Origin of the sequence: Phreatobacter sp. (genome assembly GCF_027532945.1) — a bacterium.
In the GTDB taxonomy this organism is placed as follows: Bacteria; Pseudomonadota; Alphaproteobacteria; order Rhizobiales; family Phreatobacteraceae; genus Phreatobacter.
This window is the reverse complement of record NZ_JAPZTZ010000018.1, coordinates 1-55,458: the sequence shown is the minus strand read 5'-3', so window position 1 is coordinate 55,458 and position 55,458 is coordinate 1. Positions and strand designations below refer to the sequence as shown.

Below are 55,458 nucleotides of genomic sequence, written 5' to 3'. Positions count from 1 at the left end.
ACGACGGGTTTCCTCGTCCTCGCCGAGGTCAAGTACAGCTACACACCGACAGTCGCCTACCTGATCTCCGGGTCTCTGCTGCTCTCCGACCGGCTCTACACCCGCCCGCGCATCGGCGAGACGGTGACACGCACCCCCAAGCAGGGCACCACCTGCATCTGACCTACCAGGCCGGCGGCGGCGCCTCCGCCATTGCCAGGCCAAGCCGGGCCGCCATGCCGCGCGCCGCGGCTGCGGCCGTGGCGAAGGTCGCCTGAAGCAGGTAGCCGCCGGTCGGCGCATCCCAGTCCAGCATCTCCCCGGCGGCGAAAAGGCCGGGATGACCGGCGATCTCGAAGGTCTCGCCGATGACGGCGCGATCCATGCCGCCGGCGGAGGAGATCGCCCGTTCCAGCGGCCGCATGGCCGCCACCGGCAGGGCAAGACCCTTGATGGCGGCGGCAAGCGTCGCGGGATCACGCGACAGCGGCCCGCCCCGGCCCTCGCGCAGGATGGCGGCGGCGACGGGGGCTAGCCCGCCCTGCTTCTTCAGGACGTTGGACAGGGAATCGCCGGACCGGCCCCGGGCCAGCCGCGATGCGAGTTCGGGCGCGGCGAGGTCTGGCTTGAGATCGACGGTGAGGCTGGCCTTCCCCGCGGCGACGGCCGCGCGAAGGGCCGCGGACAGCGCATAGATGGCGCCGCCCTCCAGCCCTGTGGCGGTGACCATGGCCTCGCCGCGCACACGCGTATCGCCGATCGACAGTGTGATCGCCTTCAGCGGCGTGCCGGCAAAACGGTCCGCGAAGCCGGCCGACCAGGCGATGTCGATGCCGGTGTTGGAGGCAACGAGCGGCCGGACGGGGATGCCCCGTGCCGCCAGGATGCCGGTCCAGGCGCCGTCCGAGCCCATGCGCGGCCAGCTTGCCCCGCCGAGCGCCAGCAGGGCGACGTCGTGGGCCGGCGCGACCGGGCCGTCCGGCCCTTCGAAGATCAGGCGCCCGTCATCGGCGAAGCCGACGAAGCGATGCTGGCTGCGCAGCGTCACGCCGAGGCTGGCAAGGCGCGTGAGCCAGGCGCGCAGCAGCGGCGAGGCCTTGAAGGCCTCGGGGAAGACCCGGCCCGATGAGCCGACGAAGGTCGGCTGGCCCAGATCGGCCGCAAAGGCCCGGAGCGCCGATGGCGGGAAGGCGTCGATGGCCGCGCGCACCTGCGCCGGCAGGTCGGGATAGCGGGAGAGGAAGGCCTCGCGCGGCTCGCTGTGGGTGAGATTGAGGCCGCCGCGACCCGCAAGCAGGAACTTGCGGGCGGGCGAGGCCATGCGGTCATAGATCGTGACCTCGGCACCCGCCTCTGCGAGACGGCCGGCAGCGAAGAGGCCGGCGGGGCCGGCGCCGGCGATGACGACGCGCGGCCGCTCCGTCATGCGCCGAGATAGGCGGCGACGGCGGCGCGCTCCGCCTCCGTCAGGTGCAGGCCGAGCTTGGAGCGGCGCCAGAGCACGTCCTCCGCCGTCTCGGCCCATTCCTCGCGGCGCAGCCAGGAGAGTTCAGCTTCGGTCAGCCCACCGCCGAAATCGCGGCCGAGATCGCCCATCGTCGTCGCGCCATCGAGGATGCGGCGGGCATGGGTGCCATAGGAGGCGGCGAGCCGCGACGCCAGGTCCGGCGTCAGGAAGGGGTGGCTGCGCCACAGGCTCTCGGCGAGCGAGACCGGTCCCTCCGGCGAGAAATCGCCTCCGGGAAGTGGTGCCGTAGCGGTCCAGCTTGTCTTGCCCGCGAGCACCGGAAGGTCCGGGGTGAGCTCGGCCAGCGCGCTGATGGCGAGCCGGCGATAGGTGGTGATCTTGCCGCCGAAGACCGAGAGCAGCGGCGGCTCTGCCCCGCCGCCATCCTTGTGCAGCACGTAGTCGCGCGTTGCCTCCTGTGCGGCGGAGGCGCCGTCGTCATAGAGCGGGCGCACGCCCGAATAGGTCCAGACGACGTCGGCCGGCGCGATGGGGGCGCGGAAATATTCGCTCGCGGCGGAGCAGAGATAGTCGATCTCCGCCGGCGTGATCCGCACCGCGCCGGGATCGCCCTGGTAGTCCTGGTCGGTCGTGCCGATCAGCGTGAACTCGCGCTCATAGGGAATGGCGAAAATGATGCGGTTGTCGGCGTTCTGGAAGATATAGGCGCGGTCGTGGTCGTAGAGCTTGCGGACCACGATGTGCGAACCCTGGACGAGGCGCACGCGGGCCGGCGGTTTGGTCTTCGCGGCACCGGTGAGGAAGCTCTCGACCCAGGGACCGGCGGCATTGACCAGCGCCTTTGCCAGGACGGTTTCGCGCGCGCCGGTGCGCACGTCCTCCACGGTGACGCGCCAGCGAGCCCCGTCCCGCTCGGCGGCGACGGCGCGGGTGCGGGTGCGGATCAAGGCGCCGCGCGCGGCAGCATCACGGGCGTTCAGCACCACGAGGCGGGCATCGTCGACGCGGCAGTCCGAATATTCGAAGGCTTTTCCGTAGCCGGCTTTCAGAGGCTGGCCCGTCACGTCGGTGGTGAGGTCGAGGGTCTTGGTCGGCCAGAGGCGCTTGCGGCCGCCGAGATGGTCATAGAGGAAGAGGCCGAGGCGGAGCATCCAGGCGGGACGCAGGCCCTCATGGTGCGGCAGGACGAAACGCAGCGGGCGGATGATGTGGGGCGCAATGCCCCAGAGCACCTCACGCTCGATCAGCGCCTCGCGCACGAGGCGGAACTCGTAATGCTCGAGATAGCGCAGGCCGCCATGGATGAGCTTGGTCGACCAGGACGACGTGGCGCTGGCGAGGTCGTCCTGCTCGACGAGCATGACAGAGGCGCCGCGCCCCGCCGCATCGCGCGCGATACCCGCGCCATTGATGCCGCCGCCGACCACAAAGAGGTCGAATTCCCGCTCCGTCATGCCCTTCCCCGCGCGCTCCGCGTCAAGGCCCCCGTCTGACGCCTTTTGCCTTCCGCCGCAAGGGCGGGCGATGCCATGATGGGGGCAAAGAGCGGCGCCGCCGCCGCGCATTGCATGGGGATAACGCGCATGGCCGGGACTGGACACAAGACGGTGATCGTGGCGATCGACCAGGGCACGACCTCGTCCCGCGCCATCGTCTTCTCGCCGGACATGACCGTGCTGGCGGTGGCGCAGCAGGAGTTCCCGCAGCACTTTCCCGCCTCTGGCTGGGTGGAGCACGACCCCGAGGACATCTGGTCCGGCGTGGTCGCGACCGTGCGCGAGGCGCTGGCCAAGGCGGGCCGTGGGGCCGCAGAGGTCGCGGGCATTGGCATCACCAACCAGCGCGAGACGGTCGTCGTCTGGGAGCGCGCCACCGGAAAGCCGATCCACCGGGCGATCGTCTGGCAAGACCGGCGGACCTCGGCCACCTGCGCCCGCCTGCGCGAGGAGGGCCACGAGGCCCTGGTCCAGGCCCGCACGGGCCTGGTCATCGATCCCTATTTCTCCGGGACCAAGCTCGCCTGGATCCTCGATGAGGTGCCCGGCGCCCGCGCTCGCGCCGAAGGGGGGGAACTCGCCTTCGGCACGATCGACGCCTTCCTGCTGTGGCGGCTGACGGGCGGCAAGGTCCATGCGACGGATGCCACCAATGCCTCGCGCACCATGCTGTTCGACATCCATCGCGGCGTGTGGGACGCGGAGCTTTGCCGGCTGCTCCGCGTGCCCATGGCGATCCTGCCGGAGGTGCGCGACAGCGCCTGCGCCTTTGGCACGACCGCCCCGGAGATCTTCGGCGGGGCCATTGCCATCGGCGGCATGGCCGGCGACCAGCAGGCGGCAACCGTGGGCCAGGCCTGCTTCCAGCCGGGCATGATGAAATCGACCTATGGAACGGGGTGCTTCGCCCTGCTCAATACCGGCAGCGAGGCCGTTGCCTCGCGCAACAAGCTGCTCACCACCATCGCCTACCAGCTCGGAGGCAAACGGACCTATGCGCTCGAGGGCTCGATCTTCGTGGCGGGCGCGGCAGTGCAGTGGCTCCGCGACGGGCTCGGCATCGTCAAGCTGGCAGGTGAGACCGGCGCGCTCGCCGCCGCCTCGGATCCGAACCAGGAGGTCATTCTCGTGCCGGCCTTCGTCGGTCTCGGTGCGCCCTATTGGGACGCCGATTGCCGCGGCGCCATCTTCGGGCTCACCCGCGGCACGGGGCCGAAGGAGATGGCGCGCGCCGCGCTGGAAAGCGTCTGCTTCCAGACCGCTGACCTGCTCGGCGCGATGATGGCCGACTGGCCGGGAGCGGGAGGCGCCGGCACGGTGCTGCGCGTCGATGGCGGCATGGTTGCCTCCGACTGGACCATGCAGCGCCTCGCCGACATCCTCGATGCGCCGGTCGACCGGCCGAAGGTGCTGGAGACAACGGCGCTGGGCGCGGCCTATCTTGCGGGCCTGTCGCAGGGCGTCTGCCCGGAGCCGGAGGTTTTTGCCAAGAGCTGGGCGCTGGAGCGGCGGTTCACGCCGGCCATGGATGGCGAGACACGGCGGGTGAAGCTGGCACGCTGGAAGGACGCGGTGGAACGGACCCTGACGCGGCGGTGAGGACCGCCTTCCCTCAGCTCAGATCGAAGGGCACCACCTTGCGCCGATCGCCCGGCACCCGGATCTCGCGGTCGATGGGCGGCACGGCGCGCTGGTGGCAATTGGCCCGCTCGCAGATGCGGCAGGACACGCCGATCTTCGCCACATGGGCGTCGGCCTTGAGGTCGATACCCTCGGAATAGACGATCTCGCCGGCATAGGAGATCTCGCACCCCAGCCCGAAGGCGTAGCGGCGGACCGGCGCGCGCCAGTGGGCAGAGCCCTTGGTGACGGCGCGGGCGAGCGAGAGATAGCGGATGCCGTCGGGCATCTCGGCGACCTGCACGAAGGTGCGGCCGGCCTGTTCAAAGGCCTCGTGAACGTTCCAGAGCGGGCAGGCGCCGCCGAAGCGGGCGAACTGGAAGCGCGTCGCCGAATGGCGCTTGATGACATTGCCGGCGCGATCGACCTTGACGAAGTAGAAGGGGATGCCGCGCTGGCCGGGCCGCTGAAGCGTCGACAGGCGGTGGCAGACCTGCTCGAGGCTCGCCCCGAAGATGCGGCCGAGCCGGTCGAGGTCGTGGCGGGTGTCCTTGGCGGCGGCGAGGAAGCGGCGATAGGGCAGGAGCAGCGCGCCGGCGAAATAATTGGCCAGCGCCACGCGGGCGATGTCGCCCGCGGCCCGCGAGCGGAAGCCGGCGCCGGAGACGATGGTGGCGAGCGTGTCGGGCTGTTCCAGCCGGGCGATGCGGTTGGCGAGCAGGAAGGCGCGGGTGGAGGAATCGAGCGCGCCGTCGAGGGCAATGACGTTCGGGCCGGCCTCGTAGCGCTCCAGCACGTCGTCGCCGAGATTGGCATTGGCGTCGACATTGAGGCCGTGGCGGGCGGCGAGATAGCCGGCGAGCACCTGCAACCGGTCGCTGGCGGCGGCAAGGCCGAGGCGCTCGGCGAGGTCCTCGGCGGCGCGGTCGAGGTCGTCGACATAGTTGTCGACGTAGTGGAAATAGTCGCGCACCTCCTCGTAGGGCAGCAGGGCGCCGGCGGTCTCCTCGCCCGAGGGCGGCAGGATCGGCGTGTCGCCGGCCGCCTGCAGGCGCTCGCCGAAGCGGCGCGCGGTCTGGTGCAGGCGCAGGAAAGCGCGGGCAAAGGCCGGGCTGTCGGAGGCGACACGCTTCAATTCCTGAAGGCTCGGGGCCGTATCGGTGAGGAGCGGATCGGCCGAGGCTTCACGCAAATCGGTGACGAGGCGGTCGGTATCGTCGGTGGCGAAGGTGGCCAGATCGACGCCGAAGGTCTGGCCAAGCGCGACGAGCACGCCGGCGGTGACCGGCCGCTGGTTGTTCTCGATCTGGTTGAGATAGGAGACGGAGAGGCCGAGGCGCTGGGCGAAAGCCGTCTGGGTCAGGCGCGTCTCCTCGCGCAGGCGGCGCAGCGAGGGCCCGACGAAAACCTTGCGTGACATGGGGTTCTCCCGACCGGCGGAGGCTCGACTTTCGTCCTAGCCTAAACCGCCTCGGTCATAAGGAGGAAGTGCAAAAATTTTGCAATTTCGCAGCATGACATTTCGCAATTTGACGGATGGTCGCGCGGTGCTAGCGTCTGCACCAAGCAAGATCGATCAATCGACGCGCTCACTGGCTCTTTGGAGGAAACGGCCATGACTGACCAGACCGCCGTCCGCGACACGCTCACCTTCTCCGTCCGCCACCCGTTCCCGATCGTCGCCGAGACGATCGAAGCGCTGGTGCGCGCCGCCCTCCCGGGCGCTCTCGCCACCGATCCCGGCAAGGCCGGGCTCGTCATCGCCGCGCTCTCCGACCTTGACGGCCTCGACCTGTCTCCGGACGCCCGCGTCGCGGTGCTGATCGACCATGCCGACCGCCGACCGGTGCAGGAGGCCCGCAGCCGCGGCGCCGTCGGCGCCCTGCCGCTGGACCTGCCGGCGGATCACCTGCGCGCCGCGCTCGCGGCGGTCGCCGCCGGCCGCTCCTGGTGGCCGGTCATCACCACCGCCGATCCGGAGGGGGACCTGTCCTCCTCGCGCAAGCTCGACGCCCTGTCCGGCCAGCAGTTCAAGGTGCTGGACCTGATGAGCCGCGGCCGCCTCAACAAGCAGATCGCCTATGACCTCGGCATCTCCGAGGGCACGGTGAAATCGCATGTCTCGTCGATCCTGAGGAAGCTCGGCGTCGAGCGTCGCACCCAGGCGATCGCCACCTTCATCACCGCCCACGAGGCCGGCGCACGCATGCCGGTCCGGGCCTCGAACGGCGCCGGCCACCTGTCGCAGGCGACCCACGCCGCACGCTGACGCCAGCGTTCCATCACTCGGTGAAGCGCCGTCGCCCCATGGGGCGGCGGCGTTTCGCGTTTCAGGCCGTCAGAGAATGAACCGGCTGAGGTCGGCGTTGCGGGCGAGGTCGCCGACGGTGTTGCGCACATAGGCGCCGTCGATGGTCACCGTCTCGCCGCCCCGGTCGGGCGCGGTGAAGGAGATATCGTCCAGCACGCGCTCGATGATGGTCTGCAGCCGCCGCGCGCCAATGTTCTCGACGGAGGCGTTCACCTCCACCGCGAGGTCGGCAATAGCGTCGATGGCGTCCCCGGTGAGGACAAGGTCGACCCCTTCGGTCTTCATCATGGCGATGGACTGGCGGGTCAGGCTCGCCTCGGTCTCGGTGAGGATGGAGCGGAAGTCCTCGCGGGTGAGGGGTTTGAGCTCGACGCGGATGGGCAGGCGGCCCTGCAGCTCGGGCAGGAGGTCAGAGGGCTTGGCCACGTGGAAGGCGCCGGAGGCGATGAAAAGCACGTGGTCGGACTTCACCGGGCCGTGCTTGGTGGCCACCGTCGTTCCCTCGATCAGCGGCAGCAGGTCGCGCTGCACGCCCTCGCGGGAGACCTCGCCGCCGCGCGCGCCCTCGCGGGCGCAGATCTTGTCGATCTCGTCGAGGAAGACGATGCCATTGTTCTCGACGAGGCGGATGGCTTCCTGGACGAGATTGTCCTGGTCGACGAGCTTGTCGGCCTCCTCCTGCACCAGCGGCTCATAGGCCTCCTTGACGGTGGTGCGGCGCTGCTTGGTGCGCCCGCCCATCATCTTGCCGAGCATGTCGTTGAGGTTGGCGATGCCGATCTGGCCGCCGGGAATGTCCATCATCGGCATGGCCTGGGGCGCGCTGGCCGTTACCTCGATGTCGATCTCCTTGTTGTCCATGTCGCCGTCGCGCAGCTTCTTGCGGAAGCTCTCGCGGGTGGCGGGCGAGGCGGTCTTGCCGACGAGGGCGTCGAGTACGCGCTCCTCCGCGGCGAGATGTGCCTTGGCCTGGACCTCCTTGCGCTTGGTCTCGCGCACGAGGCCGATGCCGACCTCGACGAGGTCGCGGATGATCTGCTCGACGTCGCGGCCGACATAGCCGACCTCGGTGAACTTGGTCGCCTCGACCTTCAGGAAGGGCGCGTTGGCGAGCTTGGCAAGGCGGCGGGAGATCTCCGTCTTGCCGACGCCGGTCGGGCCGATCATCAGGATGTTCTTCGGCAGCACCTCCTCGCGCAGGCTCTCGTCGAGCTGGAGGCGGCGCCAGCGGTTGCGCAGGGCGATGGCCACGGCGCGCTTGGCGTCCTTCTGGCCGATGATGTGGCGATCGAGTTCGGAGACGATTTCGCGGGGAGAGAAGTCGGTCATCGGGACCCTGAGAGGCAAGGGACGAAGTGCCGGTAGATGGCGATTGCGGTTTGCCGTTCAAGGACCCCCGCGACGACGCGTCAGCCGCCGGCCTGCTGCCAGACCCTGATCGCGTCGATCGGGTGGACCAGCATGATGATGTTGAGGGTGAGGTTGTCGCGGATGAGCGCGGCAAGGCCGACCTCGACGGCGATGGCGATACCGAGCGTCGCCCAGGCCGGCAGGACCGCCGCCAGGAGGAAGCCGACCACCATGGCCAGCGTGTCGCCGATGGAATTGACGATGGAATCGCCGGTGTAGCCGAGCGACATCGTCGTGGAGCGATAGCGCTCGATGATCATCGGCGTGTTCTCGGCAATCTCCCAGGCGCCCTCCAGCACCACGGCGAAGACCAGCCGTGTCCAGATCGAGGAGCGCGGCATCACGATCCAGGCGACGAAATAGAAGATGAAGCCGTGGAGGACGTGGCTCAGCGTGTACCAGTCGGTGAGGTGCTGCGAGTTCTCCGCGCTGTTCACGATGCCATGCCACAGCTTCACCGTGCCGCAGGCGCAGATCGGCACCCGGCCCATGGCGTAGAGCGCGCCGGCCTGGATGGCGAGCAGCAGGAGGAGGATGGGCAGGGCCTGCCAGAGGGCGAGGCCCCAGCGGCTGCCGCCATCGCCACCGCCGCCGCCGCGATAGACGGCACCGGTGACGGGGGAGATCGGCTGGAAGGGGCTGGATGTCATGGTCATGGCGCGACTTTAGCCGCCGGTGCGTCGCAAGTCATGAAGAGGAAGCGGCCGAATTGGGGCGCGTCGCGCACCGCGACCGCTCACCGTCAGCCGATGCTCTCGATGACCAGATTGCCGTTGGTGTAGACGCAGATCTCCGCGGCAATTCCCATGGCCTTGCGCACGATGGCCTCGGCGTCCTGGTCGGTGTCTGCCAGCGCCTTGGCCGCGGCGAGCGCGTAGTTGCCGCCCGAACCGATGGCGGCGATGCCCTTCTCCGGCTCCAGCACGTCGCCGGTGCCGGTGAGGATCAGCGAGACGTCCTTGTCGGCGACGATCATCATGGCCTCGAGCCGGCGCAGGTAGCGGTCGGTGCGCCAGTCCTTGGCAAGCTCCACCGCGGCACGGGTGAGCTGGCCGGGAAACTGCTCGAGCTTCGCCTCGAGCCGCTCGAACAGCGTGAAGGCGTCGGCGGTGGCGCCGGCGAAACCGGCGATGACGTCACCGCGGCCGAGGCGGCGGACCTTGCGGGCATTGGCCTTGATGACGGTCTGGCCGAGGCTGACCTGCCCGTCGCCGCCGATCACCACCTTGCCATTCTTGCGGACGGAGCAAATGGTCGTGGCATGCCAGCCGGGAAAGGCGTCGTTCTGAGGGGACATGGAACCTCCGGAAAGCCCGACATGTAAGCGCCGGCGTGCAGGACGCAAGCATGCCGCCAACCACGCCGCGCGCTTCGCCTTTCCAAAACCCGTGGCCGACTGATAGAAGACCGCCCTTCGCCGGAGAGTGCCATGCGCAAGGGCCAGATCACCCGCACCACCAGGGAAACCGATATCACGGTCGCCGTCGACCTCGACGGCAAGGGCCGCGCCGATGTCGCGACCGGGGTCGGCTTCTTCGACCATATGCTCGACCAGATCGCCCGTCATGGCATGATCGACCTGACGGTGAAGGCCAAGGGCGACCTGCATATCGACGACCACCACACGGTGGAGGATGTCGGCATCGCTCTCGGCCAGGCCGTGCGCCAGGCGCTCGGCGACATGAAGGGCATCACCCGCTATGCCGACGTGCACCTTCCGATGGACGGCACGCTGACGCGCGTCTGCATCGACGTGTCGGGCCGGCCCTTCCTCGTCTTCCGCACCACGTTCGACCGGCACAAGATCGGCACCTTCGACACCGAGCTGGTGCGTGAGTTCTTCCAGGCTTTCGCCATGAATGCCGGCATCACCCTGCATGTCGAGACGCTCTACGGCGACAATGCCCACCATGTCGCCGAGAGCTGCTTCAAGGGCCTGGCCCGCGCGCTGAGGGCGGCCTTTGCCATCGATCCGCGCCGCGCCGACGAGATTCCCTCGACCAAGGGGGTGCTCTGACATGGCACGCCAGACCAGCTACACCGTTCACCTGCCGCCGACGGGAAGCGAGGAGGGCGCGCAGTTCGTCCCCGACAGCTTCGCGCCCATCGCCTTCGTCGCCCCCTGGGCCTGGTTCCCGTTTCACCGGATGTGGCTGGTGACCATCGCCTATCTCGTGGCCATGGCCCTCGTCGTGGTGGGCCTCGCCTTCAGCGGCCTGCCCTCGCTGATGCAGACGCTCATCACCTCGGGCTTGAGCCTGCTCATCGGCCTTGAGGCGACCAACCTGAAGCGCTGGACGCTCCGCCGCCGCGGCTGGCGGGAGGTCGCCGTGATCGTCGCCGCCTCCCGCGAGGAGGCCGAGCGGCGCTATTTCGCCGAGCGCGATACGCTGCCGGCGGCGCCCGTGGCATTGACCGCAACGCGCCCGGCCACCGCAGTTCCGGCCGCGCCGCTGCCGATCATCGGCCTCTTCCCCGATGCTGACCCCTCAGCGAGGGGCGCGCGGTGAGCGTCGCCATCGTCGATTACGGCTCGGGCAACCTGCATTCCGCGCAGAAGGCCTTCGAGCGGATGGCGCGCGAGCGGGGCCTCAACACGCCCGTCGTGGTGACCGCCGATCCCGATCTCGTGCGCAAGGCCGACCGCATCGTCCTGCCCGGCGTCGGCGCCTTCGCCGACTGCAAGCGCGGCCTCGTCGGCGTGCCCGGCATGGTCGAGGCCATGACCGAGGCGGTGCGCGGCCGTGGCCGGCCCTTCCTCGGCATCTGCGTCGGCATGCAGCTCATGGCGGGGCGCGGGCTCGAGAAGGAGATTTCCGCCGGCCTTGGCTGGGTGCCCGGCGATATCGACCTGATCCGACCGGCCGATCCGACGCTGAAGATCCCGCATATGGGTTGGAACACGCTGGAGGTGACGCGCGACCATCCCGTGCTCGCCGGCATCCCGACCGGGCCGAAGGGCCTCCACGCCTATTTCGTCCATTCCTATCACCTGACCGCGACCGCGGCGGATGTGGTGCTGGCCGAGGCGGATTATGGCACCCGCGTCACTGCCATGATCGCCCGCGACACCATGGTCGGCACGCAGTTCCATCCCGAGAAGAGCCAGACGCTTGGCCTGTCGCTGATCGGCAATTTCCTGGAGTGGCGCCCGTGAGGCTCTTCCCCGCCATCGACCTCAAGGAGGGCCGCTGCGTCCGCCTGCGCCAGGGCGACATGGCCCAGGCGACCGTCTATGCCGACGATCCGGCCGCCCAGGCGCGCGCCTTCGAGCAGCAGGGCTTCGACTATCTGCATGTCGTCGATCTCGACGGCGCCTTCGCCGGCAAGCCGGTGAATGCCGCGGCGGTGGAGGCTATCCGCGCCGCGACCTCCTTCCCCGTCCAGCTCGGCGGCGGCATCCGCGACTTCAGGACCGTCGAGGGCTGGCTCGGAAAGGGCGTCGCGCGCGTCATCATCGGCACGGCGGCGGTGCGCGACCCGGATTTCGTGAAGGCCGCGGCCAGGGCCTTCCCCGGCCAGGTGGCGGTCGGCATCGATGCCCGCGACGGCTGGGTGGCGGTGGAGGGCTGGGCCGAGACCTCGAGCCTTGCCGCCCATGACCTCGCCCGCCGCTTCGAAGATGCCGGCGTCGCGGCCATCGTCTACACCAATATCGCCCGCGACGGCATGCTGACCGGCATCGACTGGGACGGCACCATCGCCCTCGCGGACGCCGTGTCCATTCCCGTCATCGCCTCAGGCGGCCTCGCCTCGCTCGACGACGTGCGCCAGTTGCTCTCGCCGCGCGCCGCCAAGCTCGAAGGCGCCATCACCGGCAAGGCGCTCTATGACGGCCGCCTCGATCCGGCCGAGGCCATCGCGCTGGTGCGGGGAGCGAAGGCGGCATGACCTTCAAGATCCGCATCATCCCCTGCCTCGACGTGAAGGACGGCCGGGTCGTCAAGGGCGTGCAGTTCGTCGACCTGATCGACGCGGGCGATCCCGTCGAGGCCGCCAAGGCCTATGACGCGGCGGGCGCCGACGAGCTCACCTTCCTGGACATCACCGCGAGTTCCGATGATCGCCGCACCATGTTCGACGTGGTGACGCGCACGGCGGAAGCCTGCTTCATGCCGCTCACCGTCGGCGGCGGGGTTCGCACCGTCGAGGACATCCGAGCCCTGCTGCAGTCCGGCGCCGACAAGGTATCGATCAACACGGCGGCGGTGACTGACCGCGCCTTTGTCGGCCGTGCCGCCGACAAGTTCGGCAACCAGTGCATCGTCGTCGCCATCGACGCCAGGAAGGTCTCGGCCGATGGCGAGACGGAGCGCTGGGAGATTTTCACCCATGGCGGCCGCAAGCCGACGGGTATTGACGCAGTGGCCTATGCCCGCGAGGTCGTGGCGCTGGGGGCGGGCGAGATCCTGCTCACCTCCATGGACCGTGACGGCACCAAATCCGGCTTCGACCTGAAGCTCACCCGCGCGATTGCCGATGCCGTGCCGGTGCCGGTGATCGCCTCGGGCGGGGTCGGCACGCTCGACCATTTCGTCGAGGGCGTGCGCGATGGCGGCGCGACCGGCGTGCTGGCGGCCTCGGTCTTCCATTTCGGCACCTTCACCATCGGTGAGGTGAAGCGGCACATGCAGGCGGCCGGCCTGCCGGTGCGCATGGACGGGATCGCGGGCTGAATGCGGCCCGCCCCATGAGCCCCGCCGACACGCTCCTCGCCCTTGCCGGCCTCTGGCTCATCGCCGTCATCACGCCCGGGCCGAACATGATCCTGTTCATGGCGGTGGGCCTGTCCTCGCCGGCATCCTCCGTGGTGGCGACAGCCGCGGCGATCCTCCTCGGCACGCTGTGCTGGGGCCTTGCCGGCCTGTTCGGTCTGTTCTGGCTCTTCGAACTGTTCCCGGCAGCCGCCGCGGCGGTGAAGGTCGCCGGCGGCCTCTATCTCGCCTGGATGGGGCTCAGCCTGATCCGTCGCAACGTCGCCCCGCCGCCGGAGACGGTGCGCGAGCCGGCGGCAATGCTCACCCCGCGGCGGGCCTTTCTCACCGGGCTCGCAACCGCCCTCGGCAACCCGAAGAGCCTCGTCTTCGTCTCCTCGCTCTTCGCCGTGACGCGGCTCGCGGAGCAGCCGATCGTCATCGGCTTCGCCGGGGTGGGGATCATGGTCGCCATGTCGGCGCTCTACTATGTGACGCTGGGCATTGCGCTCCGCATCCTGCCCTTCGCCCGCCGGCCCGGTGCGGCGGGACGCCTCCTCGCCATCGGCACGGGCGTCGTCATGATGGCCTATGGCGGCAAGATGGCCTGGGAGCGCTAGGGATGACCTTCGACCTCGAGCGCTTCGTCGCGGCGCAGGACCCGATCTTCGAGGATGTGATCGCCGAGCTCGCCAATGGCGCCAAGACTTCGCACTGGATGTGGTTCGTCTTCCCGCAACTCGCAGGCCTCGGGACGAGCGCCAGGTCGCAGCTCTATGCGCTCTCGGGGCTCGACGAGGCCGAGGCCTATCTCGCCCATCCTGTCCTTGGTCCGCGCCTGCTCATGGCCATGGCGCTGGTGATGGCGGCGCGGCCGAAAAGCGCCGAGACGATCCTCGGCGCCATCGACGCGGCAAAGCTGCGTTCGTCCATGACGCTGTTCGCGCTGGCCTCAGCCGATCCGGAGCCCTTCGTCGCGGTGATTGACGCCTTCTACGACGGCGCCCCCGATCCCGCGACGATCAGGCTGCTCGGCGCCTGAGGCGTCAGAGCACGAAGCCGTTCTCCGCGGCCAGCGCCTTGAGGTTCGCCTCGGGGCGGGCGCCCATATGGCTGATGATCTCGGCGGCGCAGAGCGCGCCGAGGCGCAGCGAGGTCTCGTGCGGCATACCGCGGGCAAAGCCCGACAGGAAGCCGGCGGCGAAGAGGTCGCCCGCGCCGGTCGTGTCCACCACCTTGTCGACCGGGAAGGCCGGGGCGGAGACCATGGTTGCACCCTCCACCGCGATGGCGCCGTTCTCGGAGCGGGTGACGACGGCGAGCGCGGCGTCGGCGCGCAGCGCGTCGAGCGCGGTGGCGAAATCGGCGGTCTGGTAGAGCGACTTCAGCTCGCCCTCGTTGGCGAAGACGATGTCGACGGTCTTGGCGCGGATGAGGCCGATGAACTCGTCGCGGTAACGGTCGACGCAGAAGGCGTCGGACAGGGTCAGCGCCACCTTGCGGCCGGCGCCATGGGCGATCTCGGAGGCCTTGAGGAAGGCCTTCTTGGCCTCCGGTGGATCCCAGAGATAGCCCTCGAGATAGGTGATGCCGGCAGACGCGATGGTGTCGGCGTCGACATCGGCAGGGGCAAGGTTCTGCGCTGCGCCGAGATAGGTGTTCATGGTGCGCTCGCCATCCGGCGTCACCAGGATGAAGGAGCGCGCCGTGGTCGGGCCGTCGGTCGCCGCGGCAGTCGGGAAATGAATGCCGGCCGCCTTCATGCCATGGGTGAAGGAGGCGCCGGGCTGGTCGTTGCGCACCTTGCCGATGAAGGCGGGCTTCAGGCCGAGCATGCCGATGCCGGCGATGGTGTTGGCGGCCGAACCGCCCGACATCTCCACCGTCTGGGCCATGGCGGCATAGATCGCCTCGGCGCGCGCCTCGTCGATCAGCATCATGCCCCCCTTCGGCACGCCGAGCTTCGCGAGCACGTCGTCCTCGGTGCGAGCGAGGACGTCGACAATGGCGTTGCCGATGCCGGCGACATCGTAGCGGGGCTGGGACATGGAGGGCTCACTGGTGGCGAAGAGGTGCCGCCCTCTACACGCTGGCACCGCCTTCGGCAACGCCGCGCCATTGACTTATCGGCGCGTTTCGGTTGGTTCGGACGGAACGAGAAGACGCCAAAGACAAGACCGCAAGGGGGGACGTCCAATGCAGATCGGCGTGGTGGGGCTCGGGCGGATGGGGGCGAACATCGTCCGCCGCCTGACGAAGGCAGGTCATTCCTGCGTGGTCTTCGACGCCGATGCCGCCACCACCGCGAAGCTTGCGGCGGAAGGCGCGGAGGGCACCGCCTCGCTCGCCGATCTCTGCGGCAAGCTCGCAGCACCCCGCACCGTCTGGGTCATGCTCCCTGCCGGGGCCGTCACCGAGACGGCCATTACCGAGATCGCCAACCATCTCGCGCCCGGTGACACGATCATCGACGGCGGCAATACCTTCTGGAAGGACGATATCCGCCGGTCGAAGGCGCTGGCGGAGCGCGGCCTCACCTATCTCGATATCGGCACCTCGGGCGGCGTGTGGGGCCTGGAGCGCGGCTATTGCCTGATGATCGGCGGCGACACGGCCACCGTCACCCGGCTCGACCCGATCTTCCGGGCGCTCGCCCCCGGCCGCGGTGACATTCCCGAGACGCGCCATCGCGATGGCCGGGCCTCGACGGCCGAAGAAGGCTATCTCCATTGTGGGCCGAGCGGGGCCGGCCACTACGTCAAGATGATCCACAACGGCATCGAATACGGGATGATGCAGGCCTTCGCGGAAGGCTTCGACATCCTGCGCAACGCCGCCTCGCCGCGCCTGCCGGAGGCGGAGCGGCTGACCCTCGACGTCGCCGAGGTCGCCGAGGTCTGGCGGCGCGGATCGGTGGTCACCTCATGGCTCCTCGACCTCACCGCCGAGGCGCTGGCGAAGGACCCGGCGCTCGCCGAATTCTCCGGCCATGTGTCCGATTCCGGCGAGGGACGCTGGACGGTGGAGGCCGCCATCGAACAGGCGACGCCGGCGGAGGTGCTGACCTCGGCACTCTACACCCGCTTCCGCTCGCGGCAGGACCACACCTTCGCCGAGAAGGTGCTCTCCGCCATGCGCAAGGGCTTCGGCGGCCACCAGGAATCGAAATGAGCAGCGCCGCGCCCGCATCCACGACGGCGGCCCCGCTACCGACCGCCGTCATCGTCATGGGCGTCTCGGGCTGTGGCAAGTCCACGGTCGGCCACGCGCTGGCAGGCCATCTCGGCTGGGACTTCCGCGACGGCGACGCCTTCCACCCCACCGCCAATGTCGCGAAGATGCGCTCCGGCGCGCCGCTGACGGACGAGGACCGCTGGCCCTGGCTCGACGCCATCGCCGCCCATGCAACGGCCCTGGAGGCAACCGGTGGCCATGTGGTCATTGCCTGCTCGGCGCTGAAGCGGGCCTATCGCGACCGGCTGCGCGCGAGCGGTGCGCGCATCCGCTTCGTCCATCTCGCCGGCACCTATGAGCTGATCGACGCGCGGATGAAGGCGCGTGTGAACCACTTCATGCCGCCAAGTCTGCTGGCGAGCCAGTTCGCGACATTGCAGGCACCGCAGGCCGACGAGGCGGCGATCACCGTGTCGATCGACGCCCCTCCCGAGGCCATTGTCGCCACCGCCCTCGCCGCCCTCGGGGCCTGAGCTCAGCGCCGCCCGGGGAAGGCCTTGCGGTGGCGGGCGAGGTCCGCCATGGCGCCGGCCTTGAGGGTCGGCACGTCGCATTCGCCGATGACGATGCCGAAGCCGCGGGCAGCGCAGTCGGAAGCATCGCGCGTCGGCAGCGGGATGATGCCCGAGACCTTGCCCGCCTTGGTCACCGCCGCCACCGTGTCGTCGATGACCGACAGCAGCGCCGGGTCGGTGAGCTGGCCGAGCTTGTTCATCGAGCCGGCGAGATCGTTCGGGCCGATGAAGAGGCAGTCGACGCCGTCGATGGAAGCGATGGCATGGGCATCGCGCGCCGCCTCGACGCTCTCCACCTGCAGGGCGAGGAAGGTCTCTTCGTGGGCGACCGCGGCATAGTCCTCGTGGAAGCCGTAAAGGCCGGAGCGGGCGGCGGTGGCGGCGAAGCCGCGGCGCCCGCGCGGCGGATAGAGGCAGGACCGCACGATCGCATGGGCCTGGTCGACCGTGTCGACCATCGGCACCATGAAGGAATGGATGCCGGCGTCGAGCAGCCGCTTGAAATGGCTGGAATCGTGGCCGGGCACGCGCACCATGGCGTCGCCGCCGCCAGCCTCCACCGCCCGCACGCATTCCAGCACGTCCTTGACGTCGATGGGCGTGTGCTCGCTATCGATGAGGACGATGTCGTAGCCGGCCAGGGCATAGATCTCGCAAGCCGCGGGCGAGCCGGTGAAGACCCAGGCGCCGAGGAGCTTTTCGCCGGCACGGGCGCGGCGCTTGATGCGGTTGCGGATCATTCTGTCAGTCTCCGGTGGTGTGGATTGCGCTGGTCGGCGAGGACCTGGGCTGCCGCCTCGATGGCGGGCCGGTGGGGGATGCTGGGCTGGGCGCCGAAGGCGGTGCAGGCGAGCGAGCCGGCGGCGGCGGCAAATTCCACCGCGGTCTCGTAGCCGCGGCGGCGATCGATAGCGGCGGCGAATGCGCCGCAGAACGTGTCGCCGGCGGCCGTCGTGTCGACGACGTCGACGGGATAGGCCGGGGATTCGTGGCGGATGCCGTCGGCCCAGCACAGGGCGCCGGCCGCGCCCAGCGTCACCGCGACGGCAAGGCCATGGCGCTCGGAGAGGACCGCGGCCACCGCATCGGGCTCCCCCGTCACGCCGAGGCCCGCGCCGAGGGCCATGACCTCGTGCTCGTTGACCACGACCATGTCGAGGAGATCGGCGAGCTCGGCGGAGATGGGACCGGCGGGCGCGCGGTTGAGGATGATGCGGAGGTCGCGCGCGCGACCCCAGCGCGCGGCGGCGAGAAGCTCCGCCTCCGGCACCTCCCACTGCATCATCAGGATGTCGCGGGGCGCGGCGACAAGAGGATCGAGCGCCGAGGCCCTCACCGCGGCATTGGCGCCCGAGGCGACGATGATCTGGTTCTCGCCGGACGCATCCACGGCGATGAAGGCGGCGCCGGTGGGAGCGTCGAGGCGGGCGACATGGGTGAGGTCGACACCGGCGGCGGCAAGCTCGCTCAGGGCCGTGTCGGCGAAGGCGTCGCGCCCGACCGCCCCGACCAGGACCACATCGGCACCCGCGCGGCGGGCCGCCAGCGCCTGGTTGGCCCCCTTGCCACCGGGGATGACGTCATATCCGGGGCCCAGGACGGTCTCGCCGGCGCGCGGCAGGCGATCCACGCGCGCGACCAGATCGATGTTGATGGAGCCGAAGACGATGATCATGGACAGGGGCGCGGGCGGGAGCCTCACGCTTGCGCGGCCATCCCCCGCGGGTCAAGGCACGGAGCGGCGGGGCGGCCCTGCATCGGGGATGCGACCCTTGCGCGCTTTTCATTTGCCCTTCACGTCACAGCGCTCCATCTGAACGGCATGACATCCCCCGCCACCATCGCCGTCGATGCGCTCGTGAAGGATTACGGACCCGTCCGCGCCGTGGACGGCATCTCCTTCGCTGTCGCATCCGGCTCGACCGCGGCGCTGCTCGGCGGCAACGGCGCCGGCAAATCCACCACCATCGGCATGATCATGGGGCTGGTGAAGCCGACCTCCGGCACCGTCACCGTGCTCGGGACCGACATGGCGCGCCGCCGCCACGATGTGCTGCACCGGATGAACTTCGAGAGCCCTTACGTGGACATGCCACACCGGCTGACGGTTCGGCAGAACCTCACGGTCTTCGGGATGCTCTACGGCGTCGCCGATATCCGCGGGAGGATCGCCACCCTGGCGGAGGCGCTGGACCTCGTCGACCTGCTCGACCGGCCCTCGGGCAAGCTCTCGGCGGGACAGAAGACGCGCGTTGCTCTGGCAAAAGCCCTCGTCAACGAGCCCGAGGTGATGCTGCTCGACGAGCCGACCGCCTCGCTCGATCCCGACACGGCTGACTGGATCCGCTCGCATCTCGAGCGCTACCGGGCGGCGCGGGGGGCGACGATCCTGCTCGCCTCGCACAATATGGGCGAGGTCGAGCGGCTCTGCGACCGCGTCATCATGCTGAAGCAGGGGAGGATCGAGGACGACGCCGCGCCCGGCGAACTGGTGCGCCGCTATGGCCGCAGCAATCTCGAGGAGGTCTTCCTCGACGTCGCGCGCGGCCGCAGGGAGGCCGCGGCATGAGCTGGTCCGGCCGCCGCACCCGCGTGAAGATCTGCTGCATCTCCTCCGCTGCGGAGGCGCGCATGGCGATCGATGCCGGCGCCGATGCGCTCGGCTTCGTCGCGGCGCGGCAGTCCGGGCCGGGCTTCGTCGACGACGCGGCGATCCGTGCCATTGCCGGCGAGGTGCCGCCGCCTTTGGCGACCTTCCTGCTCTCCGCTCATCTCACCGGCGCGGCGATGGCCGAGCACGCCCGCCATTGCGGCATCAACACGGTCCAGGTCGTCGACCATGTCGACCCTTCCGAACTTGCCGTGGTGGCGGTGGCAGCCCCCCTCGTCCGCCGTGTCCAGGTGATCCACGTGGAAGGGCCGCAGGTGCTGGACCTCATCCCGCGCTACGAGGCCTATGTGCATGCCTTCCTGCTCGATTCCGGCAAGTCGGGCGGCACGATGACCGAGCTCGGCGGCACCGGCCGCACCCATGACTGGGATGTGAGCCGCGCCTTCGTCGCGCGCTCGTCGCGGCCGGTCTTCCTCGCCGGCGGGCTCACCCCCGCCAATGTCGGCGAGGCCATCCGCACGGTCAGGCCCTTCGGCGTCGACCTCTGCTCGGGGGTGCGGACCGGCGGCCATCTCGATCCGGCCAAGCTCTCCGCCTTCATGGACGCGGTGTCGGCGGCATGACCTTCTCGGTGACCCGCGTCGCGGCCCTGTGCCTGCGCTACCTCTATCTGCTGGTTTCGTCCTGGCCGCGGCTGCTCGAGCTCATCTACTGGCCGATCCTCAACCTGCTGACCTGGGGCTTCCTGCAGACTTATGCCATGGGCTCGACCAACCAGACGCTGTTCGTCGGCGGCGCGCTGGTCTCGGGGCTGCTGCTCTGGGAGGTGCTGTTCCGCGGGCAGATCGGCTTCTCCGTGTCGTTCCTGGAGGAGGTCTGGTCGCGCAATCTCGGCAACATCCTGATGAGCCCCTTGAGGCCCATCGAGTTCGTCGCGGCACTGATGACCATGAGCCTCCTGCGCCTGGCCGTCGGGATGATCCCGACGGTGATCCTGGCGGTGGCCTTCTTCGGCTTCGACCTCGCCCGTCTCGGCATCGGCTTTGCCGCCTTCTTCGCCCTGCTGGTGATCACGGGATGGGCGGTCGGCCTTGTCGTCTGCGGCCTCATCCTGCGGCACGGGCTCGGGGCCGAGAGCCTCGCCTGGACCATCATGTTCGTCTTCTGGCCGCTCTGCTGCGTCTACTACCCCTTGAGCGTCCTGCCCGGCTGGATGAAGCCGCTGGCGCTTGCCCTGCCGCCGACGCATGTCTTCGAGGGGATGCGGGCGGTGCTGTCGCAAGGCGTGCTGCGGCTCGACCTCCTCGCCTATGCGACGGTCCTCAACATCATCTGGATCGCCATTGCAGCCTTCGCCTTCGCAGCGCTGCTGGAAAAGGCGCGCGATGCCGGCTCGCTGCTCTCCAGCGGCGAGTGAGGCTTTGCCGGCTGCTACTTTCGGCTGATGTGCCCCTGAAGGCACGTTAAGCACCGGTTAACCCGGTGTCCCACAGGCTGGGGATTGCCCAAGCTGTCATCAGCAGGTTACAAATTTCGGCAGTGCAGCAAACCGGGAACCTCGCGTGCCGGTGACGCGTCTCCGCCCTGAAGGCCCGGGATCCCGCCGGACCCGGTCGACGTCATCGCGGGCCCACCCTTCGGAGGCATTGCGTGCTCTACCACTTCTATGAAGCGACCCATGCCATGCTTTCGCCCTACCGGGCGATGGCAGATGCGACCAAGCTGGCGCTGAACAACCCGGTCAATCCCTTCTCCCACCTGCCCATGGCCAAGCAGATGGCCGCCGCCGCCGAGCTCTTCGAGCGGGCGACGCGGCGCTACGGCAAGCCCGGCTTCAACCTGCCCACCGCCCTCGTCGGCGGCGAGCGGGTGGCGGTGACCGAGCAGGTCGTGTGGAAGCGCCCCTTCTGCGACCTCATCCATTTCCAGCGCGCCCTGCCGCGCGGCCGCAAGGCCGACCCGAAGGTGCTGATCGTCGCGCCGATGTCCGGCCACTACGCCACGCTGCTGCGCGGCACGGTCGACACCTTCCTGCCGAACCACGAGGTCTTCATCACCGACTGGGCCGATGCCCGGATGGTGCCGATGGCTGAGGGCCGCTTCGACCTCGACGACTATGTCGACTACGTCGTCTCCATGCTGCATTTCCTCGGCCCCGACACCCATGTCATGGCCGTCTGCCAGCCGGCCGTGCCGGTCTTTGCGGCGGTCGCCCGCATGGAGGCCGAGGACGACCCCTATGTGCCGACGACGCTGACCCTCATGGGCGGGCCGATCGACACACGGTCGAACCCGACCGCCGTCAACAAGCTGGCGGAAGAGCGCGGCACCGACTGGTTCCGCCGCAACGTCATCACCACGGTGCCGTTCCCGCATCCCGGCATGATGCGGCCGGTCTATCCGGGCTTCCTGCAGATTAACGGCTTCATGTCGATGAACCTCGACCGCCATGTCGACGCCCATCGCGAGCTGTTCCGCAACCTGGTGAAGGGCGACGGCGACGGCGCCCAGAAGCACCGCGAGTTCTACGACGAGTATCTGGCGGTGATGGACCTGACCGCCGAGTTCTACCTGCAGACCATCGAGCGGGTCTTCGTCGAGCACCACCTGCCGCGCGGCATCATGATGCACCGCGACCGGCCGGTGGACCCGAAGGCCATCCGGCGCGTGGCTCTTCTCACCGTCGAGGGCGAGAAGGACGACATCACCGGCGGCGGCCAGACGCTGGCGGCCCATGGCCTCGCCACCTCCATCCCCGAGGACATGCGCCACCACCATCTGCAGCCGGCGGTCGGCCATTACGGCGTGTTCAACGGCTCGCGCTTCCGCGCCGACATTGCCCCGCGCGTCATGGATTTCATGCGCACCCACGCCTATCGCAAGGCGCAGGGGTCCAAGACCGCGGCGAAGCCGGCAGCCGAGAAGCCCTCTGCCAAGTCGGCCGTGCTGAAGATGATCCGCGGCGGCCGCTGACGCCCACCCGGATACCTCTGTCCATGGCAGCAGCCGGCAGCAGGGCGGCCCTTCGCCCCGCTGCCGCAGTGGCCTCCGGGCCGCCGACTCGCTATCCTCGCCCCATGTCCATCATTCGTCGGCTCTTCCAGCGCGAACCCGACCCGGAGGCCATCACGGTCTCCCACGAGGGGGTCGCCTACACGGTCGCCATCCGCCGCCTGGCCCAGGCGCGGCGGTTCACGCTGCGCGTGCGCTCGACCTCCCGTGACGCTGTGCTGTCCATGCCGGCGCGGGCCCGCATCGCCGATGCCATCGGTTTTGCCGAGCGCCACGGCGCCTGGATCGCCACCCGCCTCAACCGCATCCCCGACCGCCTTGCCTTCCTTCCCGGTGCCTCGGTGCCGCTGCGCGGCGTGCCGCACACCATCTCCCACCGGCCTGACCGGCGCGGCACGGTCTGGGTGGAGAACGGGTCGATCCTGGTGGCGGGGGAGGCGGAGTTCGTCTCACGGCGTGTCAGGGACTTCCTCAAGCGCGAGGCGCGCAAGGACCTCGAGGCGGCGACGCGCCGCTATGCCGATCGCCTCGGCGTCAAGGTCACCCGCATCGGCATCCGCGACCAGGCGAGCCGCTGGGGCTCGGCCTCCTCGACCGGGGCGATCAACTATTCCTGGCGGCTCATCCTCGCGCCGCCCTTCGTGCTCGATTATCTCGCGGCCCACGAGGTGGCGCATCTCAAGGAGATGAACCACTCGCCGCGCTTCTGGCGCATCGTCAAGGATCTCTGCCCGGGCATGGAGCCGGCCAAGGCCTGGCTGCGGGCGCATGGCGCCAACCTGCACCGCTACGAGGGCTGACGCCTCAGGCGAGCTGCTTCTGCAGGAAGACGAGGTCGAGGCGGCGGCCGAACTTCTCGCCGATGCCCGGCATGCGCCCGACCTCAATGAAGCCGGCGCGGCGATGCAGCTTCAGCGACGGCGTGTTGCTGCCCTCGACGCCGCCGACGATGACATGCTTGCCGGCCTCCCTGGCGCGCGCAGTAAGCGCCTCGACAAGGGCGAGGCCGATGCCACGGCCGCGGGCCTCTCCCGAGACATAGACCGAGTGCTCGACCGCGTTGCGATAGCCCGACCAGGCGCGGAACTGGAGATAGGAGCCGAAGCCGACGACGCGGCCGCCATCCTCGGCCACCAGCACCGGATTGCCACCGGCGCGGCGCTCGGAGAACCAGGCGCGGCGCTCGTCAAGGTCCACCGGCTCGTCGGACCAGACCGCCGTGCTGGCGACGATGGCGTCGTTGATGATCTCGAGGATCACCGGCAGGTCCTCATCGGTCGCCTCGCGGACGATCGCGGCGCTGGGTGGCGCGTTGCGGGGCGGGGTGAGGTCCTTGAGGTAGAAGGTGGTGTCGCAGAAGCCGCCATCCGGCCAGAGGGCGAAATCCGGCACGAAGCCGAAGCGCGACCAGCCGCCCCGCTCATAGACGCGCCGGGCCTCCTCGCTGCCGGTGTCGAGGATGAGGAGCGTGCGGCCACGAGCGAGCGCTTCCTCCTCCACCCGGCGCAGCAGCGAGCCGGCAATGCCCTGGCGGCGGCCGTCGCTGTGCACCAGCATCTTCTTGACCTCGGCGCGATGCGGCTGGTTCGGCGGCATGTCGAGGCCGAGCTGGGCGGTGCCGATGACGCGGTCACCGAGGAAGGCGGCGACCAGGACCGTGTCTCCCGCAGCAACGCTCGAGGCAACCTTGCCGAAATAGGCCTCACCATCCGCCGACGTGTAGGGGTTCATGAAGCTGACCGAGGCGCCCTTGGTGACGCAGTCGGTGAGGACGGCCGCAAGGCCCGGCACGTGGCGGGCGGCGGCCTCGGGGCCGAGGGTCTCGATGGTGATCATCGGCGGAGCCCTCCGGAGGTGTTGGGCACGAGGACGACGCAGTAGCGCGCCGGCTGGTCGGTGCGGTTTTCGAAGACGAGGGGATAGTCGAGGCGCATCACCCGGCAGTCGCCGGGGCCAAGATCGCTGACAAGGCCGTCATAGGAGAGGGTCAGCGTGCCCTCCAGCACCCAGACGAACTGCTCGACGGGGATGACGACGATGTTGTCATAGGCGACGCGCTTGCCGGCGGGCAGCATGACCTCGACGATGTCGGTGCCCGACGCGTTGGGCGGGGCGACGTTGCGGCGGGTATAGCCGGTCTCGGGATCGGTGCGAACCGCGGTCGTGGCGGCGCGGCGCACCGGATCGGGCTTGGGCTGCGGCTTCTCGAAGAGGGTGCCGAGGGTGACGCCAAGCGCCGCACCGAGCTTGACCAGGAGCACGGCCGTGGCGCTGGCCTCGGCCCGCTCGATCCGCGAGATCATGGCACGGGAAACGCCGGAGAGCGCCGCGAGCTGGTCGAGGGTCAGGCCCTTGGCAGCGCGGAGCTCGCGCACGCGTTGGGCGACCACCTGGTCGAGATCGTCTGGGGCAGTAGCTGTCTCCATGATTGGAGACTACATTTCTCTCATAGTAGAATCAAGTGCCGATTGCCGCGACGGCCGCTTCCAACCGCGCGAGATCCTCCGGGCGCGACAGGCGGTGGTCGCCGTCCTTGATCAGCGTGACCACCACATCGTCGCGGGCCATCTTCTCGGCGAGCAGCATGGCGTGGCGCCAGGGCACGTCCGGATCCTCCATGCCCTGGAGGATGTGGACGGGACAGCCGGTCTCGACGAGGCCGCCGAGGACGAGGTTCCGGCGGCCGTCCTCGATGAGGGCGCGGGTGATGGGATAGCCGCCCTCGTCATAGGCGGAGGGCCGCACCCAGCGGCCTTCGGTCATGATGGTGGCGCGAACCTCCTGCGAGAAGGCCGGCCACATCAGCGCCTCGGTGAAGTCGGGCGCGGGGGCAATCAGCACCATGCCGGCAGGAGGCGCGGGCAGGCGCCGCACCGCCAGGAGGCTGATCCAGCCGCCCATGGAGGAACCGACGAGGATCGGCCGGGGCCCGGCGAGGCCGATCATGGCCACCGCCTCCTCGGCCCAGCGCGAGATGGTCCCCGCCTCGAAATCGCCCTCCGATTCGCCATGGCCGGAATAGTCGAAGCGCAGGAAGGCGCGGCCCTCGCGGCTTGCCCAGGCGGAGAGCGCCGCGGCCTTGGTGCCCTTCATGTCGGACTTGAAACCACCCAGCCAGACGACGGTCGGTCCCTTGCCGGAGACCTGCCGATAGGCGATCCGCCGGGCCTCGGCGCCGGTGCCGACGGTCAGGAAGTCCGGCGGGGGAAGCTCAGTCATGGCGGCGGCTCCGGCGGTTGGGGGACGCGCCCTGCCTAGCCCCGCCTGTGACATCGGAGCAAGGGCCTGGCTGAAAATGCAGCGAACCATTGACTTCTGCGGGTTTTCTCCCGATCTTCGCCGTCCTTCGGAGCATCGCCGCAGGCCAGCCTTCCAGCCATCGGGCGGGAGTGGCCGCGACCGATCCCCCGGACCCCTTCAACGACGTCAAGGAGACGCCCCATTCGCAGACCCATGAGAGCCGCCGCCCCCGTCGAGCGTGACGGGCCGCGCATCAACGACATGATCCGTGTCCGCGAGGTCCAGCTGATCGACGCCGAGGGCGAAAACCGCGGCGTCGTCCCGACGCGCGACGCCGTCCAGATGGCGGTCGAAGCCGGCCTGGACCTGGTGGAAGTGGCGCCGAACGCCGTCCCGCCCGTCTGCAAGATCATGGACTACGGCAAGTTCAAGTTCCAGGAGCAGAAGAAGGCCGCTGAGGCCCGCCGGAACCAGAAGACTGTCGAGGTCAAGGAGATCAAGCTGCGTCCCGGCATCGACGATCACGACTACGACACGAAGATGAAGGCGATGAAGCGGTTCTTCGAGGAAGGCGACAAGGTGAAGGTCACCCTGCGCTTCCGCGGCCGCGAAATGGCGCACATGGATCTCGGTGTGAAGGTCCTCGACCGGGTGAAGGTCGACACGGTGAACATTGCCAAGGTCGAGCAGGAATCGCGGCTCGAGGGCCGGCAGATGATCATGGTGCTCGCGCCCAAATGAGGGTTGCGGCCTGAGGGCCGCCAACGGCATTGTCCCGAGCGCCTGCGACACCGTCGCGGGCGCTTTCCTTTTTCAGCGGACCCGAGCGCACCCATGTCGAACCACAAGGACATCAAGACCCTGCGCCGCGAGCTTGCCGCCGCCCTCAGGCTGGCGGCGGCCCAGGAGCTCAACGAGGGCATCTGCAACCATTTCTCGGTGGTCGTGCCGGGCCCCGAGGAGCGCTACCTCATCAATCCCTATGGGATCCACTGGGGCGAGATGCGCCCCGACGACCTCCTGCTGATCGACGGCGACGGCCATATCCACGATGGCTGGGGCGAGGTCGAGGCGACAGCGCGCAACATCCATATTGCCGGCCACCGCGCCAATCCGCGCCACCAGGCGATCCTGCACGTCCACATGCCCTATGCGACCGCGCTCACCATGGTCGAGGGCGGCAAGCTGGAAATGGCGCACCAGACCGCCTGCCGCTTCCTCGGCCGGACCGCCTACCAGGGCTTCGGCGGCGTCGCGCTGAACGCCGAGGAGGGCGAGCGCATCGCCCAAGCGCAGAAGGACAATCCGCATGCCGACATCATCTTCCTCGAGCATCACGGCGTGACCATCGGCGGGCCGACGGTCGGCATCGCCTTCGATGACCTCTACTACCTGGAGCGGGCCTGCAAGCAGCAGGTGCTGGCCCAGTCCACCGGCCTGCCGCTGAAGATCATTCCCGAGGAGCAGGCCCGCCAGACCGCCCGCGAATGGATGCAGGTCCTCGAGTATCAGGCCACGAAGCATTTCGAGGCGCTGATGCGGTTGAACGGTTTGTGACAGACCTGTGCGCCGCAGCAGTGGCGCCCTAAATTGGAATGGTGCTAAACGGGCGCCCGGCCTTGATCGACGTCAAGGCCACGCCGGACGAGTGCCTGCACAGTCCGGTATCCCCCGACGTCTGCCGGGGCTCGCACAGACCGGACGAGCCATGACCTACACCGACTTTTTCCGATCGGCCATCGATCGATTGAAGGACGAACGCCGCTACCGGGTCTTCGCTGACCTCGAACGCAAGGTCGGGCAGTTCCCGCAAGCCACCTGGCATTCTCCCGACGGGCCCCGCGACGTCGTCATCTGGTGCTCGAACGACTATCTCGGCATGGGCCACCACCCCTCGGTGACGGCCGCCATGGCCGAGACGGCGATGACCATGGGCGCGGGTGCCGGCGGAACCCGCAACATTTCCGGCACCTCCCATCCGATCGTCGAGCTGGAGCGCGAGCTCGCCGACCTCCATGGCAAGGAAGCGGCCCTCGTCTTCACCTCCGGCTACATCTCCAACCAGGCCGGGATCTCCACCATCGCCAAGCTGCTGCCCGACTGCCTCATCCTGTCGGACGCGCTGAACCACAATTCGATGATCGAGGGCGTGCGCCAGTCCGGCTGCGAGCGGGTCATCTTCCGCCACAACGACCTCGCCCATCTCGAAGAGCTGCTGATCGCGGCCGGTCCCGAGCGCAACAAGCTCATCGTCTTCGAGAGCGTCTATTCGATGGACGGCGACGTCTCGCCGATCGCGGCGATCTGCGACCTCGCGGAGCGCCACCGCGCCATGACCTATATCGACGAGGTCCATGCGGTCGGCATGTACGGCCCGCGCGGCGCCGGCGTCGCCGAGCGCGACGGCCAGATGCACCGGCTCGATGTCATCGAGGGCACGCTCGGCAAGGCCTTCGGCGTCATGGGCGGCTATATTGCCGGTTCGGCCGCGGTCATCGACGCGGTGCGTTGCCATGCGCCCGGGTTCATCTTCACCACCGCCCTGCCGCCGGCGGTTGCCGCCGCGGCTGCGGCCGCCATTCGCCACCTCAAGACCTCGTCGGTCGAGCGCGACATGCAGCAGCGCCAGGCGGCGCGGGCGAAGCGTGTCCTGTCGCTTGCCGGCCTGCCGGTGATGGCGAGTGACACGCATATCGTGCCGGTGCTGGTGGGCGATGCCGAGAAGTGCAAGGCGGCGAGCGACCTGCTGCTCCGCCGGCACGGCATCTACATCCAGCCGATCAATTATCCGACCGTGCCGAAGGGCACCGAGCGGCTGCGCATCACGCCGGGCCCGGCCCATACCGACGCGATGGTCGACGACCTCGCGGCAGCGCTGCTCGATGTCTGGATGGAACTGGACCTGTCGCTGCAGCGCTACCAGGCCGCGGCGGAATAGGGCCGATCAGGCGGGGACGGGTTCGCCCGCGCGCACGCGGGCGAGCGGCAGGCGGGCCAGCACGCGGTCGATCTCGGCGGGCCGCATGAGACGGAAGCGGACCGGCGACTTGTGGACGTCGGTGAGCGGCTTGCCGGTCGCCACGCGCCAAGCGTGGATGAGCTGCTCATGGGTTTCCGCATCGACCCCGGCAATGTGGCAGATGGCGCCGAGCGCCTTCTCATCGTCGCGCTCGAGGATCTTGCGGCCGGCGTCGCGGTCGCGGCCGATGCACCGCATCAGCAGGTCCATGGCGGGCACGATCTGCCGATCCTCCGCGAGGGCCTGGAGCTGGGCAAGAAGCTCGTCACCCGTCGGCACCTGGCTCGCCGCGGGCGCGGTGAACTTGCTGGCGATGTCGGGCGGGCAGTCCGGCCGCTGCGCCAGGGTGGAGCGGACCGCGGCATCGCCGCCGTGCCTGTCGACAATGCGGGCGAAGCCTTCGGCGGTGAGCTGGGCACCGACATTGCGCACGAGCACGAGAACGGTCGCCGCCTCGCCGAGCTGGACGATGGTCTCGGCGATCAGGGCGGAGACACGCTGGCGCTTGGCGATGATCTGCATGTGCTCCTGCCGATCAGCGGCGCAGACCTTCATCATCACGTCGTCGGTGAGGTCGGGCGCCGACAGGATGGCCTCGGCCACGGCAATGACGTCACAGGCGAGGGTGGTCGCGGCCTCCGGCAGGGCGGACGAGCAGCGCGCGAGCTTCGGCGAGGCGCGCACGCGGGTCGGCATCGGCGCCTCGCGCAGCGCCTCGGCCACGATATTGTCGAGCACGAGCGCCTTGCGCGAGGCGACATCCGGCCGCTCGCGGGAAATTTCGTCAACGAGCTCCTCGACCAGCGCCCCGCGCAGCTTGGGCGCGAGGGCACCGATCATCGCGTTGATCGGCTTCAGGGCATCGTCGAGCTGCGTCGTCATCCAGGGGACCTTTGGGCCGAGAGGATGCCCAACATGTCTTAACCAGCACTGAAAATACCTGCGGTCCGGGATTGTGGATTTATGCACCATGTCGGCGCCGCGCGGCAGCCGCCCGCTGGGCTGTCTCGACTTGGCATGGCCCGCTTCTAGGATCGGCCGCGCTTGTCTCGCCCAAACCCTGGACCCTGCCCATGACCTCCGCTTCCGGCCCCTTCGACCTCGTCATCCGCGGCGGCCGCATCGTCGACCCGGCAAGCGGGCGGGACGGCACGGGCGATGTCGCGGTGAAGGACGGCAAGATCGCCGCGGTCGGCACCGTGGCGGGAGAGGGCCGGCGCGAGATCGACGCGCGCGGCCTCGTCGTCACCCCCGGCTTCATCGACCTCCACGCCCATGGGCAGACGGTCGCGGCGGACAGGATGCAGGCCTTCGACGGCGTCACCACCACGCTGGAGCTTGAGGCCGGCGTGTTGCCCATCGCGCTCTGGTACGAGACCCAGGCGCGCAAGGGCCGCGTGCTGAACTACGGCACCGCCGCCAACTGGGTCTTCGCCCGCATCGCCGCGATGATCGGCGCCGAGCCCGAGGCCGACCTCGCCTTCATGGGCCGCAATTCCAACGACAAGCGCTGGATCGAGAATGTCGCCTCCGACACCGAGGTGAAGGAGATCCTCACCCGCCTGCGCCAGGGCCTGGACGAGGGGGCCATCGGCATCGGCATCCTCAACGCCTATGCGCCGGGCGCGGGCGTGAAGGAAATGACGTCGGTGTGCCAGCTCGCCGCCGAACGCGCCGTGCCGACCTATACCCATGTCGCCTATGCCTCGAATGTCGATCCGCGCAGCTCGGTGGAGGCCTATATCCGCCTCGTCGGCTATGCGGGGGCGACCGGCGCGCACATGCATATCTGCCACTTCAACTCGACCAGCCTGCAGGACGTGGAGCAGGCGTCGCGGCTGATCGCCAAGGCCCAGGCGCAGGGCCTGAACATCACCGTTGAAGCCTATCCCTATGGCACCGGCTCGACCGTGCTGGGCGCGACCTTCTTCGCCGATCCGCAGTTCAAGGAGCGCACCGGCGGGACCTATGAGGCCATCGAGATGGTCGATACCGGCCGCACGTTCCACAATCGCGAGGAACTGCTCGCCGCCCAGGCGCAGGATCCCGGCTCGCTGGTTCTGTGGCATTTCCTCGACGTCGAGGCCAATCCGCGCCATCGCGACCTGCTCGACGTGTCGATCCTCCATCCCGGCGGCGCCATCGCCTCGGATGCCATGCCCTGGACCAATCCGGACGGCTCGGTCTACGACGGCGAGGCCTGGCCGCTCCCCGAGGGCACGAGCTCGCATCCGCGCTCATCCGGCACCTTCACGCGGTTCCTGCGCCAGTATGTCCGCGAGCGCGCCATGCTGCCGCTGATCGACGGCATCGCCAAGTGCACGCTGATCCCGGCCGACATCCTCGGCCCCAGCACGCCGGCGATGCGGGCCAAGGGCCGGCTCGCGGTCGGCGCCGATGCCGACATCGCCGTGTTCGACTGGGACAGCCTCACCGACCGCGCCGAGTTCAAGGCGATGAACCGCGCGGCGGAGGGCATGCGCCACGTCATCGTCAATGGCGAGCCCGTCATCACCGACGGCGCGCTGGTGCGCGAGGCGCGACCCGGCAAGCCCGTCCGGCGGCCGGTGAAGGTCGGCTGAGGCGGCAATGGCCGTTCCGGTCATTCTCGTCACCGGCTTCCTCGGTGCCGGCAAGACGACGCTGATCAACCACCTGCTCACCCATGCCGGCGGCCGCCGGCTGGCCGCGGTGGTCAATGATTTCGGCGCGGTGAACATCGACGCGGCGCTCATCGCCGAGAACGCCGACGGCGTCATGAGCCTCGCCAATGGCTGTATCTGCTGCTCGCTGCAGGGCGACCTCCTGAGGACCCTGTCGAGCCTGCTGCGGCGCGACCCGTGCCCTGAGGGCATCGTCATCGAGACGAGCGGCGTGTCGGACCCGGCCGAGGTGGTGCGGACGCTGCTCGATCCGGTGGTCTGGCGTGAGGCGCCGCTGGAGACGGTGATCGCGGTGGCCGATGCCGCGGCGCTTGCTGCCGATCCGGCCCTGCTTGATGACACGCTCTGCCGCTCGCAGGTGGCGAGCGCCGACATCGTGGCGCTCAACAAGGCGGATCTCGTCGACGCGGCGGGGCTGGCCCGCGCCCGCGCCGCTCTGACGCGGCTCAAGCCCGAGCGGGTGATCTTCGACGCCAGCGCGGGCGCCATCGCCCCCGAACTCGCCTTTGCCGGAACCGGCCACCAGCCGGTCGCGCCGGACCCGCGCGCCGCGGAGCGGGCGCGCTTCGCCACGCCGCGTTTCGAGAGCACGACCTTCGAAAGCAGCGAGCCCCTCTCGCTGCCCGGCTTCCAGCAGGCGATGACACGGCTCGCCCCACACCTCATCCGCGCCAAGGGCTTCGTCTCCTTCGCCGAGCATCCCGGCCGGGTCATGCTCTTCCAGCTCGTCGGCGATCGGGCGACGCTCGGTCCGGCGCCACCGGGAGCGGAACCGGGCGCGACACGCCTCGTGCTCATCGCCGAGATGGGCCGGCTCACCGCGAGCGGCGCCGAGGAGGCGCTCAACCGTTGCGTGACCGCCACGCCGGCCTGATCCTTCACAACCGGCGATTGACTTCGCGGGGCGTGGGGCGGTAGCTGACCGCCATGTGGCTTTTCCGTGGCGACCGTTTCAAGACCGCGCGCAGCGTCCTCGCTGCGACGCTGATCTATGTCGTCGCCGCCACCGGCATGCTCGGCTCCATCGCGCGGGCCGCCAGCGGGCTTGAATCCTCTGGCTTCGTGGTGATCTGCACCATGGAGGGAACCGGCATCGCTGCCGATGGCTCCGGCCCGGTCACCAAGGCGCAGACGGCGCAGCATTGCGGCCTCTGCCAGGCCGGCACCGCCATTGCCACGCCGCCTGTCTCCGAGGGCGTGCCGGTCGCCGAGCCGGTCGCCGCCCCGCTGCCGCTCGCCCGACCCGCCCTGCTCGCACCCATCCGCTCCTTCGAGGGCTGGATCGGCACGCGGCCACCCCGCGCGCCTCCTTTCGCCATCTGATCACGACCTGAACCTTCGGGAGCGGCCTTCGCGCCGTCCCGCGTCGTCATCATTTGTCGAAACGCGCCATCATGAACCGCATCTCTCCGACGCGCGCGGGGCTCATTGCCCTTGCCGCGGCCTCGCCCCTCGCCATTGCGACCGCTGAGGCCCAGACCACCGAACTGCCGACCATCACCATCGAGGGCCAGCCCTCCGGGACCGGGACCGGCGGCAGCCTGACCTCTCCGGCCATCGAGACGCAGCGCCGCGCCGTGCAGAGCACCGCCGGCTCGGTCTCGCATATCGATGCCGAGACCACCCGCAACACCTATGCGACGAACCTGCGCGACGTCCTTCAGGACACGCCGGGCGTTCTCGTGCAGAACCGCTACAGCCAGGAGATCCGCCTCTCCATCCGCGGCTCGGGCCTGGCCCGCGCCTTCCACACCCGCGGCATCGAGATCCTGCAGGACGGCGTGCCGACCAACCTCGCCGACGGCTCCGGCGACTTCTACCAGATCGACCCGCTGGCCCTGCGCGCCATCGAAGTGTTCCGCGGCGGCAACGCCCTGCCCTTCGGCTCCTCGACGCTCGGCGGCGCCATCAATTTCGTGACGCCGACCGCGTACACGGCGACCGCGCCCAACGTGTTCAGCATCGAGGCCGGCTCCTTTGGCACGATCCGCGGCCATGGCTCGGTGTCGCGGGTGATGGGCGACTGGGACTTCCACGCCTCCGGTACCGTCACCCATTCGGACGGCTGGCGCGCCCACGAACAGCAGACCCTTGGCCATTTCAACGCCAATGTCGGCCGGCGCATCTCCGATCGCGTCGAGGCGCGCTTCTATGTCGGCGCCTACTACACGGACGTGAAGCTGCCGGGCACACTGACCTACGGGGCGGCGATGACCAATCCGCGCCAGGCCTCTGCAACGGCCCTCTCCGGTGACCAGGCCCGCAACACCTATGTCCAGCGCTTCGCCAACGTCACCTCGATCAAGCTGGACTTCGGCCAGCTCGACATCACCAGTTGGGCGATCCACAAGCACCTCAACCACCCGATCTTCCAGGTGCTCGACCAGGACGGCTGGACCTACGGCATCTCGCCGCGCTTCACCGGTTCGTTCAACCTCGGCGGCTATCGCAACGACCTGATCGTCGGCGCGCGCATCTTCGCCGGTACCAACCAGGCGTTCCAGTTCGTCAATGCCGGCAATGCCGTACGCGGCGTGCAGACGGTGAACGCCCGCCAGCTCGCCTCCAACTATGAGACCTGGTTCGAGAACCGCTTCTTCATCCTGCCGCAGCTGGCGCTCACCGCCGGAATGAAGGCCTATGTGGCGAAGCGCGACTTCTCCGGCACGCTCAACATGAACACCCTGCCGGTGGCGGTGGATACGGGCATCACCTATTCCGGCGTCAATCCGCGGGTTGGCCTGCTGTGGGAACCGGTGCGCGACGTCCAGGTCTTCGCCAACATCACCCGCTCGTCCGATGTGCCGGACTTCTCCGACCTGACGCAGACGACGGCCACCACCACCGCCTTCGTGCCGTTGAAGGCGCAGACCGGCACCACCTTCGAGGTGGGCACCCGGGGCCGCTACGGCGCCTTCACCTGGGAGGCGACGGCCTATCGGGCGGACCTGCGCAACCAGATGCTGCAGTTCAACACCGGCGTCGGCATCCCCGCCGCCACGTTCAACGCGCCGCGCACGCAGTTGCAGGGTGTCGAACTCGCCGCGAGCGTTGATCTCTCGCGCAACCTCACCGGCCACGATGACCGCCTGACGCTGAAGCAGGTCTGGACCTGGTCCGACTTCCGCTTCGTGAACGACCCGACCTACGGCAACAATCGCCTGCCGCTGGCGCCCGAGCACGTGCTGCGGACGTCGCTGACCTATGCCCATCCCGCCGGCTTCTCGATCACGCCGGCCATCGACATCGTGCCGCAGGGCGCCCTGGTCGATTATCGCAACACGTTCCGCGTGCCGGGATATGCGCTGTTCGGTGTGAGCGCGGCGGCGAAGCTGCCGAATGGCGGCGAGGCCTTCGTCGACATCCGCAACATCGCGGACAAGCGCTATATCTCCGATTTCGGCCCGGTGGTGCAGTACAATCCGGCGAGCACCGCCACCTTCTATCCGGGCACCGGCCGCAGCATCTATGGCGGCGTCCGGGTGAAGTTCTGATGTAATGTTGTATCATCGGCCAGGGCGCCCGCGCCCCGGCCCTCCCCCGTCCCGCGCCAGGACCCCCATGCGCCTCGACACCGAAATCGCCGTGCTGGATGCGCCGGCCCCGCAAGGGGTCGCGGTGCCGGCCGTGCGCGTCGCGGCGGTGGCGGTGGAGGGCGCGGTGGCGCCCGCCGTGGCGGCGCTGGTTGCAGCGCCGTCGGCCGAGACGGCACCGCTGCCGGTGGTGCCGGAGGGCACGGCCATTGCGGTCGCGTCCCGCTGGCGGCTTCTCCTCGCCATCACCGCCATTGCCTCGGTGGCACTGCACGGGGTCGTCATCGCCGCCTTCATGACCATGAGCACCACGCCGCAGCGGGCCGACCTTCCGGCGGTGGAGGTGGAGATGGTCGAGGCGGATGCCGAACCGCCGCCAGCCGCCGCTGCGGCCGCGACGGAGGCCATGCCGGTGAAGCAACCGCCGGACATGGCACCGGCGGAGATCGCCCTGCCGCCGATGGAGGAGATCCCGCTTCCCGCCGATCTCATGCCGCCACCCGTGGCCGAGGCGCCGGCGCCTCCGGTGGAGGTCGCGGAAGCCCCACCGCCGCCGCAACCTGAGCCGATGGTGGAGCGCCCCATCGTCATCGAGCCGCCGGCGGAGATTCCGGCGCTCTCGGCGGAACTGACCCCGCCCCGACCACCGCCAGTGGCCGTGCCGGCCCCAGTGCAGCCCATCGTCCAGCCGCGCCGCGAGCCACCACGGCCGGTCGTGCGCCGCGAGGAGCCGGCGCGCGAGCGGGTCGCCCGGCCCGCGCCGCCACGTCCGCCAAGCCCGCCTTCCGCGGCCTCGGAGGGGCGCGGGGTGACCGCACGGGCGACACCACGGACATCGTCGCCGCCGCCAAGCTACCTCGCTCTCGTCATGGCGCAGCTCCACCGCGCCAAGCCCGCCAGCGCCGGCCAGACCGGCCGCGCCGTGGTGCGCTTTTCCATCCTGCGATCCGGCGCGGCCGGCGGTGTCAGCCTCGCCAGTTCCTCCGGCAATACAATCGTCGACCAGGCCGCCGTCGCCATGGTCCGGCGCGCCGCACCCTTCCCGCCGCTTCCCGCCGAATATGGCCCGGCGGCCATGCCCCTCACCGTTCCCGTCGCCTTCCGCTGATCCAAGGTCTTGCCATGTCCCGCATGATTGCCCCCCGCCTGATCCCTGCCGCCCTGCTGGCTCTCATCGCCGTAAGCCCCGCGAGCGCCCACATCACGCTGGAGACCGGCTCGGCCGCGCCCGGCTCCTACAAGGCGGTGTTGCGGGTGCCGCACGGCTGCGGCACGCAGGCCACCACCGGCATCACCGTGACGATCCCCGAAGGCGTTCACTCGGTGAAGCCGCAGCCGAAGCCGGGCTGGACGCTGGCCACGACGGTCCGCCCCTATCAGCGGACCTACACCAATCACGGCCGCGAGGTGCGCCAGGGCGTGCAGGAGATCCGCTGGTCCGGCGGCTCGCTGCCCAACGAGCACTATGACGAGTTCGTCTTCATCGGCCAGATCGACGGCACGCTGGCCGCCGCCGGCACGGTGCATTTCCCCGTCGTGCAGACCTGCGCCGGCGGCGAGCATCGCTGGACTGAAATCCCGGTTGCCGGCAGCCAGGCCCGCCTCGCCTCGCCGGCCCCGAGCCTGCGGATCGTTGCAGCGGCAGCTCCCGCCCCGGCCGCGGTGCAGGTGGGCGCGCTCCGCATCGCCCAGGCCTGGACACGCGCGACGCCGGGCGGCGCCCGCGTCGCCGGCGGCTATCTCACCGTCACCAATACCGGCACCACGCCCGACCGACTGGTGGGCGGTGCCGCCGCCTTCGCCGAACGCGTCGAGATCCACGAGATGGCGACGCAGAACGGCGTGATGACCATGCGACCGATCGCCGGTGGCATCGCCATCGCTCCGGGCCAGACGGTCGAGCTGAAGCCCGGCGGGCTGCATGTGATGTTCATGGGCCTGCGCAACGGTCTCACCGAGGGCCAGACGGTCAAGGTGACGCTGGAGTTCGAGACAGCCGGCAAGGTCGAGATCGACCTCGCGGTTGGCGGCCTCGGTGCCCGCTCGGCGCCGGCCGGCGAGCATCACCACCACTGACGCAGCGGCGGGGCCTCAGGGCCCCGCTACAGCCCCATCTGGCGGCTGGCGAGGTCCTTCATGATCTCCTCGGTGCCGCCGCCGATGGCATTGACCTTCACCTCGCGATAGATGCGCTCGACCTTGACGCCGCGCATGTAGCCGGCGCCGCCGAAGATCTGCACGGCCTCGGAGGCGCAATGCGCCAGGGTCTGCGTCGCCTGGTTCTTCAGGAGGCAGATCTCGGGGACGGGATCGTCACCCTGTTCCAGCCGCCAGGTCAGCAGTTCCAGCCAGGCCTGCGAGGTCTCCACCTTCTGGTGCATGTCCACGAGCTTGTGGCGGATGACCTGGTGCTGGGTCAGCGTCTTGCCGAAGGTGACGCGCTGGCCGGCATAGGCACAGGCCTCGTCGAGGCAGACGCGGGCGAGCGCGATGCAGCCCGCGGCCATGGTCAGGCGCTCGTGGTTGAAGTTGCGCATGATGATCTTGAAGCCGGCGCCCTCCTGCCCGAGGAGATTGCCGATGGGCACGCGCACGTCGTCGAAATGCAGCGTCGCGGTGTCGGAGGCCCACCAGCCCATTTTCTTCAGCGGGGTGCGGGTGAAGCCGGGGGCGTCGCGCTCGATGACGAGGAGGCTGACGCCGCCCGGGCCCTCGCCCCCCGTTCGCACCGCGACCGTGTAGCAGTCGGCGCGCATGCCTGACGTGATGAAGGTCTTCTCGCCGTTGACCACGTAGTGGTCGCCATCGCGACGGGCTGAGGTGCGTAGGCTGGCCACATCGGAGCCGCCGCCGGGCTCGGTGATGGCGAGGGCAGCGATCCTCTCGCCGGCGAAGATGGCCGGCAGCAGCCGCGCCTTCAGCGCCTCGGACCCTGCCGCGACGATGGGCGGTGCGCCGATGGCGTGGCTCATCAGGCTGGCATTGACGCCGCCGGCGCCATGGCGGGCGAGTTCCTGCGTGGCGATGATCCACATGAAGCGGTCGGCGGGAATGCCGCCATAGGCCTCGGGAAAGCCGAGGCCGAGGAGACCGATGGCGGCCGCCTTCCGGTAGAGCTCGCGGGGAAATTCCTCGGCCTCGTCCCAGGCATGGGCGAAGGGCTCGATCTCGCGGGCGACGAAGCGGCGGACCTGGTCGCGGAAGGCTTCGTGATCGGCGGTGTAGAAGGGGTGGGCCATGGCGGCTCCCGCCGGCCCGCGGCCGGCTCATGCGCAAGATGACGCCGCCGGCCTGTTGGCCGGCGGCGCCAGGGATGCGGGGCGTCAGTTGGTCGGCGCGGCGCCGGTCAGCCAGCTGCGGGTGACGACCCAGCGGCCGTTCTGCACCTGGGAGAGGCGGGCGTCGTTGTTGCAGAGGCGGTTCTGCGGGGTGATGTTGCAGGGCCGCTGCTCGAAGGGCGTCTGGGCGGGCGGGTTGGTCTCCACCGCGCGCAGGAAGCTCTCCACCGTCAGGGCCTGGCCCGCCTTGTTCGCCGCCTGGAAGAAGGCGTCGGCGATCTGCCAGCCATAGGCCGAGAACACCGTCGGATCCTCGCCGAACTTCACCTTGTAGCGGGCGGCCCAGTCGCGGATCTGCTGGCTCGGATCGTCGGGATAGGGATGGGCGGTGGTCATCATGGCGTAGAAGCCATTGGCCACCGGCCCGCCGAGCTGCGGGATGAGGTGGGTATAGGCGGCAGAGGTGCCGACGAAGGTGGCGTCGAGGCCGATCTTGCGGGCCTCGGCCAGCACGCCGACCGTCTCGCGGATGATGGTGCCCATCAGCACGAGGTCGCAGTTCGCCGCCTTCATGCGGGCGACCTGCGAGGAGAACTCGGTGGCGCCGCGCTTGTAGGTGGTGCGCTCCACGAAGGTCTGGTTGACGAGGCCGAGGGCCGCCTCACCACCGCGCATGACCTCGAGGCCGAACTCGTCGTCCTGGTAGACCACGCAGACGCGCTTGGCATCCTTCTGCTTGATGATGTCGGGAAGCGTCGTGCGCACCTGGTCGAAATAGGAGGCGGCGAAGGCGAGCTTCAGCGGGGTGGGCGGCTGGTACATTTCGCGCGCCGCAGTGACGGGGAAGAAGTTCGGCACGTTGCGCTCGAACTGGATAGGCATCGCCGCCATGTTCTGCGCCGTGCCGATATGGCCGACCATGGCGAAGATGCGGTCGGAATTGACCAGTTTCTGCGCCGCCAGCAGGGCCTTGCGCGGGTCGTAGCCGCTGTCCTCGACGAGGAGGCGCACCTGGCGGCCATTGATGCCGCCACGGGCGTTCAGCTCATCGAAATACATCTGGAGCCCGGCCCGGGTCTGCTTGCCATAGGCGGCGAGCGGGCCGGACAGGTCCTGGATCGAGCCGATCGTGATCTGGTTGTTGGTGACGCCCTGGGTCTGGGCGAGCGCTGTTCCGGAGACCAGCGTCGCCGCGAGGGCAAGGCCTTTGAAAAGCGTCTTCATCGGGGTTCCTCCATCGGGTGAGCCCGGTTGATCCGGGTCTGTGGGGTGGGGCCGTCGGGCGGCCTTGTCGGAAATGCTAGTCGAAAGACCTCAGCGCCGGTAGCGGGTCACGCCGCGGCGCTGCGGTACATGCCGGCGATGAGATCGGCATATTTCTTCTGCACGAGATTGCGCTTCAGCTTCATCGTTGGCGTCAGCTCCTCGTCCTCGGCGGTGAGGCGTTGCTCGATGAGGCGGAAGGTCTTCACCTGCTCGACGCGGGCGAATTTCGCGTTGACCCGATCGACCTCCGACTGGATGAGCGCCACCACCTCGGGGGCGCGGCAGAGGCTCGCATAGTTCGAGAAGGGGATGTCGTTGTCCTGGGCGAACTTCTCGACATTCTCCTGGTCGATCATGACGAGGGCGGTCAGATAGGGCAGCCGGTCGCCGATGATGACGGCGTCGGTGATGTAGGGCGAGAATTTCAGCTCGTTCTCGATCTCCGAGGGCGTGATGTTCTTGCCGCCGGCGGTGATGATGATGTCCTTCATCCGGTCGGTGATGCGGAAGAAGCCTTCGTTGTCGACGGTGCCGACATCGCCGGTGTGGAGCCAGCCGTCGCGGATCGTCTCGGCTGTCTTTTCGGGCTGGTTGAGATAGCCCCTGATGATGGTGGGGCCGCGAGCGAGGATCTCGCCATGCTCGCCGATGCGCATCTCGATGGCGCTGGTGGGCCGGCCGATCGTGCCGGGCTTGATGCGCTCGACGGGCACGACCGAGCCGGCGCCTGACGTCTCGGTCATGCCCCAGACCTCAAGCATCGGGACACCGAGGGCAAAGTACCAGCGGATGAGATCGGGGGAGATGGGCGCTGCACCCGTCACCAGGAACCGGCAGCGGTGGATGCCGATGGCCTTGCGGACATTGTTCAGCGCCAGCCAGCGGCCGAGCGTGACCTTCATGCGCAGCCCGAGCGGCACCTCCTTGCCGTCGATCAGCAATTCCGCGGCCTGCTTGCCCTGCTCGATGGCCCAGCCATAGAGCGCCCGCTGCAGCGGCGTCGCCTCCTTCAGCCGGATCATCACCGCCGAGTAGAACTTCTCCCAGATGCGCGGCACGGCGAAGAAGATCGTCGGGGCGATTTCGCGGACATTATCCGGCACCGTCTCGGGGTTCTCGACGAAGTTCAGCGTGGCGCCCGAATAGAGCGCCAGGAACTGGCCGCCGACGCGCTCCGCCACGTGGCAGAGCGGCAGGAAGGCCATGCGCTGGTCATCCTCGTTCTGGCGGATCGACTCGTTGGAGATGACCGAGATGGCCGCAAGGATGTTGCGATGGGTGATCATCGCGCCCTTGGGCTTGCCGGTCGTGCCGGAGGTATAGACGAGGATGGCGAGATCCTCAGGGCCGCGACTGGCGAGGCGGCGCTCCCATTCGCCGGTGTCGGCGGCATGGGCCTCGGCCCCGAGGCGGCGAAGGTCGTCGAGGGTCATCACCTGCGGATCGGAGAAGTGGCGCAGGCCCTCGGTCTCCATGACGATGATCTTGCGCAGGGATGGCACCGCGTCGCGCACGGCGAGGATCTTGTCGAGCTGCTCCTCGTCCTCGACCACGACGAAGACCGAGGCCGAGTCGGTCATCAGGTACTCGCACTGGGGCGGGGCGTCGGTCGGATAGATGCCATTGGAGACGCCGCCGGCACAGATGATTCCATAGTCGGCAAAGGACCATTCCTGCCGGGTGTTAGCGAGAATGGAGACGACCTCGCCGGGCTGGAGGCCGAGGGCGACGAGACCCATGCCGATCTCGCGGACGGCATCGCCCATGCCGGTCCAGGTGGTCTCCTTCCACAGGCCGAACTCCTTCTGGCGGACGGCAACCTTGGCCCCGCGCCGCCGCACGGCGTCGGCAAAGACCTTGGAGACAGTATCGCCCTCGGGGAGCACGGCGGGGCGGATGGCCTGGTTCGGCCAGATGTCAAACATGGCGGCCTCCCGGGGTGGAACCGGCCTCGATCGCGGCGACAGTGGCGGATACGGTCGTTGGGGCCATCATCACCGCCACATCTTCTTCTTCTTCCAGCGGCGCTCGCCGCGGACCCCGGCCTCCTTCTGGCCGAGGTAGAACTCCTTCACGTCGTCCTTCTCGGCAAGCACCGCGGCGCGGTCCTCCATGACGATGCGGCCGAGCTCGAGGATATAGCCATAGTCCGCGGTGGCGAGCGCCAGGGCGGCGTTCTGCTCGACGAGGAGGATGGTGACGCCCTCCTCTCGGTTGATGCGCCGGACGATGGCGAAGATCTCCTTGGTGAGCTTCGGCGAGAGGCCGAGCGAGGGCTCGTCGAGGAGGAGAAGGTCGGGCCGGGACATCAGCGCCCGCGAGATGGAGAGCATCTGCTGCTGACCGCCGGAGAGCAGGCCCGCATCCTGGTCGGCGCGTTCCTTCAGGATGGGGAAGTAGCGCTCCATCCGCTCGATGTCGCGCGCGACCTCGTCCTTGTCGGAGCGGGTATAGGCGCCCATGAGCAGGTTGTTGCGCACCGACAGCAGCGGGAAGACCTCGCGGCCCTCGGGCGCGTGGCTGAGGCCGCGGCGGACGATGTCGGCGGGGTCGCGGCGCTCGATATTCTCACCCTTGAAGGTGATCGAGCCCTTCTGCGGATCAAGGATGCCGGAGATGGTCTTGAGGATGGTCGACTTGCCAGCGCCATTGGCGCCGAGCACCGTGACGATCGCGCCCTTCGGCACCGACAGCGACACGCCGCGGATGGCCTTCACAGCGCCATAGGCGGCTTCGACATTGGCGAGGGTGAGGATCGGCTCGGTCACGACGCCGCCCTTTCGAGTTCGGCCGCCGCGGCGGGCGTGCCGATATAGGCCTCCACCACGGCCGGATGGCGCTGCACCTCTGCCGGCTGGCCCATGGCGAGGACGCGGCCCTGGTTCATCGCCATGACCCGGTCGGAGACGCGCGAGACCAGCGTCATGTCGTGCTCGACCATGATGACGGTGATGCCGAGGTCGCGGGTGATGTCCTCGATCCAGAAGGCCATGTCCTCGGTCTCCTCGACATTGAGGCCGGAGGAGGGTTCGTCGAGGAGGAGCAGCTTCGGACGGGTGCAGAGCGCGCGGCCAAGCTCCACCACCTTGCGCGCGCCATAGGGCAGGCCCGCCACCATCGCGTCGCGGTGGACGGCGAGGTCGAGCAAATCGATCACCTCCTCCACCCGCTCGCGCAGCGCCACCTCCGCCCGCTTCACCGAGGGCAGGAACAGAGCCTCGGCCAGGGGGTTCGTGGTGCGGTGGACATGGGCGCCGATGAGCAGGTTCTGCAGGACGGTGGCGTGTTCGAAGAGCTCGATGTTCTGGAAGGTGCGGGCGATGCCGAGCCCGGCGATGCGGTGGGCGGGGAGCTTCGTGACCTCCTGGCCCTCCAGCATGATCCGCCCGGCGGTCGGGTTGTAGATGCGGCTGATGATGTTGAAGACCGTCGTCTTGCCCGCGCCGTTCGGGCCGATGATGGTGAAGACCTCGCCCTTGTCGACGTGGAAGGACACGCCGTCGACGGCCTTGAGGCCACCGAACTGAACGGAGATGCCCTCGGCTTGAAAGAAGGGGGCGCTCATTTCAGTCGGTCCGATTTCTGGAAGGCCTTCTGGCGGCGGAACATGCCCTGCCGGTAGAAGGGGAAGAGGTCGAAATAGGTGCGGGTCTTGAGCCAGGCGCCGTAGATCCCGAGCGGCTCGAACAGCACGACGAGGATCAACACCGCGCCGAAGACGGTCGGCTGGAGGCCCGTCGCCTCGGACAGGAAGAGCGGCAGGAAGGGCTTCACCGCATTGATCATCTGCGGCAGCGCGATGAGGAAGGCGGCGCCGTAGATGGCGCCATGGACCGAGCCGAGGCCGCCAATCACCACCATCATGACCAGCTCGATGGACTGCACCACCGTGAACTGGTCGGGCGAGAGGAAGCGGATGTTGTGGGCATAGAGCCCGCCCGCGACGCCGGCGAAGGCCGCCGAGATGGCGAAGGACAGCGTCTTGTAGAAGGCGAGGTTGACGCCCATCGACTGGGCCGAGATTTCGGAATCGCGGATGGCGACGAAGGCGCGGCCGGTGGGCGAGCGCAGGATGTTGATGACGATGAGCGTCGCCGCCACGGCGAAGGCCAGGCAGAGATAGTAGAAGCTCGGCCCGTCGGCGAAGCGCCAGCCGAAGAGGTTGACCGGCGGCACCATCAGGCCGGCATTGCCGCCGGTGACATGCTCGGCGCGGGCGATGATCTCCTCGATGATCGTGCCGAAGGCGAGGGTGGCGATGCCGAGATAGAGCCCCTTCACCCTGAGCGCCGGCAGGCCGACGATGACGCCGACGGCGGCTGCGAACAGGGCGGCTGCGACGATGCCGACGAAGAAGGGCACGCCCGCCGTCACCAGCACGCCCTGGGTATAGGCGCCCACTGCCATGAAGGCCGCATGGCCGAGGGAGAGCTGGCCGGTGAAGCCGGCGAGCAGCATGAGGCCAACGGCGACGATGGCGTAGATGCAGACCTGCGAGAGCTGCGTCAGCACGTAAGGCGAGACGAAGACCGGGGCGACCAGCAGCACCGCCATGAGCAAGCCGTACCAGAAGACCTTGCCGCCATGCTGGAACAGCTCGATGTCCTGCTCGTAGCGGGTCTTGAAGATGAACCGCATGGCCTCAGACCTTCTTGGCGAGGCGCTCGCCGAACAGGCCGTTCGGCTTGAGCACGAGCATGGCGAGGACGACCATGAAGGGCGCGGCGTCCTTGAAGCCCTCCATCAGGTAGAAGCCGGCGAGCGACTCCACGACGCCGATGATGAGCCCGCCGACGATGGCGCCGGGCAGCGAGGTGAAGCCGCCGATAACTGCCGCCGGGAAGGCCTTGATGCCGATGAAGCCCATATTGGCGTGGATGAAGGTCAGCGGCGCGAGCAGGATGCCGGCAATGGCCGCGACCGCCGCCGAGATGGCCCAGATGAGGCTGGAGAGCCGCTTCACCGGGATGCCCATGTAATAGGCCGCCAGCTGGTTCTGGCTCATGGCCTGCATGGCGATGCCGATCTTGGTGTAGCGGAACAGCGCCGCCAGCGCCCCGCAGAGCAGGATCGTGACAGTGATGATGACGATATGCTCGGCGGAGATGACGAGGCCGGCGAAGCGGAAGACCTCGCCGCGGAACGGCACGGGAAGGCTGTGCGTATCGGTGCCGATCACCGGGATCATGGTGACGAGGCCGCGGGCCATGTAGCCGAAGCCGATGGTGACCATGACGATGGCCACCGCCGACTGGCCGAGGATGGGCCTGAGGATGATGCGCTCGTTGAGGAAGCCGATGACGGCGGTGACCGCCATGGCGACGAGGATCACCGCCCAATAGGGGAAGCCGAGCGTCGTGGCGGCGAAGAGACCGGCGAAGCCGCCGATCATCAGGAGTTCGCCCTGGGCGAAGTTCACCGTCTCGGTGGCCTTGTAGATCAGCACGAAGCCGAGCGCGATGAGGCCGTAGATGCACCCCTGCGCCAGGCCGCTGATCACCAGCTGGACGAATTGCAACGAGCCTCTCCCCGTCAGGCGTTTCCCTCGAGATTCTTCCGGCCGGTTTTCCGGCTCGCATGCACGTCGAACCCGCAGCCTCGCCGCAATCGGCTCAGGCCGCAAGCCTCAGGATCGCGCGGGCTTCCGCGGGGCTTGCGACCTCGCGGCCGGTCTCGCGGACAATGGTCGCCATGGCCTCGATGAGCGGACCGTTGGACATCACCTTGGCCCCGTCCTCGCGATAAAACGTGTCCTCGAGCCCTGTGCGCAGGTGGCCGCCGAGCTCGGCGCAGCGGCGATGCAGGCCCCAGATGCCGGCGCGGCCGATGGCGGTGACCTGCCAGTTGGCCTCCGGCGCCTTGAGCTTCAGGAGGATGGGCAGGAGGTCCGGGTCGGCGGGCATGCCGGATTCGACCCCCATGACGAAATTGTACTGGAGCGGGCCCTGCGTCAGGCCGGTGTCGCGGTACATGGCGACGCAGCGGACGATGCCGGTGTCGAAACACTCGAATTCCGGCAGCGTGCCGGTGACGGCCATGACGTCGAGATAGGCCTTCACCTTCTCGACCGGGTTGTCGAAGAGCATGGGCGGCCAGGCCCATGTGCCATCCGCCTTCACCTTCAGATAGTTGAGCGAGCCGGCATTGCAGGCGGCGATCTCCGGCCGCGTCTCACGAATGCAGGCGAGCGCGCCGGCATAGTCCGGGCCGACGACGCCGGAGGTGTGGTTGATGACGACGCCAGGGCAGGCCTCGCGGATCGCCGCCTGCACCGCGGCGGAGAGCGCCGTGTCCCACGACGGCAGATGCCCCTTGCCCTCGCCCTGCTGGCGCAGGTGGATGTGCATGACCGAGGCGCCGGCCTCATAGGCACGCTTCGCCTCGGCCGCCATCTCCGCTGGCGTCACCGGCACCGCGTGCTGGCGCGGATCGGTCAGCACGCCGTTGAGGGCGCAGGTGATGATGGCCTTGTCGCTCATCGGTCGGGAGCCTTCCATCGATGGCACCATGGTCGCTGTGTTGCGCTGTGCGATCTTGCGTTGAGCCGCTGACCCCGCTCAGCGCCAGACCGGCTTGCGCTTCTCGGCGAAGGCGGCGATGCCCTCGCGGGCGTCGTCGGTCTGGGCGGTCAGGGCGATCTGACCCTCGGTGAAGGCGATGGCCTCGTCGAAGCTCATCGCCTCGATGGCGCGCATTGCATATTTGCCGCGGCGGATCGCCATGGGTGACTTGTCGACGAGGCGGCCGACAAGCCAGGCGACCTTGGCATCAAGCTCGGCGCGCGGCACGACGTGGTTGAGGAGCCCCGCGGCGCGCGCCTCCTCGGGCGTGAATGGCTCGCCCGTGAGGCACCATTCCGCCACGACCCGGCGCGGCACGATGCGCTGGAGCAGGCTCAGCACCTGCATGGGAAAGACGCCGACCTTCACCTCCGGCAGGCCGAAGACGACATCGTCGGCCGCCACCGCCATGTCGGTCATGCAGAGGAGCCCCATGCCGCCGGCCATGCAGGTGCCGTTGACGCGCGCGATGGAGGGCTTGGTGCCGTTCTGCACGAGACGCAGCAGGTCGGCATAGTCGCTGGTCGGCTTGGACAGGTCCTGGAAGAAGCTCTGCCCGCCGCCGAGATCGGCCCCGGCGCAGAAGGCCTTGTCGCCGACGCCGGTGAGGACGATGGCGCGGACGCTCGGGTCCTCATGCGCCTGCCGCCATCCCGCGGCGATGCCGGCCACCACGTCGCGGTTCATGGCATTGCGCTTGTCGGGCCGGTTGATGGTGATGGTGAGGACGGGGCCGCTCGCCTCGATCAAAACCGCGTCGGACATGGCGTGGCGCTCCTCAGGGTGCGGTGGGCGTGATGGCGGCGAGGAGGCGGCCGGTGGTGACCTGCTCGCCGACCACGACGCCGATCTCGCCGACGGTGCCTGGGGCGCCCGCCATGTGGACATGCTCCATCTTCATCGCCTCCAGCGTCACGACGGGCTGCCCGGCGGCAACCTCATCGCCGGCCGCGACATGAACCGCGACGACGCGCCCGTTCATGGCGGCAAGGACGCGGCCGTCGGAACCCTCCGCGCCGGCGCGCTGGGCCGGCGCACGGGTGAGATCCCGCACGATGACCTGATCGGGGCCGCGCTGGAGAAAGAGGCGGTCCCCCTCGCGCCAACAGGGGATCTCGTCGGCGACGCCGTCATGGATGAACCGGCACCGGGGCGTTTCCTTGCGAAAATCCGGGCGCCCCTCGTCGAAGCGGATGACGTAGTCGACCCCGCCATGGGAGAGCCGGCAGGTGCCGTCGCGCTCCTGCTGCACGACGACGTCGTGGCGCCGGCCGTCGATCTCGATGACCATGGGGATGGGCAAGGGTGGCCCGAGATGACGGGGCCGATAGCGATAGCGGTCGGGCGTCTCGTCATCATGCAGGACGGCTGCCGCAAGGACCGCATCGGGAAGTCCTTGCGGCACAGGGCGCGCGAGGTCGGCGCCATGATCGGCGATGAAGGCGGTGGTGGCCCGGCCTTCGGCGAAGACGGGATGCGCGAGGGCCCGCGCCAGGAAGCCCTGGTTGGTCATGATGCCAAGGCTCGCGAAGCCGTTCAGCCAGGCCATGAGCTTGGCGCGCGCCTCCTCGCGGGTGCTCTCGTGGACGAAGACCTTGGCGACCATGGAATCGTAATAGGGCGGCACCTCCGCCCCCACCGCCATGGCGGTGTCGATCTGAGCATAGGGTTCGATACATTCCGGCCAGGTGTGGAAGCGGCCGGACTGCGGCAGGAAGTCCTGCGCCGGGTCCTCGGCGCAGAGGCGCACCTCGATCGTGTGGCCGAAGGCCGGCGCGTGCGCATCGTGGGGCGCAATCGCTTCGCCCGCGGCAATCCTGAGCTGCCACTCGACGAAATCCCTCCCGACATTCAGCTCGCTGACGCGATGTTCCACCTGCAGGCGGGTGTTCATCTCCATGAAGTAGAAGTTGCCCTCTCGGTCGAGGAGAAATTCGAGGGTCCCGGCGCCCTCGTAGCCGAGCGACTTCACCGCCTTGACGGCGACCTCCCCCATCCGCTGGCGCAGCTCATGCGACACGGCCGGCGAGGGGGCCTCCTCGATCAGCTTCTGGTGGCGGCGCTGGATGGAGCAGTCGCGCTCGCCCATGTGCCAGGCATTCCCGTGGCGATCGCCGAAGACCTGGATCTCGATGTGGCGGGGCGACTCGATGGCCTTTTCCAGCAGCACCGTTCCGTCGCCGAAGGCATTGGCGGCCTCCGAGCGGGCGCTGCGCAGGGCCTCGGCGAACTGGGAAGCCTCGCGCACCAGGCGCATGCCGCGGCCACCGCCGCCCGCCACGGCCTTGATCATGACGGGGTAGCCGATGGCGGCAGCCTCCGCCGCAAGCCGCGCATCGGACTGGTCGTCGCCCTGGTAGCCCGGCACGACGGGCACGCCCGCCGCCTGCATCAGGGCTTTCGCGCGGGCCTTGTCGCCCATCGCCTCGATGGAATCGGGCGAGGGCCCGACGAAGACGATTCCCGCCTCGCGGCAGGCGCGGGCGAAGCCGGCATTCTCGGCGAGGAAGCCGTAGCCGGGATGGATCGCTTCCGCCCCGGCCGCCTTCGCCGCGGCGATGATGGCGGGGATGTTGAGATAGGATTCGGCCGGCAGCGGCCCACCGATGGCGACAGAGCGGTCGGCGGCATGGACGTGCCGGCTGCGCGCATCGGCGCTCGAATAGACCGCGACGGTCTCGAGACCCATCTCGCGGGCGGTGGCGAAGATGCGCAGGGCGATCTCGCCGCGATTGGCGACGAGCAGCCGGCGGAACGGGGTGGCGACGACACCAGGGGGCTTGAGCGGGATGACGGTCATGGTCAGGGCCTTGCCACCGAAAACTGCATGGGCACCGGCGTCCTCGCCGCCGCCTCGCGGCAGGTGGCCAGCGCCTCGGCCAGGACGGCGCGGGTGTCGCGCGGGTCGATCACGCCGTCGTCGAGGAGCCGCGCCGAGGTGGTGAAGACGTCCATCTGGCTCTCGAAGAGCTGGGTGATCTGCGCCTTCATCGCGCCGATCTGCGCCTCGTCTGCCTCCTTGCCGCGGCGGGCCGCGCCTGCACGGGCGACGATGGCCATGGTCTCGGCGGCCTGCTCGGCGCCCATCACGGCGGTGCGGGCATTCGGCCAGGAGAAGCAGAAGCGCGGGTGGAAGCCGCGGCCGCACATGCCGTAATTGCCGGCGCCATAGGAAGCGCCGCAATAGAGGGTGATCTGCGGCACGGTGGCATTGGTCACCGCCTGGATCATCTTCGAGCCGTGCTTGATCATGCCGGCTTCCTCATAGGCGCGGCCGACCATGAAGCCGGTGGTGTTGTTGAGATAGAGGATCGGCGTCGCCGACTGGCAGCATGCTTGAATGAAGTGCGTCGCCTTATTGGCGCCGGCCGGATCAAGCGGGCCATTGTTGGTGATGATGCCGACGGCATGGCCCTCGATCGTGGCGTGGCCGCAGACGGTGGCCGGCCCATAGGCCTCGCCGAAGGGCAGGAAGACCGAGCCGTCGACGATGCGGGCGATGACCTCGCGCATGTCGACGGGGCGCTTGAGGTCTGCGGGCATGATGCCCAGCAGCTCCTCGGCATCATGGAGCGGCGCGGCGAAGGGGCGGTCCGCAGAAACCGGCATCCGCTCGTTCCAGCCGAGGGCGGCGACGATCTCGCGGGCGATGCGCAGGGCGTCGCGGTCGTCCTCGGCCATGTAGTCGCCAAGGCCGGAAATGGCGGTGTGCATCTCCGCGCCGCCGAGCTCCTCCTCCGTCGCGATCTCGCCCGTGGCGGCCTTCAAGAGCGGCGGCCCGGCCAGGAAGGCGCGGGTGCGCCCACGAACCATGACGATGTAATCGGACAGCCCCGTCTGGTAGGCGCCGCCGGCGGTCGAGGAGCCGTGGGTGACGGTGATGACCGGCAGGCCCGCAGCGGAGAGGCGGGCAAGGTTGCGGAAGATCTGGCCGCCATGGATGAAATGCTCGACGCGATAGCGCAGCAGGTTGGCGCCCGCGCTCTCGACCAGCTGGATGAAGGGCAGGCGGTTCTCCAGCGCCATCTCCTGCCCCCGGATCTGCTTCTCCAGCCCCATGGGCTGGAGCGCGCCGGCATCGATGCCGGAATCGGAGGCTGAGATCATGCAGCGCACGCCGGAGACGAAACCGATGCCGGCGATGACGCCCGAGCCCGGCACACTCTTCTCAAGGTCCGGATGGTCCATGCCATAGCCGGAGAGGGTGGAGAGTTCGAGGAAGGGGGCGCCGGGGTCGAGCAGCAGCGCGATGCGCTCGCGCGGCAGGAGCTGGCCACGCTCGTGGAAGCGCGGGCCGGCGGCGGCCGAGGCCCGGCGCGCCCGCTCCTCCAGCGCCTGCTGGCGGTCGATGAGCGCGAGCATGGCCGCGCGGTTGGCGGCGAAGGCCTCAGCTGTGGGGACGATGCGGCTCTCGATCACGGCCATGGCGCGGCGGGTCCTCCTGTCGTGGAGGCATTGGGCCGCGTCGGGGCCGGCAAGGTCTTGCGCGGAGTGGCTGATGGGGAGGTCAGATCGAGAGCCCCTCAGATCGCCGCCTTCACCCCCTGCTCGGCCGCGGCCTTGTCCTGCGCGGCGAGCGCCCGGCGGAAACCGTCGCGCTGCTTGAGCCGGCCCCAATAGGCGGCTGTCTGCGGCTGCAGGTCCTTCGCGAGCCCCGTCGACTCCGACAGCATCAGCGCATAGCCTACCGCGATATCGGCCATGGTGAAGCGGCCGGCGGCGAGCCATTCATGGTTCAGGAGATGCGCATCCAGCATGCGCAGGCGGCCGTGGAACCACTTGGCATAGTCCTCGACCACCTGCGGCTGGCGGCGCTCGGCCGGCTCGAACCGCCCGTAACGCAGGACCAGCGCCTGCGGGAAGGTCAGCGTTGCGTCACTCTGGTGCAGCCAGTTGAGCCAGAGGCCGTAATCGGCCTCGTCCGGCCGGACGGCGAGGGGCGAGGGCCCATGGCGCACGGAAAGATATTCGCAGATCGCGGCGGATTCGGTCATCCGCGTGTCGCCGTCGATGAGGAAGGGCACGGTGCCCAGCACGTTGACGTCGAAGTATTGCTTGGCGAAGGCCCGCGGCGGGAAGGGCAGCACCTTCAGCTCATAGGGCAGGCCCATTTCCTCCAGCGCCCAGAGCGGCCGGAAGGAGCGGGCGGAGAGGCAGTGAAAGAGCGTGATCATGGTCGGTTACCCCTTCACGAGCGGTTGCTCATGCCGGGCAGCGTGCCCATGGCCTTGGCGATGATGGAGAGCATTACCTCGTCGGCGCCGCCGGCGATCGAGGTCAGGCGGGAGTCGCGATAGTAGCGGGTAACCGGCGTCTCGGTCATATAGCCCATGCCGCCCCAGTACTGCATGCAGGCGTCCGAGACCTCGCGGCCGAGGCGGCCGGCCTTGAGCTTGGCCATGGAGGCGAGCGTCGTCATGTCCTCGCCGGCCATCATCTGCTCGGCGGCGCGGTAGATGAGCGAGCGCAGCAGCTCCACCTCGGTCTTCAGCTCGGCGAGGCGGAAATGGACCACCTGGTTGTCGAGGATCGACTTGCCGAAGGCCTGCCGGCCCCGCGTGTATTCGATGGTCTGGTCGATGATCCATTCGGCGGGTTTCAGGCAGGCCGCGGCGCCCCAGAGCCGCTCCTCCTGGAACTGCATCATCTGGTAGGTGAAGCCCTTGCCCTCCTCGCCGATGCGGTTGCGCTTCGGCACGCGCACCTCGTCGAAGAAGATCTGGGCGGTGTCGGAGGCGCGCATGCCGAGCTTGTCGAGGGTGCGGGCGACGGTGACGCCCTTCTCCGTCATCGGCACGCAGATCAGCGACTTGTTGCGATGCGCCGGCCCGTCGCCGGTATTGGCGAGGAGGCAGATCCAGTCGGCCTGGGCGCCGTTGGTGATCCACATCTTGCCGCCGGTGATAACGTAGTCGTCGCCATCGGAGCGCGCCGTGGTCTTGATCGAGGCGACATCGGAGCCGGCGCCGGGCTCGGAGACGCCGATGCAGGCGACCTGCTCGCCCGAGACGGCGGGAGCGAGGAACTCGCGCTTCACATGGTCAGAGCCGAAGCGGGCGAGGGCTGGCGTAGCCATGTCGGTCTGCACGCCGATGGCCATGGGCACGGCGCCGCACTGGATGCCGCCAACCTCCTCGGCCATCAGCAGCGCATAGGAATAGTCGAGGCCCATGCCGCCATATTCGATGGGCTTGTTGAGGCCGAGGAAGCCGAGGGCGCCGAGCTTTCTGAAGACATCGTGAGCGGGAAAGCGGCCCTCCGCCTCCCAGGCATCGACATGCGGATTGATCTCGGCGGCAATGACCTTCTGGAGGCTGCGCCGGACCTCTTCGTGCTCGGACGTGAACAGCATGGCTCGCTCCTCGGGATGGTCGGCGGCAGGCTAGGGGGCCTCGGGCGGGCGCGGCTTGCGTGGACTGGTCACGCCCGCGCCGCGGCACCCGACCGGAAGATCTCGAGCTCGCGCGAGCCGGAGAAGATGGCGCGGGGCTTCAAACCGTAGAAGCGGCGGATCGAATGGGAGAAATGGGTGGAATCGGGGTAGCCGATATCCAGCGCCAGATGCGCCATATTGATGGTCTCATTGGCGAAGTTCAGGAGATGGCGCGCCCGCTTCCAGGCCCGGCAGGCGCGGAAGGCGATGCCCGTCTCCTGCTTGAACAGGTGCAGGAAGCGCGAGACCGAGAGGTTTGCCAGCGCCGCGCAATCGGCGGCCGTCAGCGGCTCGCCGGGATTGTCGCCGAGGAGGGCGAGGACGCGGCGGATGCGCGGGTCCATCCGGCGCGGGGCGAGCGGCGCTCCGAACACGGCGGTGTCGAAGGCAGTCGCGTCCATGGCCTGCTTGGCGGGCGCTGCGCGCAGCCGGTGATAGGCCTCGCGCAGGCGGCGGGCGAGGACGGCCTCGTCGAGGGCGGAAAGCTCGGCGGAAAGGCGCGCAAGAGCGTCAGGGTCGACGCTCTCCGGCTCGACCAGGACGCCGATGACGCTGGGATGTTCGGGGTCGATGCTGTGCTGGGCATAGGCGGGCATGATGGCCGCCTCGACACTGCGCTCCGGCGCGCCCGCAGCCCGAATGCGCAGGCGTCCCTCCATGCTGGCGAAGGCGATGAAGGCGCCGAGCGTACGCTGCTTCGGCCGGCCGAGCAGGCCCGCATAGAAGACGCGCTCGGGACCAACCAGCATGAACCGTTCCGCGCAGAGCGACGGATTCCCCATGCGTTTCCTCCGGATTTATCGTTGTTTTGCGGCGATGATAGCCGGCGCGGGGGCGAAAACCAGCGGTCCGAACGACACAGGCGGCGGGTCATTTCACGCCGCGGCTCCGTTATTGGACTAAAGGCTGTTGCGCGGCTGCCTTGCAGAGACGGCGTTGCTCGCCTGCGCCGACATTCGGCTTATGGCGCGCTCCCGCGAACTCTGAGAATTCGCCCCGTTTCCGTTGGAGGAACCGCATGAAACGCCGCAATTTCCTCGCCGCTTCCGGTGCTGGCCTCGCCGCTGCCGCTGTCGCAGCTCCCGCCGTCGCCCAGTCCGCCCCCGAGGTGAAGTGGCGCCTGACCTCGTCCTTCCCGAAGTCGCTCGACACGATCTATGGCGGCGCCGAGACGATCTCCAAGCAGGTCGCCGAGCTCACCGACAACAGGTTCCAGATCCAGGTCTTCGCCGCCGGCGAAATCGTGCCCGGCCTGCAGGCGCTCGACGCCGTGTCCAACAACACGGTCGAGATGTGCCACACCTGCTCCCATTACTATGTGGGCAAGGACCCGACCTTCGCCATCGGCACGGCGGTTCCGTTCGGCCTCAACGCCCGCCAGATGAACGCCTGGCTGTATCAGGGCGGTGGCAACGAGCTCTTCAACGAGTTCTACAAGAAGTACAACATCCACGCGATGCCGGCCGGCAATACCGGCGCGCAGATGGGCGGCTGGTTCCGCAAGGAGATCAAGACCGTCGCCGACCTGCAGGGGCTGAAGATGCGCATCGCCGGCATTACCGGCCAGGTGCTGGCGAAGCTCGGCGTCGTACCGCAGCAGGTTGCCGGCGGCGACATCTACCCGGCCCTCGAAAAGGGCACGATCGACGCTGCCGAGTGGGTCGGCCCCTATGACGACGAGAAGCTCGGTTTCAACAAGGTGGCGCCGTTCTACTATTATCCCGGCTGGTGGGAGGGCGGCCCGACCGTCCACGCCATGGTCAACCTGGAAAAGTGGAACGCCTTGCCGAAGGCCTACCAGACTGCGCTGACCAATGCCTGCACCACGGCGAACACGGTGATGGCTGCCAAATATGACCTGCAGAACCCCGCGGCCCTGCGCCGCCTGGTCGCCGCCGGCACGCAACTGCGTCCCTTCTCGCAGGAGGTGATGGAGGCGTGCTTCACCGCCGCCAACCAGCTCTACGGCGAGATCGGCGCCCGCAACGCCGACTTCAAGAAGATCATCGAGGCCATGCAGGCGACGCGGTCGGAGCAGTATCTGTGGTGGCAGGTCGCCGAGTTCACCTTCGACGCCTTCATGATCCGCGCCCGCTCCCGCGCCGGCCGCTGATCCCAGGCGCGCCGCGACCAATGGGGCCGCGTCCTTCGGGACGCGGCCTTTTTTCATGTCCGCGAAAATCTGTCGGGCAGCCGCTCCGCTCAGTAGAGGTTGGTGGTGTAGGCGGCCTCGAGCCGCTTGTCGGTCGCGCCAGCATCGACGCCGGCGATCTGGTCCGCCAGCACCACGCCGAGCGTCGGGAAGGCGTCGCGCCCTACCTTCTTGTCGGGGTTCCACAGGTCGGCCCTGAGGATCGACCGGCCGCAGTGGAAATAGACCTGGTCGACGGCGATCTCCATGGCGGAGCTCGGCACGATCGTGCTCTTGATGGCCATGGACTGGAGCACCGCGGGATCGGTGACAATCCTGGCGCGCCCGTTGACGCGCAGCGTCTCGTTCAGCCCCGGCACGAAGAAGAGCAGGCCGACCTCGGGCCGCGCCAGCACGTTCTGCAGCGTGTCGAGGATGTTGTTGCCGCGCCGGTCGGGGAGCAGCAGCGTGCGGTCATCGACCACCTGGACGAAGCCCGGCGCATCGCCGCGCGGCGAGCAATCGGTGCCGGTGTCGCTGGTGCTGGCGATGGTCAGGAAGGGCGACAGGGCGATGAAGCGACGGCAATGCGCGTCCAGCCTGTCGCGCATCTTGCGCGCTGCGGTCTCACCGGGCTCACCGTAGAGGTCGCGGAGGTGATCGGTGTCGGCGACAACGGGGGAAGGCTCGCTCATGGCTGTTTCCTCGGATCGCGCCTTTGGCGCCGCTGAGTGCACCCAGACAACAGGCAATCGCGGACAAGCGCCAGTGCGGGTTGCACAGAGCGCCCATTCGCGCGGCCGGATGTTGGCCGGGCGCCGTGCGGGACCCCGTCACGGGCTCGGGTTCCGCAAGGCTTGTCGGCTCACGGTTTCGCGACCAATGATCACGGATGTGCGATTGTGCAATGATGCAAGTTTAAACTTTCATCCATCGTTGCAATTTCTCAAGTTCGTGATTGGCAAGTGATCGGGCAGAGGTCCAT

At 68.8% G+C, this 55,458-nt stretch carries 54 protein-coding genes and 2 pseudogenes (1 of these 56 only partly in view); 27 read left to right on the top strand and 29 right to left on the bottom strand.

Translation table 11 applies throughout. From position 1 onward, the window contains the following. A protein-coding gene (locus tag O9344_RS14655; RefSeq protein WP_298478752.1) for a TadE/TadG family type IV pilus assembly protein crosses the window boundary here: on the top strand, positions 1-162 show its final stretch. The gene continues 438 nt to the left of window position 1, outside the view; the window shows 162 of its 600 coding nt (coding positions 439-600); the start codon falls outside the window, past its left edge; the stop codon is at positions 160-162. 1 nt (position 163) lies between these two features. Here O9344_RS14655 and O9344_RS14650 read toward each other — a convergent pair whose 3' ends face one another. Beyond that, a complete protein-coding gene (locus tag O9344_RS14650; RefSeq protein WP_298478749.1) occupies positions 164-1,405 on the bottom strand; it encodes a TIGR03862 family flavoprotein in 1,242 nt (413 codons plus the stop codon). After that, the gene (glpD, locus tag O9344_RS14645) at positions 1,402-2,901 is read right to left on the bottom strand and encodes a glycerol-3-phosphate dehydrogenase (protein WP_298478746.1); all 1,500 of its coding nucleotides are present in this window, start codon (positions 2,899-2,901) and stop codon (positions 1,402-1,404) included. Before glpD ends, O9344_RS14650 begins: the two co-directional genes overlap by 4 nt. Positions 2,902-3,030: 129 nt before the next feature. Here glpD and glpK point away from each other — a divergent pair, with 129 nt between their 5' ends. Beyond that, positions 3,031-4,542 carry a glycerol kinase GlpK gene (gene glpK, locus O9344_RS14640; protein ID WP_298478743.1) on the top strand — a complete coding sequence of 504 codons (1,512 nt, stop codon included), beginning with the start codon at positions 3,031-3,033 and terminating at the stop codon, positions 4,540-4,542. 13 nt (positions 4,543-4,555) lie between these two features. On the opposite strand, the gene O9344_RS14635 is transcribed toward glpK, so the two are convergent. Next, positions 4,556-5,983, bottom strand: a complete 1,428-nt coding sequence (locus O9344_RS14635) for a short-chain fatty acyl-CoA regulator family protein (protein ID WP_298478740.1) — start codon at positions 5,981-5,983, stop codon at positions 4,556-4,558. Positions 5,984-6,178: 195 nt separating this feature from the next. On the opposite strand from O9344_RS14635, the gene O9344_RS14630 reads away from it, so the two are divergent. Next, a complete protein-coding gene (locus O9344_RS14630; protein ID WP_298478737.1) occupies positions 6,179-6,832 on the top strand; it encodes a response regulator transcription factor in 654 nt (217 codons plus the stop codon). A 69-nt stretch (positions 6,833-6,901) separates the two neighbouring features. On the opposite strand, the gene hslU is transcribed toward O9344_RS14630, so the two are convergent. The 3 genes from hslU to hslV form a co-directional block, all read right to left on the bottom strand. Then, positions 6,902-8,203: an ATP-dependent protease ATPase subunit HslU gene (gene hslU / locus O9344_RS14625; RefSeq protein ID WP_298478734.1), complete on the bottom strand. Its 1,302-nt coding sequence runs from the start codon at positions 8,201-8,203 to the stop codon at positions 6,902-6,904. A gap of 80 nt (positions 8,204-8,283) precedes the next feature. Further along, on the bottom strand, positions 8,284-8,940 hold the full coding sequence (locus O9344_RS14620; RefSeq protein WP_298478731.1) for a DUF2585 domain-containing protein: 657 nt from the start codon (positions 8,938-8,940) through the stop codon (positions 8,284-8,286). Between the two features lie 86 nt (positions 8,941-9,026). Then, positions 9,027-9,581 (bottom strand): ATP-dependent protease subunit HslV, encoded by a 555-nt coding sequence (gene hslV / locus O9344_RS14615; RefSeq protein WP_108179228.1) that lies wholly within the window; start codon positions 9,579-9,581, stop codon positions 9,027-9,029. 132 nt (positions 9,582-9,713) lie between these two features. Here hslV and hisB point away from each other — a divergent pair, with 132 nt between their 5' ends. The 7 genes from hisB to O9344_RS14580 are packed head-to-tail and all read left to right on the top strand — an operon-like array spanning position 9,714 to position 14,020. Further along, entirely contained in the window at positions 9,714-10,301 is a 588-nt protein-coding gene (hisB, locus tag O9344_RS14610; protein WP_298478724.1) for an imidazoleglycerol-phosphate dehydratase HisB, read from the top strand. Position 10,302: 1 nt separating this feature from the next. Next, positions 10,303-10,794: a DUF2628 domain-containing protein gene (locus O9344_RS14605; protein WP_298478721.1), complete on the top strand. Its 492-nt coding sequence runs from the start codon at positions 10,303-10,305 to the stop codon at positions 10,792-10,794. Next, on the top strand, positions 10,791-11,441 hold the full coding sequence (hisH, locus tag O9344_RS14600; protein WP_298478718.1) for an imidazole glycerol phosphate synthase subunit HisH: 651 nt from the start codon (positions 10,791-10,793) through the stop codon (positions 11,439-11,441). The genes O9344_RS14605 and hisH overlap by 4 nt, the downstream gene beginning before the upstream one ends. Then, positions 11,429-12,175 carry a 1-(5-phosphoribosyl)-5-[(5-phosphoribosylamino)methylideneamino]imidazole-4-carboxamide isomerase gene (hisA, locus tag O9344_RS14595; protein WP_298478715.1) on the top strand — a complete coding sequence of 249 codons (747 nt, stop codon included), beginning with the start codon at positions 11,429-11,431 and terminating at the stop codon, positions 12,173-12,175. Before hisH ends, hisA begins: the two co-directional genes overlap by 13 nt. After that, positions 12,172-12,960 (top strand): imidazole glycerol phosphate synthase subunit HisF, encoded by a 789-nt coding sequence (gene hisF / locus O9344_RS14590; RefSeq protein WP_298478713.1) that lies wholly within the window; start codon positions 12,172-12,174, stop codon positions 12,958-12,960. Before hisA ends, hisF begins: the two co-directional genes overlap by 4 nt. A 14-nt stretch (positions 12,961-12,974) precedes the next feature. Beyond that, the gene (locus O9344_RS14585) at positions 12,975-13,598 is read left to right on the top strand and encodes a LysE family translocator (RefSeq protein ID WP_298478710.1); all 624 of its coding nucleotides are present in this window, start codon (positions 12,975-12,977) and stop codon (positions 13,596-13,598) included. A gap of 2 nt (positions 13,599-13,600) precedes the next feature. Continuing rightward, on the top strand, positions 13,601-14,020 hold the full coding sequence (locus tag O9344_RS14580) for a DUF1810 domain-containing protein (RefSeq protein ID WP_298478707.1): 420 nt from the start codon (positions 13,601-13,603) through the stop codon (positions 14,018-14,020). Between the two features lie 4 nt (positions 14,021-14,024). Here O9344_RS14580 and O9344_RS14575 read toward each other — a convergent pair whose 3' ends face one another. Then, the gene (locus O9344_RS14575; protein ID WP_298478704.1) at positions 14,025-15,026 is read right to left on the bottom strand and encodes an adenosine kinase; all 1,002 of its coding nucleotides are present in this window, start codon (positions 15,024-15,026) and stop codon (positions 14,025-14,027) included. A gap of 148 nt (positions 15,027-15,174) precedes the next feature. On the opposite strand from O9344_RS14575, the gene gnd reads away from it, so the two are divergent. Together gnd and O9344_RS14565 are read left to right on the top strand one after the other, a co-directional pair. Continuing rightward, entirely contained in the window at positions 15,175-16,149 is a 975-nt protein-coding gene (gene gnd / locus O9344_RS14570) for a phosphogluconate dehydrogenase (NAD(+)-dependent, decarboxylating) (RefSeq protein ID WP_298478701.1), read from the top strand. Continuing rightward, the gene (locus tag O9344_RS14565; protein ID WP_298478698.1) at positions 16,146-16,685 is read left to right on the top strand and encodes a gluconokinase; all 540 of its coding nucleotides are present in this window, start codon (positions 16,146-16,148) and stop codon (positions 16,683-16,685) included. The genes gnd and O9344_RS14565 overlap by 4 nt, the downstream gene beginning before the upstream one ends. Positions 16,686-16,687: 2 nt before the next feature. Here O9344_RS14565 and O9344_RS14560 read toward each other — a convergent pair whose 3' ends face one another. Both O9344_RS14560 and O9344_RS14555 read right to left on the bottom strand, forming a co-directional pair. After that, positions 16,688-17,467, bottom strand: coding sequence for an aldolase/citrate lyase family protein (locus tag O9344_RS14560; RefSeq protein WP_298478694.1), 780 nt, complete (start codon positions 17,465-17,467; stop codon positions 16,688-16,690). After that, positions 17,464-18,429, bottom strand: coding sequence for a ribokinase (locus O9344_RS14555; protein ID WP_298478690.1), 966 nt, complete (start codon positions 18,427-18,429; stop codon positions 17,464-17,466). The genes O9344_RS14560 and O9344_RS14555 overlap by 4 nt, the downstream gene beginning before the upstream one ends. Positions 18,430-18,549: 120 nt before the next feature. Here O9344_RS14555 and O9344_RS14550 point away from each other — a divergent pair, with 120 nt between their 5' ends. From O9344_RS14550 to O9344_RS14530, 5 genes are all read left to right on the top strand, one after another. Then, positions 18,550-19,296, top strand: a complete 747-nt coding sequence (locus O9344_RS14550) for an ABC transporter ATP-binding protein (RefSeq protein WP_298478687.1) — start codon at positions 18,550-18,552, stop codon at positions 19,294-19,296. After that, the gene (locus tag O9344_RS14545; protein WP_298478684.1) at positions 19,293-19,961 is read left to right on the top strand and encodes a phosphoribosylanthranilate isomerase; all 669 of its coding nucleotides are present in this window, start codon (positions 19,293-19,295) and stop codon (positions 19,959-19,961) included. The genes O9344_RS14550 and O9344_RS14545 overlap by 4 nt, the downstream gene beginning before the upstream one ends. After that, positions 19,958-20,755 carry an ABC transporter permease gene (locus tag O9344_RS14540; protein WP_298478681.1) on the top strand — a complete coding sequence of 266 codons (798 nt, stop codon included), beginning with the start codon at positions 19,958-19,960 and terminating at the stop codon, positions 20,753-20,755. The genes O9344_RS14545 and O9344_RS14540 overlap by 4 nt, the downstream gene beginning before the upstream one ends. Before the next feature lie 233 nt (positions 20,756-20,988). Next, positions 20,989-22,311 (top strand): polyhydroxyalkanoate depolymerase, encoded by a 1,323-nt coding sequence (gene phaZ / locus O9344_RS14535; RefSeq protein WP_298478678.1) that lies wholly within the window; start codon positions 20,989-20,991, stop codon positions 22,309-22,311. A 104-nt stretch (positions 22,312-22,415) separates the two neighbouring features. Beyond that, the gene (locus O9344_RS14530) at positions 22,416-23,150 is read left to right on the top strand and encodes a SprT family zinc-dependent metalloprotease (protein ID WP_298478675.1); all 735 of its coding nucleotides are present in this window, start codon (positions 22,416-22,418) and stop codon (positions 23,148-23,150) included. 4 nt (positions 23,151-23,154) lie between these two features. On the opposite strand, the pseudogene O9344_RS14525 reads toward O9344_RS14530, so the two are convergent. From O9344_RS14525 to O9344_RS14510, 4 genes and pseudogenes are all read right to left on the bottom strand, one after another. Beyond that, positions 23,155-23,631 (bottom strand): annotated as a pseudogene (locus O9344_RS14525) (N-acetyltransferase family protein); the annotation flags it as partial. 45 nt (positions 23,632-23,676) lie between these two features. Beyond that, a pseudogene (locus tag O9344_RS14520) lies at positions 23,677-24,186 on the bottom strand (GNAT family N-acetyltransferase); the annotation flags it as partial. Continuing rightward, positions 24,183-24,776 (bottom strand): XRE family transcriptional regulator, encoded by a 594-nt coding sequence (locus tag O9344_RS14515; protein WP_298478672.1) that lies wholly within the window; start codon positions 24,774-24,776, stop codon positions 24,183-24,185. The gene O9344_RS14515 and the pseudogene O9344_RS14520, both read right to left, overlap by 4 nt. Positions 24,777-24,807: 31 nt before the next feature. Beyond that, complete coding sequence (locus O9344_RS14510; protein ID WP_298478669.1) at positions 24,808-25,569, bottom strand: alpha/beta hydrolase; 762 nt, start codon at positions 25,567-25,569, stop codon at positions 24,808-24,810. Between the two features lie 222 nt (positions 25,570-25,791). On the opposite strand from O9344_RS14510, the gene infC reads away from it, so the two are divergent. From infC to hemA, 3 genes are all read left to right on the top strand, one after another. Then, complete coding sequence (infC, locus tag O9344_RS14505; RefSeq protein ID WP_298478825.1) at positions 25,792-26,331, top strand: translation initiation factor IF-3; 540 nt, start codon at positions 25,792-25,794, stop codon at positions 26,329-26,331. Positions 26,332-26,424: 93 nt separating this feature from the next. Continuing rightward, complete coding sequence (locus O9344_RS14500; RefSeq protein ID WP_298478666.1) at positions 26,425-27,147, top strand: aldolase; 723 nt, start codon at positions 26,425-26,427, stop codon at positions 27,145-27,147. Between the two features lie 151 nt (positions 27,148-27,298). Further along, positions 27,299-28,528 (top strand): 5-aminolevulinate synthase, encoded by a 1,230-nt coding sequence (hemA, locus tag O9344_RS14495; protein ID WP_298478663.1) that lies wholly within the window; start codon positions 27,299-27,301, stop codon positions 28,526-28,528. 6 nt (positions 28,529-28,534) lie between these two features. Here the strand turns inward: hemA and O9344_RS14490 are convergent, their stop codons facing one another. Further along, positions 28,535-29,491, bottom strand: a complete 957-nt coding sequence (locus O9344_RS14490) for a DUF2336 domain-containing protein (RefSeq protein ID WP_298478660.1) — start codon at positions 29,489-29,491, stop codon at positions 28,535-28,537. 191 nt (positions 29,492-29,682) lie between these two features. On the opposite strand from O9344_RS14490, the gene O9344_RS14485 reads away from it, so the two are divergent. From O9344_RS14485 to O9344_RS14460, 6 genes are all read left to right on the top strand, one after another. Then, a complete protein-coding gene (locus O9344_RS14485; protein WP_298478657.1) occupies positions 29,683-31,191 on the top strand; it encodes an amidohydrolase family protein in 1,509 nt (502 codons plus the stop codon). A 7-nt stretch (positions 31,192-31,198) separates the two neighbouring features. Next, positions 31,199-32,146 carry a GTP-binding protein gene (locus O9344_RS14480; protein WP_298478654.1) on the top strand — a complete coding sequence of 316 codons (948 nt, stop codon included), beginning with the start codon at positions 31,199-31,201 and terminating at the stop codon, positions 32,144-32,146. Positions 32,147-32,199: 53 nt separating this feature from the next. After that, positions 32,200-32,595 (top strand): DUF2946 family protein, encoded by a 396-nt coding sequence (locus O9344_RS14475; RefSeq protein ID WP_298478651.1) that lies wholly within the window; start codon positions 32,200-32,202, stop codon positions 32,593-32,595. A 71-nt stretch (positions 32,596-32,666) separates the two neighbouring features. Then, entirely contained in the window at positions 32,667-34,766 is a 2,100-nt protein-coding gene (locus O9344_RS14470) for a TonB-dependent receptor (protein ID WP_298478648.1), read from the top strand. 67 nt (positions 34,767-34,833) lie between these two features. Further along, the gene (locus tag O9344_RS14465) at positions 34,834-35,913 is read left to right on the top strand and encodes an energy transducer TonB (RefSeq protein WP_298478646.1); all 1,080 of its coding nucleotides are present in this window, start codon (positions 34,834-34,836) and stop codon (positions 35,911-35,913) included. 14 nt (positions 35,914-35,927) lie between these two features. Next, positions 35,928-36,881 carry a DUF1775 domain-containing protein gene (locus O9344_RS14460; protein WP_363321941.1) on the top strand — a complete coding sequence of 318 codons (954 nt, stop codon included), beginning with the start codon at positions 35,928-35,930 and terminating at the stop codon, positions 36,879-36,881. 26 nt (positions 36,882-36,907) lie between these two features. Here O9344_RS14460 and O9344_RS14455 read toward each other — a convergent pair whose 3' ends face one another. The 14 genes from O9344_RS14455 to O9344_RS14390 form a co-directional block, all read right to left on the bottom strand. Continuing rightward, on the bottom strand, positions 36,908-38,044 hold the full coding sequence (locus O9344_RS14455; RefSeq protein ID WP_298478643.1) for an acyl-CoA dehydrogenase family protein: 1,137 nt from the start codon (positions 38,042-38,044) through the stop codon (positions 36,908-36,910). An 84-nt stretch (positions 38,045-38,128) separates the two neighbouring features. Continuing rightward, entirely contained in the window at positions 38,129-39,307 is a 1,179-nt protein-coding gene (locus tag O9344_RS14450; protein WP_298478640.1) for an ABC transporter substrate-binding protein, read from the bottom strand. Between the two features lie 107 nt (positions 39,308-39,414). Then, on the bottom strand, positions 39,415-41,274 hold the full coding sequence (locus O9344_RS14445) for a long-chain fatty acid--CoA ligase (protein ID WP_298478636.1): 1,860 nt from the start codon (positions 41,272-41,274) through the stop codon (positions 39,415-39,417). Positions 41,275-41,343: 69 nt separating this feature from the next. Beyond that, a complete protein-coding gene (locus tag O9344_RS14440; RefSeq protein WP_298478633.1) occupies positions 41,344-42,117 on the bottom strand; it encodes an ABC transporter ATP-binding protein in 774 nt (257 codons plus the stop codon). After that, complete coding sequence (locus O9344_RS14435) at positions 42,114-42,914, bottom strand: ABC transporter ATP-binding protein (protein ID WP_298478630.1); 801 nt, start codon at positions 42,912-42,914, stop codon at positions 42,114-42,116. The genes O9344_RS14440 and O9344_RS14435 overlap by 4 nt, the downstream gene beginning before the upstream one ends. Continuing rightward, positions 42,911-43,987 carry a branched-chain amino acid ABC transporter permease gene (locus O9344_RS14430; protein WP_298478627.1) on the bottom strand — a complete coding sequence of 359 codons (1,077 nt, stop codon included), beginning with the start codon at positions 43,985-43,987 and terminating at the stop codon, positions 42,911-42,913. The genes O9344_RS14435 and O9344_RS14430 overlap by 4 nt, the downstream gene beginning before the upstream one ends. A gap of 4 nt (positions 43,988-43,991) precedes the next feature. After that, the gene (locus tag O9344_RS14425; protein WP_298478623.1) at positions 43,992-44,867 is read right to left on the bottom strand and encodes a branched-chain amino acid ABC transporter permease; all 876 of its coding nucleotides are present in this window, start codon (positions 44,865-44,867) and stop codon (positions 43,992-43,994) included. 94 nt (positions 44,868-44,961) lie between these two features. Further along, positions 44,962-45,828 (bottom strand): 3-keto-5-aminohexanoate cleavage protein, encoded by an 867-nt coding sequence (locus O9344_RS14420; RefSeq protein WP_298478620.1) that lies wholly within the window; start codon positions 45,826-45,828, stop codon positions 44,962-44,964. Positions 45,829-45,906: 78 nt separating this feature from the next. Continuing rightward, complete coding sequence (locus O9344_RS14415; protein WP_298478617.1) at positions 45,907-46,674, bottom strand: enoyl-CoA hydratase/isomerase family protein; 768 nt, start codon at positions 46,672-46,674, stop codon at positions 45,907-45,909. Positions 46,675-46,687: 13 nt separating this feature from the next. Beyond that, complete coding sequence (locus O9344_RS14410; RefSeq protein WP_298478614.1) at positions 46,688-48,709, bottom strand: biotin carboxylase N-terminal domain-containing protein; 2,022 nt, start codon at positions 48,707-48,709, stop codon at positions 46,688-46,690. A 2-nt stretch (positions 48,710-48,711) separates the two neighbouring features. Then, a complete protein-coding gene (locus O9344_RS14405; protein WP_298478611.1) occupies positions 48,712-50,334 on the bottom strand; it encodes an acyl-CoA carboxylase subunit beta in 1,623 nt (540 codons plus the stop codon). A gap of 98 nt (positions 50,335-50,432) precedes the next feature. Beyond that, positions 50,433-51,083, bottom strand: coding sequence for a glutathione S-transferase family protein (locus tag O9344_RS14400; protein ID WP_298478608.1), 651 nt, complete (start codon positions 51,081-51,083; stop codon positions 50,433-50,435). A gap of 14 nt (positions 51,084-51,097) precedes the next feature. Next, positions 51,098-52,261, bottom strand: a complete 1,164-nt coding sequence (locus tag O9344_RS14395; protein ID WP_298478605.1) for an acyl-CoA dehydrogenase family protein — start codon at positions 52,259-52,261, stop codon at positions 51,098-51,100. A 68-nt stretch (positions 52,262-52,329) separates the two neighbouring features. Then, positions 52,330-53,091 carry an AraC family transcriptional regulator gene (locus tag O9344_RS14390; protein ID WP_298478601.1) on the bottom strand — a complete coding sequence of 254 codons (762 nt, stop codon included), beginning with the start codon at positions 53,089-53,091 and terminating at the stop codon, positions 52,330-52,332. Positions 53,092-53,360: 269 nt separating this feature from the next. Between O9344_RS14390 and O9344_RS14385 the strand changes: the two genes are divergently transcribed. Then, positions 53,361-54,455, top strand: a complete 1,095-nt coding sequence (locus O9344_RS14385; protein WP_298478599.1) for a TRAP transporter substrate-binding protein — start codon at positions 53,361-53,363, stop codon at positions 54,453-54,455. Positions 54,456-54,544: 89 nt separating this feature from the next. Here O9344_RS14385 and O9344_RS14380 read toward each other — a convergent pair whose 3' ends face one another. Beyond that, positions 54,545-55,168, bottom strand: a complete 624-nt coding sequence (locus O9344_RS14380; RefSeq protein WP_298478596.1) for a pyridoxamine 5'-phosphate oxidase family protein — start codon at positions 55,166-55,168, stop codon at positions 54,545-54,547. Positions 55,169-55,458: the final 290 nt, after the last annotated feature.

Bases quoted from the DNA above. Each gene is read 5' to 3' on its own strand.
- O9344_RS14650 (WP_298478749.1), bottom strand. From the start codon at position 1,405: ATGACGGAGCGGCCGCGCGTCGTCATCGCCGGCGCCGGCCCCGCCGGC.
- glpD (WP_298478746.1), bottom strand. From the start codon at position 2,901: ATGACGGAGCGGGAATTCGACCTCTTTGTGGTCGGCGGCGGCATCAAT.
- glpK (WP_298478743.1), top strand. From the start codon at position 3,031: ATGGCCGGGACTGGACACAAGACGGTGATCGTGGCGATCGACCAGGGC.
- O9344_RS14635 (WP_298478740.1), bottom strand. From the start codon at position 5,983: ATGTCACGCAAGGTTTTCGTCGGGCCCTCGCTGCGCCGCCTGCGCGAG.
- O9344_RS14630 (WP_298478737.1), top strand. From the start codon at position 6,179: ATGACTGACCAGACCGCCGTCCGCGACACGCTCACCTTCTCCGTCCGC.
- hslU (WP_298478734.1), bottom strand. From the start codon at position 8,203: ATGACCGACTTCTCTCCCCGCGAAATCGTCTCCGAACTCGATCGCCAC.
- O9344_RS14620 (WP_298478731.1), bottom strand. From the start codon at position 8,940: ATGACCATGACATCCAGCCCCTTCCAGCCGATCTCCCCCGTCACCGGT.
- hslV (WP_108179228.1), bottom strand. From the start codon at position 9,581: ATGTCCCCTCAGAACGACGCCTTTCCCGGCTGGCATGCCACGACCATT.
- hisB (WP_298478724.1), top strand. From the start codon at position 9,714: ATGCGCAAGGGCCAGATCACCCGCACCACCAGGGAAACCGATATCACG.
- O9344_RS14605 (WP_298478721.1), top strand. From the start codon at position 10,303: ATGGCACGCCAGACCAGCTACACCGTTCACCTGCCGCCGACGGGAAGC.
- hisF (WP_298478713.1), top strand. From the start codon at position 12,172: ATGACCTTCAAGATCCGCATCATCCCCTGCCTCGACGTGAAGGACGGC.
- O9344_RS14585 (WP_298478710.1), top strand. From the start codon at position 12,975: ATGAGCCCCGCCGACACGCTCCTCGCCCTTGCCGGCCTCTGGCTCATC.
- O9344_RS14580 (WP_298478707.1), top strand. From the start codon at position 13,601: ATGACCTTCGACCTCGAGCGCTTCGTCGCGGCGCAGGACCCGATCTTC.
- O9344_RS14575 (WP_298478704.1), bottom strand. From the start codon at position 15,026: ATGTCCCAGCCCCGCTACGATGTCGCCGGCATCGGCAACGCCATTGTC.
- gnd (WP_298478701.1), top strand. From the start codon at position 15,175: ATGCAGATCGGCGTGGTGGGGCTCGGGCGGATGGGGGCGAACATCGTC.
- O9344_RS14565 (WP_298478698.1), top strand. From the start codon at position 16,146: ATGAGCAGCGCCGCGCCCGCATCCACGACGGCGGCCCCGCTACCGACC.
- O9344_RS14560 (WP_298478694.1), bottom strand. From the start codon at position 17,467: ATGATCCGCAACCGCATCAAGCGCCGCGCCCGTGCCGGCGAAAAGCTC.
- O9344_RS14550 (WP_298478687.1), top strand. From the start codon at position 18,550: ATGACATCCCCCGCCACCATCGCCGTCGATGCGCTCGTGAAGGATTAC.
- O9344_RS14545 (WP_298478684.1), top strand. From the start codon at position 19,293: ATGAGCTGGTCCGGCCGCCGCACCCGCGTGAAGATCTGCTGCATCTCC.
- O9344_RS14540 (WP_298478681.1), top strand. From the start codon at position 19,958: ATGACCTTCTCGGTGACCCGCGTCGCGGCCCTGTGCCTGCGCTACCTC.
- O9344_RS14530 (WP_298478675.1), top strand. From the start codon at position 22,416: ATGTCCATCATTCGTCGGCTCTTCCAGCGCGAACCCGACCCGGAGGCC.
- O9344_RS14515 (WP_298478672.1), bottom strand. From the start codon at position 24,776: ATGGAGACAGCTACTGCCCCAGACGATCTCGACCAGGTGGTCGCCCAA.
- O9344_RS14510 (WP_298478669.1), bottom strand. From the start codon at position 25,569: ATGACTGAGCTTCCCCCGCCGGACTTCCTGACCGTCGGCACCGGCGCC.
- O9344_RS14500 (WP_298478666.1), top strand. From the start codon at position 26,425: ATGTCGAACCACAAGGACATCAAGACCCTGCGCCGCGAGCTTGCCGCC.
- hemA (WP_298478663.1), top strand. From the start codon at position 27,299: ATGACCTACACCGACTTTTTCCGATCGGCCATCGATCGATTGAAGGAC.
- O9344_RS14490 (WP_298478660.1), bottom strand. From the start codon at position 29,491: ATGACGACGCAGCTCGACGATGCCCTGAAGCCGATCAACGCGATGATC.
- O9344_RS14485 (WP_298478657.1), top strand. From the start codon at position 29,683: ATGACCTCCGCTTCCGGCCCCTTCGACCTCGTCATCCGCGGCGGCCGC.
- O9344_RS14480 (WP_298478654.1), top strand. From the start codon at position 31,199: ATGGCCGTTCCGGTCATTCTCGTCACCGGCTTCCTCGGTGCCGGCAAG.
- O9344_RS14475 (WP_298478651.1), top strand. From the start codon at position 32,200: ATGTGGCTTTTCCGTGGCGACCGTTTCAAGACCGCGCGCAGCGTCCTC.
- O9344_RS14470 (WP_298478648.1), top strand. From the start codon at position 32,667: ATGAACCGCATCTCTCCGACGCGCGCGGGGCTCATTGCCCTTGCCGCG.
- O9344_RS14465 (WP_298478646.1), top strand. From the start codon at position 34,834: ATGCGCCTCGACACCGAAATCGCCGTGCTGGATGCGCCGGCCCCGCAA.
- O9344_RS14460 (WP_363321941.1), top strand. From the start codon at position 35,928: ATGTCCCGCATGATTGCCCCCCGCCTGATCCCTGCCGCCCTGCTGGCT.
- O9344_RS14455 (WP_298478643.1), bottom strand. From the start codon at position 38,044: ATGGCCCACCCCTTCTACACCGCCGATCACGAAGCCTTCCGCGACCAG.
- O9344_RS14450 (WP_298478640.1), bottom strand. From the start codon at position 39,307: ATGAAGACGCTTTTCAAAGGCCTTGCCCTCGCGGCGACGCTGGTCTCC.
- O9344_RS14445 (WP_298478636.1), bottom strand. From the start codon at position 41,274: ATGTTTGACATCTGGCCGAACCAGGCCATCCGCCCCGCCGTGCTCCCC.
- O9344_RS14435 (WP_298478630.1), bottom strand. From the start codon at position 42,914: ATGAGCGCCCCCTTCTTTCAAGCCGAGGGCATCTCCGTTCAGTTCGGT.
- O9344_RS14430 (WP_298478627.1), bottom strand. From the start codon at position 43,987: ATGCGGTTCATCTTCAAGACCCGCTACGAGCAGGACATCGAGCTGTTC.
- O9344_RS14420 (WP_298478620.1), bottom strand. From the start codon at position 45,828: ATGAGCGACAAGGCCATCATCACCTGCGCCCTCAACGGCGTGCTGACC.
- O9344_RS14415 (WP_298478617.1), bottom strand. From the start codon at position 46,674: ATGTCCGACGCGGTTTTGATCGAGGCGAGCGGCCCCGTCCTCACCATC.
- O9344_RS14410 (WP_298478614.1), bottom strand. From the start codon at position 48,709: ATGACCGTCATCCCGCTCAAGCCCCCTGGTGTCGTCGCCACCCCGTTC.
- O9344_RS14405 (WP_298478611.1), bottom strand. From the start codon at position 50,334: ATGGCCGTGATCGAGAGCCGCATCGTCCCCACAGCTGAGGCCTTCGCC.
- O9344_RS14400 (WP_298478608.1), bottom strand. From the start codon at position 51,083: ATGATCACGCTCTTTCACTGCCTCTCCGCCCGCTCCTTCCGGCCGCTC.
- O9344_RS14395 (WP_298478605.1), bottom strand. From the start codon at position 52,261: ATGCTGTTCACGTCCGAGCACGAAGAGGTCCGGCGCAGCCTCCAGAAG.
- O9344_RS14390 (WP_298478601.1), bottom strand. From the start codon at position 53,091: ATGCTGGTTGGTCCCGAGCGCGTCTTCTATGCGGGCCTGCTCGGCCGG.
- O9344_RS14385 (WP_298478599.1), top strand. From the start codon at position 53,361: ATGAAACGCCGCAATTTCCTCGCCGCTTCCGGTGCTGGCCTCGCCGCT.
- O9344_RS14380 (WP_298478596.1), bottom strand. From the start codon at position 55,168: ATGAGCGAGCCTTCCCCCGTTGTCGCCGACACCGATCACCTCCGCGAC.